Annotated in this window: 59 protein-coding genes and 1 tRNA gene (1 of these 60 running past the window's edge); 41 read left to right on the top strand and 19 right to left on the bottom strand. The window is 71.2% G+C overall.

Going from position 1 to position 55,164, the window contains the following annotated elements:
• A protein-coding gene (locus tag ACFWQG_RS12070) for a lipase family protein (RefSeq protein WP_378507954.1) crosses the window boundary here: on the bottom strand, positions 1 to 312 show its 5' end (the start). It extends 810 nt beyond the left edge of the window; the window shows 312 of its 1,122 coding nt (coding positions 1-312); the start codon lies at positions 310 to 312; its stop codon lies beyond the left edge, outside the window.
• 72 nt (positions 313 to 384) lie between these two features.
• Between ACFWQG_RS12070 and ACFWQG_RS12065 the strand changes: the two genes are divergently transcribed.
• Entirely contained in the window at positions 385 to 957 is a 573-nt protein-coding gene (locus ACFWQG_RS12065) for a YdeI family protein (RefSeq protein ID WP_378507851.1), read from the top strand.
• A gap of 222 nt (positions 958 to 1,179) precedes the next feature.
• Here the strand turns inward: ACFWQG_RS12065 and ACFWQG_RS12060 are convergent, their stop codons facing one another.
• Positions 1,180 to 1,767 (bottom strand): TetR/AcrR family transcriptional regulator C-terminal domain-containing protein, encoded by a 588-nt coding sequence (locus ACFWQG_RS12060; RefSeq protein ID WP_378507953.1) that lies wholly within the window; start codon positions 1,765 to 1,767, stop codon positions 1,180 to 1,182.
• Between the two features lie 147 nt (positions 1,768 to 1,914).
• Between ACFWQG_RS12060 and bioB the strand changes: the two genes are divergently transcribed.
• Genes bioB through ACFWQG_RS12045 form a run of 3 tightly spaced genes read left to right on the top strand, consistent with a single transcriptional unit; the run spans position 1,915 to position 3,774 of the window.
• Positions 1,915 to 2,928 carry a biotin synthase BioB gene (gene bioB, locus ACFWQG_RS12055; RefSeq protein ID WP_378507850.1) on the top strand — a complete coding sequence of 338 codons (1,014 nt, stop codon included), beginning with the start codon at positions 1,915 to 1,917 and terminating at the stop codon, positions 2,926 to 2,928.
• Between the two features lie 10 nt (positions 2,929 to 2,938).
• The gene (locus ACFWQG_RS12050; RefSeq protein ID WP_378507849.1) at positions 2,939 to 3,154 is read left to right on the top strand and encodes a hypothetical protein; all 216 of its coding nucleotides are present in this window, start codon (positions 2,939 to 2,941) and stop codon (positions 3,152 to 3,154) included.
• Positions 3,155 to 3,192: 38 nt separating this feature from the next.
• On the top strand, positions 3,193 to 3,774 hold the full coding sequence (locus ACFWQG_RS12045; protein WP_378507848.1) for a DUF2567 domain-containing protein: 582 nt from the start codon (positions 3,193 to 3,195) through the stop codon (positions 3,772 to 3,774).
• A 6-nt stretch (positions 3,775 to 3,780) separates the two neighbouring features.
• Here the strand turns inward: ACFWQG_RS12045 and ACFWQG_RS12040 are convergent, their stop codons facing one another.
• Positions 3,781 to 4,473 carry an NUDIX domain-containing protein gene (locus ACFWQG_RS12040; RefSeq protein WP_378507847.1) on the bottom strand — a complete coding sequence of 231 codons (693 nt, stop codon included), beginning with the start codon at positions 4,471 to 4,473 and terminating at the stop codon, positions 3,781 to 3,783.
• A 105-nt stretch (positions 4,474 to 4,578) separates the two neighbouring features.
• On the opposite strand from ACFWQG_RS12040, the gene nadA reads away from it, so the two are divergent.
• The 5 genes from nadA (at position 4,579) to ACFWQG_RS12015 (ending at position 8,848) form a co-directional block, all read left to right on the top strand.
• A complete protein-coding gene (nadA, locus tag ACFWQG_RS12035) occupies positions 4,579 to 5,619 on the top strand; it encodes a quinolinate synthase NadA (RefSeq protein WP_378507846.1) in 1,041 nt (346 codons plus the stop codon).
• Entirely contained in the window at positions 5,619 to 7,196 is a 1,578-nt protein-coding gene (locus tag ACFWQG_RS12030; protein ID WP_378507845.1) for an L-aspartate oxidase, read from the top strand. The genes nadA and ACFWQG_RS12030 overlap by 1 nt, the downstream gene beginning before the upstream one ends.
• On the top strand, positions 7,193 to 8,059 hold the full coding sequence (gene nadC / locus ACFWQG_RS12025; RefSeq protein WP_378507844.1) for a carboxylating nicotinate-nucleotide diphosphorylase: 867 nt from the start codon (positions 7,193 to 7,195) through the stop codon (positions 8,057 to 8,059). Before ACFWQG_RS12030 ends, nadC begins: the two co-directional genes overlap by 4 nt.
• A gap of 138 nt (positions 8,060 to 8,197) precedes the next feature.
• Positions 8,198 to 8,326, top strand: a complete 129-nt coding sequence (locus tag ACFWQG_RS12020) for a hypothetical protein (RefSeq protein ID WP_378507843.1) — start codon at positions 8,198 to 8,200, stop codon at positions 8,324 to 8,326.
• A 108-nt stretch (positions 8,327 to 8,434) separates the two neighbouring features.
• The gene (locus tag ACFWQG_RS12015; protein WP_378507842.1) at positions 8,435 to 8,848 is read left to right on the top strand and encodes a VOC family protein; all 414 of its coding nucleotides are present in this window, start codon (positions 8,435 to 8,437) and stop codon (positions 8,846 to 8,848) included.
• Between the two features lie 6 nt (positions 8,849 to 8,854).
• On the opposite strand, the gene ACFWQG_RS12010 is transcribed toward ACFWQG_RS12015, so the two are convergent.
• Entirely contained in the window at positions 8,855 to 9,487 is a 633-nt protein-coding gene (locus tag ACFWQG_RS12010; protein WP_378507841.1) for a LysE family transporter, read from the bottom strand.
• A gap of 63 nt (positions 9,488 to 9,550) precedes the next feature.
• Between ACFWQG_RS12010 and ACFWQG_RS12005 the strand changes: the two genes are divergently transcribed.
• Positions 9,551 to 10,369, top strand: a complete 819-nt coding sequence (locus tag ACFWQG_RS12005; protein WP_378507952.1) for an SAM-dependent methyltransferase — start codon at positions 9,551 to 9,553, stop codon at positions 10,367 to 10,369.
• Between the two features lie 4 nt (positions 10,370 to 10,373).
• On the opposite strand, the gene ACFWQG_RS12000 is transcribed toward ACFWQG_RS12005, so the two are convergent.
• Positions 10,374 to 11,681, bottom strand: a complete 1,308-nt coding sequence (locus tag ACFWQG_RS12000) for a glycoside hydrolase family 1 protein (protein ID WP_378507840.1) — start codon at positions 11,679 to 11,681, stop codon at positions 10,374 to 10,376.
• A gap of 125 nt (positions 11,682 to 11,806) precedes the next feature.
• On the opposite strand from ACFWQG_RS12000, the gene ACFWQG_RS11995 reads away from it, so the two are divergent.
• Positions 11,807 to 12,631 (top strand): thioesterase family protein, encoded by an 825-nt coding sequence (locus ACFWQG_RS11995; RefSeq protein WP_378507839.1) that lies wholly within the window; start codon positions 11,807 to 11,809, stop codon positions 12,629 to 12,631.
• Here the strand turns inward: ACFWQG_RS11995 and ACFWQG_RS11990 are convergent.
• Together ACFWQG_RS11990 and ACFWQG_RS11985 are read right to left on the bottom strand one after the other, a co-directional pair.
• The gene (locus ACFWQG_RS11990) at positions 12,598 to 13,404 is read right to left on the bottom strand and encodes a slipin family protein (protein WP_378507838.1); all 807 of its coding nucleotides are present in this window, start codon (positions 13,402 to 13,404) and stop codon (positions 12,598 to 12,600) included. The genes ACFWQG_RS11995 and ACFWQG_RS11990 overlap by 34 nt on opposite strands.
• The gene (locus ACFWQG_RS11985; RefSeq protein ID WP_378507837.1) at positions 13,401 to 13,871 is read right to left on the bottom strand and encodes an NfeD family protein; all 471 of its coding nucleotides are present in this window, start codon (positions 13,869 to 13,871) and stop codon (positions 13,401 to 13,403) included. The genes ACFWQG_RS11990 and ACFWQG_RS11985 overlap by 4 nt, the downstream gene beginning before the upstream one ends.
• Before the next feature lie 300 nt (positions 13,872 to 14,171).
• Between ACFWQG_RS11985 and ACFWQG_RS11980 the strand changes: the two genes are divergently transcribed.
• From ACFWQG_RS11980 to ACFWQG_RS11920, 13 genes are all read left to right on the top strand, one after another.
• Positions 14,172 to 15,254, top strand: a complete 1,083-nt coding sequence (locus ACFWQG_RS11980) for an alpha/beta hydrolase (RefSeq protein WP_378507836.1) — start codon at positions 14,172 to 14,174, stop codon at positions 15,252 to 15,254.
• A 175-nt stretch (positions 15,255 to 15,429) separates the two neighbouring features.
• Positions 15,430 to 16,773 carry a histidinol dehydrogenase gene (gene hisD, locus ACFWQG_RS11975; RefSeq protein ID WP_378507835.1) on the top strand — a complete coding sequence of 448 codons (1,344 nt, stop codon included), beginning with the start codon at positions 15,430 to 15,432 and terminating at the stop codon, positions 16,771 to 16,773.
• On the top strand, positions 16,770 to 17,906 hold the full coding sequence (locus tag ACFWQG_RS11970; protein ID WP_378507834.1) for a histidinol-phosphate transaminase: 1,137 nt from the start codon (positions 16,770 to 16,772) through the stop codon (positions 17,904 to 17,906). The genes hisD and ACFWQG_RS11970 overlap by 4 nt, the downstream gene beginning before the upstream one ends.
• Complete coding sequence (gene hisB, locus ACFWQG_RS11965) at positions 17,903 to 18,517, top strand: imidazoleglycerol-phosphate dehydratase HisB (protein WP_378507833.1); 615 nt, start codon at positions 17,903 to 17,905, stop codon at positions 18,515 to 18,517. The genes ACFWQG_RS11970 and hisB overlap by 4 nt, the downstream gene beginning before the upstream one ends.
• Positions 18,518 to 18,673, top strand: coding sequence for a hypothetical protein (locus tag ACFWQG_RS11960; protein WP_378507832.1), 156 nt, complete (start codon positions 18,518 to 18,520; stop codon positions 18,671 to 18,673).
• 44 nt (positions 18,674 to 18,717) lie between these two features.
• Complete coding sequence (locus ACFWQG_RS11955) at positions 18,718 to 19,878, top strand: MFS transporter (RefSeq protein ID WP_378507951.1); 1,161 nt, start codon at positions 18,718 to 18,720, stop codon at positions 19,876 to 19,878.
• Entirely contained in the window at positions 19,875 to 20,504 is a 630-nt protein-coding gene (gene hisH, locus ACFWQG_RS11950; RefSeq protein WP_378507831.1) for an imidazole glycerol phosphate synthase subunit HisH, read from the top strand. The genes ACFWQG_RS11955 and hisH overlap by 4 nt, the downstream gene beginning before the upstream one ends.
• Positions 20,505 to 20,551: 47 nt before the next feature.
• On the top strand, positions 20,552 to 20,749 hold the full coding sequence (locus ACFWQG_RS11945) for a hypothetical protein (protein WP_378507950.1): 198 nt from the start codon (positions 20,552 to 20,554) through the stop codon (positions 20,747 to 20,749).
• 19 nt (positions 20,750 to 20,768) lie between these two features.
• Entirely contained in the window at positions 20,769 to 21,503 is a 735-nt protein-coding gene (gene priA / locus ACFWQG_RS11940; RefSeq protein WP_378507830.1) for a bifunctional 1-(5-phosphoribosyl)-5-((5-phosphoribosylamino)methylideneamino)imidazole-4-carboxamide isomerase/phosphoribosylanthranilate isomerase PriA, read from the top strand.
• Between the two features lie 10 nt (positions 21,504 to 21,513).
• Positions 21,514 to 22,332 (top strand): inositol monophosphatase family protein, encoded by an 819-nt coding sequence (locus ACFWQG_RS11935; RefSeq protein ID WP_378507829.1) that lies wholly within the window; start codon positions 21,514 to 21,516, stop codon positions 22,330 to 22,332.
• Positions 22,329 to 23,102 carry an imidazole glycerol phosphate synthase subunit HisF gene (gene hisF / locus ACFWQG_RS11930; protein WP_378507828.1) on the top strand — a complete coding sequence of 258 codons (774 nt, stop codon included), beginning with the start codon at positions 22,329 to 22,331 and terminating at the stop codon, positions 23,100 to 23,102. Before ACFWQG_RS11935 ends, hisF begins: the two co-directional genes overlap by 4 nt.
• Positions 23,099 to 23,446: a phosphoribosyl-AMP cyclohydrolase gene (hisI, locus tag ACFWQG_RS11925; RefSeq protein ID WP_378507827.1), complete on the top strand. Its 348-nt coding sequence runs from the start codon at positions 23,099 to 23,101 to the stop codon at positions 23,444 to 23,446. The genes hisF and hisI overlap by 4 nt, the downstream gene beginning before the upstream one ends.
• A gap of 47 nt (positions 23,447 to 23,493) precedes the next feature.
• Positions 23,494 to 23,673: a 4-oxalocrotonate tautomerase family protein gene (locus ACFWQG_RS11920; protein WP_378507826.1), complete on the top strand. Its 180-nt coding sequence runs from the start codon at positions 23,494 to 23,496 to the stop codon at positions 23,671 to 23,673.
• Between the two features lie 73 nt (positions 23,674 to 23,746).
• Here ACFWQG_RS11920 and ACFWQG_RS11915 read toward each other — a convergent pair whose 3' ends face one another.
• Together ACFWQG_RS11915 and ACFWQG_RS11910 are read right to left on the bottom strand one after the other, a co-directional pair.
• Positions 23,747 to 24,619 (bottom strand): endonuclease domain-containing protein, encoded by an 873-nt coding sequence (locus tag ACFWQG_RS11915; RefSeq protein ID WP_378507825.1) that lies wholly within the window; start codon positions 24,617 to 24,619, stop codon positions 23,747 to 23,749.
• Positions 24,620 to 24,805: 186 nt separating this feature from the next.
• Positions 24,806 to 25,303, bottom strand: a complete 498-nt coding sequence (locus tag ACFWQG_RS11910; protein ID WP_378507824.1) for a MarR family winged helix-turn-helix transcriptional regulator — start codon at positions 25,301 to 25,303, stop codon at positions 24,806 to 24,808.
• 77 nt (positions 25,304 to 25,380) lie between these two features.
• On the opposite strand from ACFWQG_RS11910, the gene ACFWQG_RS11905 reads away from it, so the two are divergent.
• Positions 25,381 to 26,163 carry a dioxygenase gene (locus tag ACFWQG_RS11905; RefSeq protein ID WP_378507823.1) on the top strand — a complete coding sequence of 261 codons (783 nt, stop codon included), beginning with the start codon at positions 25,381 to 25,383 and terminating at the stop codon, positions 26,161 to 26,163.
• A gap of 62 nt (positions 26,164 to 26,225) precedes the next feature.
• Here ACFWQG_RS11905 and ACFWQG_RS11900 read toward each other — a convergent pair whose 3' ends face one another.
• A complete protein-coding gene (locus tag ACFWQG_RS11900; RefSeq protein ID WP_378507822.1) occupies positions 26,226 to 26,678 on the bottom strand; it encodes a peroxiredoxin in 453 nt (150 codons plus the stop codon).
• A 56-nt stretch (positions 26,679 to 26,734) separates the two neighbouring features.
• On the opposite strand from ACFWQG_RS11900, the gene ACFWQG_RS11895 reads away from it, so the two are divergent.
• The 12 genes from ACFWQG_RS11895 (at position 26,735) to ACFWQG_RS11840 (ending at position 44,346) form a co-directional block, all read left to right on the top strand.
• On the top strand, positions 26,735 to 28,303 hold the full coding sequence (locus ACFWQG_RS11895) for an anthranilate synthase component I (RefSeq protein ID WP_378507821.1): 1,569 nt from the start codon (positions 26,735 to 26,737) through the stop codon (positions 28,301 to 28,303).
• A complete protein-coding gene (locus ACFWQG_RS11890; RefSeq protein WP_378507820.1) occupies positions 28,296 to 28,988 on the top strand; it encodes a TIGR02234 family membrane protein in 693 nt (230 codons plus the stop codon). Before ACFWQG_RS11895 ends, ACFWQG_RS11890 begins: the two co-directional genes overlap by 8 nt.
• 84 nt (positions 28,989 to 29,072) lie before the next feature.
• Positions 29,073 to 29,882, top strand: coding sequence for an indole-3-glycerol phosphate synthase TrpC (trpC, locus tag ACFWQG_RS11885; protein WP_378507819.1), 810 nt, complete (start codon positions 29,073 to 29,075; stop codon positions 29,880 to 29,882).
• Between the two features lie 117 nt (positions 29,883 to 29,999).
• Positions 30,000 to 31,250: a tryptophan synthase subunit beta gene (trpB, locus tag ACFWQG_RS11880; protein ID WP_378507818.1), complete on the top strand. Its 1,251-nt coding sequence runs from the start codon at positions 30,000 to 30,002 to the stop codon at positions 31,248 to 31,250.
• Positions 31,247 to 32,050, top strand: coding sequence for a tryptophan synthase subunit alpha (trpA, locus tag ACFWQG_RS11875; RefSeq protein ID WP_378507817.1), 804 nt, complete (start codon positions 31,247 to 31,249; stop codon positions 32,048 to 32,050). Before trpB ends, trpA begins: the two co-directional genes overlap by 4 nt.
• The gene (gene lgt, locus ACFWQG_RS11870; RefSeq protein WP_378507816.1) at positions 32,047 to 33,033 is read left to right on the top strand and encodes a prolipoprotein diacylglyceryl transferase; all 987 of its coding nucleotides are present in this window, start codon (positions 32,047 to 32,049) and stop codon (positions 33,031 to 33,033) included. The genes trpA and lgt overlap by 4 nt, the downstream gene beginning before the upstream one ends.
• Positions 33,030 to 33,563: a TM2 domain-containing protein gene (locus ACFWQG_RS11865; protein ID WP_378507815.1), complete on the top strand. Its 534-nt coding sequence runs from the start codon at positions 33,030 to 33,032 to the stop codon at positions 33,561 to 33,563. Before lgt ends, ACFWQG_RS11865 begins: the two co-directional genes overlap by 4 nt.
• Before the next feature lie 278 nt (positions 33,564 to 33,841).
• Positions 33,842 to 38,419, top strand: coding sequence for a glutamate synthase large subunit (gene gltB, locus ACFWQG_RS11860; RefSeq protein WP_378507949.1), 4,578 nt, complete (start codon positions 33,842 to 33,844; stop codon positions 38,417 to 38,419).
• Entirely contained in the window at positions 38,412 to 39,917 is a 1,506-nt protein-coding gene (locus tag ACFWQG_RS11855) for a glutamate synthase subunit beta (RefSeq protein ID WP_378507814.1), read from the top strand. The genes gltB and ACFWQG_RS11855 overlap by 8 nt, the downstream gene beginning before the upstream one ends.
• Positions 39,918 to 40,033: 116 nt before the next feature.
• A complete protein-coding gene (gene pyk, locus ACFWQG_RS11850) occupies positions 40,034 to 41,452 on the top strand; it encodes a pyruvate kinase (protein ID WP_378507813.1) in 1,419 nt (472 codons plus the stop codon).
• Positions 41,453 to 41,497: 45 nt separating this feature from the next.
• The gene (locus ACFWQG_RS11845; protein WP_378507948.1) at positions 41,498 to 42,394 is read left to right on the top strand and encodes an acyl-CoA thioesterase; all 897 of its coding nucleotides are present in this window, start codon (positions 41,498 to 41,500) and stop codon (positions 42,392 to 42,394) included.
• A gap of 98 nt (positions 42,395 to 42,492) precedes the next feature.
• A complete protein-coding gene (locus tag ACFWQG_RS11840) occupies positions 42,493 to 44,346 on the top strand; it encodes an ABC transporter ATP-binding protein/permease (protein ID WP_378507812.1) in 1,854 nt (617 codons plus the stop codon).
• 25 nt (positions 44,347 to 44,371) lie between these two features.
• On the opposite strand, the gene ACFWQG_RS11835 is transcribed toward ACFWQG_RS11840, so the two are convergent.
• Complete coding sequence (locus ACFWQG_RS11835) at positions 44,372 to 44,524, bottom strand: hypothetical protein (RefSeq protein WP_378507811.1); 153 nt, start codon at positions 44,522 to 44,524, stop codon at positions 44,372 to 44,374.
• 318 nt (positions 44,525 to 44,842) lie between these two features.
• Between ACFWQG_RS11835 and ACFWQG_RS11830 the strand changes: the two genes are divergently transcribed.
• Positions 44,843 to 45,817, top strand: a complete 975-nt coding sequence (locus tag ACFWQG_RS11830; RefSeq protein WP_378507810.1) for an alpha/beta hydrolase — start codon at positions 44,843 to 44,845, stop codon at positions 45,815 to 45,817.
• A 7-nt stretch (positions 45,818 to 45,824) separates the two neighbouring features.
• Here ACFWQG_RS11830 and ACFWQG_RS11825 read toward each other — a convergent pair whose 3' ends face one another.
• From ACFWQG_RS11825 to ACFWQG_RS11795, 7 genes are all read right to left on the bottom strand, one after another.
• The gene (locus tag ACFWQG_RS11825) at positions 45,825 to 46,283 is read right to left on the bottom strand and encodes an SRPBCC family protein (RefSeq protein WP_378507809.1); all 459 of its coding nucleotides are present in this window, start codon (positions 46,281 to 46,283) and stop codon (positions 45,825 to 45,827) included.
• A 90-nt stretch (positions 46,284 to 46,373) separates the two neighbouring features.
• Positions 46,374 to 46,538, bottom strand: a complete 165-nt coding sequence (locus ACFWQG_RS11820; protein ID WP_378507808.1) for a hypothetical protein — start codon at positions 46,536 to 46,538, stop codon at positions 46,374 to 46,376.
• 310 nt (positions 46,539 to 46,848) lie between these two features.
• Complete coding sequence (locus tag ACFWQG_RS11815; RefSeq protein ID WP_378507807.1) at positions 46,849 to 47,715, bottom strand: SGNH/GDSL hydrolase family protein; 867 nt, start codon at positions 47,713 to 47,715, stop codon at positions 46,849 to 46,851.
• 110 nt (positions 47,716 to 47,825) lie between these two features.
• The gene (locus tag ACFWQG_RS11810) at positions 47,826 to 48,062 is read right to left on the bottom strand and encodes a hypothetical protein (RefSeq protein WP_378507806.1); all 237 of its coding nucleotides are present in this window, start codon (positions 48,060 to 48,062) and stop codon (positions 47,826 to 47,828) included.
• Positions 48,063 to 48,315: 253 nt separating this feature from the next.
• The gene (locus ACFWQG_RS11805) at positions 48,316 to 48,624 is read right to left on the bottom strand and encodes a type II toxin-antitoxin system PemK/MazF family toxin (protein WP_378507805.1); all 309 of its coding nucleotides are present in this window, start codon (positions 48,622 to 48,624) and stop codon (positions 48,316 to 48,318) included.
• Positions 48,624 to 48,875, bottom strand: a complete 252-nt coding sequence (locus ACFWQG_RS11800) for a YlcI/YnfO family protein (protein WP_378507804.1) — start codon at positions 48,873 to 48,875, stop codon at positions 48,624 to 48,626. Before ACFWQG_RS11800 ends, ACFWQG_RS11805 begins: the two co-directional genes overlap by 1 nt.
• A 337-nt stretch (positions 48,876 to 49,212) precedes the next feature.
• A tRNA-Leu gene (locus ACFWQG_RS11795) sits at positions 49,213 to 49,289 on the bottom strand.
• Positions 49,290 to 49,411: 122 nt separating this feature from the next.
• Here ACFWQG_RS11795 and ACFWQG_RS11790 point away from each other — a divergent pair.
• Positions 49,412 to 50,020, top strand: a complete 609-nt coding sequence (locus ACFWQG_RS11790; RefSeq protein WP_378507803.1) for an ANTAR domain-containing response regulator — start codon at positions 49,412 to 49,414, stop codon at positions 50,018 to 50,020.
• On the opposite strand, the gene ACFWQG_RS11785 is transcribed toward ACFWQG_RS11790, so the two are convergent.
• Positions 49,932 to 51,347 (bottom strand): FAD-dependent oxidoreductase, encoded by a 1,416-nt coding sequence (locus ACFWQG_RS11785; RefSeq protein WP_378507802.1) that lies wholly within the window; start codon positions 51,345 to 51,347, stop codon positions 49,932 to 49,934. The genes ACFWQG_RS11790 and ACFWQG_RS11785 overlap by 89 nt on opposite strands.
• Positions 51,348 to 51,542: 195 nt before the next feature.
• Here ACFWQG_RS11785 and polA point away from each other — a divergent pair, with 195 nt between their 5' ends.
• Positions 51,543 to 54,272, top strand: coding sequence for a DNA polymerase I (gene polA / locus ACFWQG_RS11780; RefSeq protein ID WP_378507801.1), 2,730 nt, complete (start codon positions 51,543 to 51,545; stop codon positions 54,270 to 54,272).
• A 1-nt stretch (position 54,273) separates the two neighbouring features.
• On the top strand, positions 54,274 to 55,047 hold the full coding sequence (locus ACFWQG_RS11775) for a PIG-L family deacetylase (RefSeq protein WP_378507800.1): 774 nt from the start codon (positions 54,274 to 54,276) through the stop codon (positions 55,045 to 55,047).
• Positions 55,048 to 55,164: the final 117 nt, after the last annotated feature.

Genomic DNA, 55,164 nt, shown 5'->3' with positions numbered 1-55,164 from the left:
GCACGCGTCCGCGACGCCGACCGCGCCGTGCGCCCAGGAGATCACCGGCCAGCCGCCGGGCGGCGGCTGCCCGGGCGGAAGGAACACCGCGCCGGTGCTCGACGCGGGCCGATCCTGCGGCCCGAGGGTCCGGTACGTCAACACGCGCCCGGAGGCCGCCCCCGGAATCCAGGCCTCCGGTGGCAGGGCGTGGACCGCGGTGACCGTGCCCGGCCGGTCCGCCGGTGCCGCGGCGGACGCCCCCGACCCCGCGACCACGCCTGCGACCGCGAGGACGGTGGCGGCGGCGAGCATCCGTGCGGACATGTCCATCAGTGTGCGCGCGGGCGCGGCGCCGCGCCCGACGAACAGGAGGAGGTCGGTGGCCCGGTCTAGCATCGGCGCATGGACGCAATCGACGGGGTGGAGGTCGTCGCCTTTCCGGACGCGGCGGCGTTCGAGAACTGGTTGGCCGAGCACCGGACGCGGCGCGAGGGGGTCTGGATCCTGGTGGCGCGGAAGAACTCCGGCATCGCCTCGATCACCGAGGACGAGCTGGTCGACGTCGGCCTGTGCTACGGCTGGATCTCCGGGCAGCGCCGCGCCAGCGACGCACGCTACTACCTGCAGAAGTACGTGCCGCGGCGGCCGCGCAGCGTGTGGTCACAGGTCAACGTGGACAAGGTCGCCGCGTTGTCCGCGGCGGGCCGGATGCGCGAACCGGGTCTCGTCGAGGTCCGCCGCGCCAAGGCCGACGGGCGCTGGGACGCCGCCTACGCATCGCAGAAGACGGCCACCGTCCCCGCCGATCTCGCGGAGGCGATGGCGTCGAACCCGGCCGCGGCCCGCGCGTTCGACGCCCTCGACCGGACCGCCCGCTATCAGCTGATCCTTCCGGTGCTGCAGGCCCGGACTCCGAAGACGCGGCTCGCCAGGGTGCAGAAGGCACTCGACGCGCTGGGCGGCGACTCGGCCTGACCGCGGTCAGACCCGCGCCGCATGCGTGCGTGAATGCCCGTGTGCACAGCCCTGTTGCGGTGTGTGCGGGGGTTGTGGGCGTGCAGTTCCCGTGTGGGTGCGCGAACGGCCGTGTGCACACGGGTTTTGGTGGGTGTGCGGGGGTTCTGGGCGTGCAGTGGCGGTGTGCGTGCGTGAACGGCCGTGTGCACACCCCCGCGGGAGCCCCCGCGCCGGCACGCGTCAGCGGCGCGCGTGCTCGCCGAGCCGGCTGCGGACACCGTCGACGAACAGTCGCAGGCCGTAGTCGAAACGCGCTGTGCCGCTGGTGCTGTCGTACAGCGGCGACGCGTCCTCGGTCAGTGCGCCGTGGCTGTCCATCTGCATCCGGGACTGCTCGTCCATCGTCTGCCCGAGGATGAAGAACAGCAGGGTATCGGCGGCGAATTCGGACTCGGCCGCGGGAAGCCCGGCATCCGCGCACGCGCGGGCGAGGGTGTCGCGGGCGTCGTTGGTGGCAAGGCGGGCCGCGTACGACGCGGACGCGAGTTCGGCGCCGTCCCGGTGCGCGAGCAGCGCGTCCCTGGTGCGGTGCGCCAGCACGTCGAGACGGTCGTCCCAGGACGTCGCCTCGATCGGGGCGGACACCGCGCCGAGCATCTCGTCGGTGATCGCGGCGAGCAGCGTCTGCTTGTTCGGGAAGTGCCAGTAGAGGGCGCCCGGCTGGACGCCGAGGGAGGTGGCCAGCCGCCGCATGGTCAGGTCGCCGAGTCCGTACTCGTCGAGGATCGCGATCGCCCCGGCAAGGACGTCGGCTCGTCGCAGCTGCACTGTGTCGTTCACTTCCCGTCGGTGTGTGGTTGACACCATTTCACCACGACCCTAACCTGAACGCCGTTCAACTTGTACGGTGTTCAAGTTCGCTGAGGCAACGATCTCGCGATCCGCGCACCTGCGCCGAATCCGAAGGAGCTGCTCGTGACCCAGGCACCCGCCCGCACCGACATTCTCGCGACCGCGAGGGATCAGGTCCTCGACCGTGGCGAGGGACTGACCCAGGAGCAGACCCTGCAGGTGCTGCAGCTGCCCGACGACCGGCTCGAGGAGCTGCTGGCCCTCGCGCACGACGTGCGGATGCGCTGGTGCGGCCCCGAGGTCGAGGTCGAGGGCATCATCTCCCTCAAGACCGGCGGCTGCCCCGAGGACTGCCACTTCTGCTCGCAGTCCGGGCTGTTCCAATCCCCGGTGCGCGCCGCCTGGCTCGACATCCCGAGCCTGGTCGAGGCAGCCAAGCAGACCGCGAAGACGGGTGCGACCGAGTTCTGCATCGTCGCCGCCGTCCGAGGCCCCGACGAGCGGCTGATGGCCCAGGTCGCCGCGGGCGTCGAGGCGATCCGCAACGAGGTCGACATCCAGGTCGCCTGCTCGCTCGGCATGCTCACCCAGGAGCAGGTCGACCAGCTCGCCGCGATCGGTGTGCATCGCTACAACCACAACCTCGAGACCTCTCGCTCGCACTTCCCGAACGTCGTCACCACGCACTCCTGGGAGGAGCGCTGGGACACCCTGCGGATGGTCCGTGAGGCGGGCATGGAGGTCTGCTGCGGCGGCATCCTCGGCATGGGTGAGACCCTCGAACAGCGCGCCGAATTCGCCGCCAACCTCGCCGAACTCGAACCCGACGAGGTGCCGCTGAACTTCCTCAACCCGCGCCCCGGCACCCCCTTCGGCGACCTCGAGGTGCTGCCCGCCGCCGACGCGTTGCGCGCCGTCGCCGCGTTCCGGCTCGCGCTGCCACGCACCATCCTGCGCTTCGCGGGCGGCCGCGAGATCACCCTCGGTGACCTCGGCGCCAAGCAGGGCATCCTCGGCGGCATCAACGCCGTGATCGTCGGCAACTACCTGACCACGCTCGGCAGGCCCGCCGAGTCCGACCTGGACCTGCTCGGCGAGCTGCAGATGCCGATCAAGGCCCTCAACCAGACCATCTAGGAGCGTCGCGATGGAGGTTGTCGAGCGGTACAACCCGTACACGGGCCTGCGGCTCGTCGACGGCGTCCCGGATGCGGTGCCCGCCGCGGCGGCCCTCGGGCTGGAGCCGCCCCGGTTCTGCGAGCACTGCGGTCGCCGGATGATCGTGCAGATCAGCCCGGACGGCTGGTGGTCGAAGTGCTCACGGCACGGGGTCAGCGACTCGACCGCCGGTGAGCGGCGCTGACGCGTGCCGCCCGCGCGGTCCCTCTAGAGTGGATCGACGTGACAACACAGACCCAGATGCCGGGCCAGCGGGCGTCGACCGGCGGCAGGCGTGCCGCGTCCGCGGAGGTGCGTTCGGCCGCCCGCGTCGTCGCCGGTGTCGTCGTGACCAGCGCGCTCGCGGGCATCGGGTGGGGACTGCTCGCGCCTGCCCAGCATTTCCTGGTCGTCTCTAGCGGTGGTGCGACCTCGCTGACGGGGGAGAGCACTCACCAGTTCGACGCCGTCGCGCTGTTCCTGTGCCTCGGCGCGATCCTCGGGGTGCTGTCCGCGGTCGCGGTGTGGTCGATCCGCGCGTACCGCGGCGTCGCCCAGGTGATCGGGCTCGTCCTCGGATCGGTGGTCGGGGCCTCCGCGGCCGCGCTGGTCGGGCTCGGGGTCGCGCAGCTGCGCTTCCCCGGTGTCGACGACCTCGAGGTCGGGCAGATCGTCCCGGCGACCCCGGGCCTCGGCACCGTGATGGCGCTGATCGCGCAGCCGTTCGCTGCGGCCCTGGTGTACCTGCTGCTCGTCTCGCTCAGCCCGCGGCCGGACCTCGGGGTCGAGGCCGTCGCACCCGCCGCCGAGGCGCCGCGCCGGTAGCGGCGGTCAGGTGGGTGGACGCAGGGCGGCGAACTCGTCGGTGACCCGCAGCCGCGACTCCGCGAACCGGTACAGCGCGGGCGGACGGCCGCCCGCTGGTCCCGGTGGCGCGGTGGCTCCGGTCGCGACCAGCACACCCCTTCGGCCGAGCACCCGCTGCAGGTTCGTCGCATCCACCTGGTATCCCAGTGCGGCGCAGTAGATCTCGCGAAGCGTGGACATGGTGAACTCGGCGGGGGCGAGCGCGAACGCGATGTTGGTGTAGGACAGCTTCGCCGCCAGCCGGGTGCGCGCGTGGGTGACGACGATGCCGTGGTCGAAGGCGGTCCTGGGAAGGGTCGTAACCGGGTACCACGCGGTGTCCGACGGGATGTCCGGGTCGGAGTCGAGGGGGACGAGTCCGAGGAACGTCGAGGCGATCAGCCGCACGCCGGGCACCCGCTGCGGGGCGGAGAACACCGAGAGCTGTTCGAGGTGCGCGACCTCGCGGACGTCGACCTTCTCGGCGAGCTGCCGCCGGGCCGAGGTGGTCATGTCCTCGTTGTCGCCGAGCAGTCCGCCGGGCAGCGACCAGGCCCCAGCCTCCGGGTCGAGCGCGCGTCGCCACAGCAGGACGCAGAGCTCGGGGCGGCCGTCGATCTCGCGGACCTGGAACACCGCGGTGAGGACTTCGTGGAGGGTGGTGTTACCATTGGGCACGTTTTCGATCCTAAGTCGAAAACCCCGAGAACGACAATTCGGGCCTGTTCGCCCGGCTGTCCGCCCGGCTGTTCGGTGAAGTGGATGCGGTAAAGGAGTACGGCAATGACGGGAACGATTGCTGGGGCGACGTTCGATGCGGCCACGATCGTCGACGGACCCGGTGGCTACACCGGTGTCGAGGCGACCCCGGAGTGGGCCGAGGAGGTCCGCCGCCTGGCTCGCGCGCAGAACGCGACGATCCTCGCGCACAACTACCAGCTGCCCGCCATCCAGGATGTCGCCGACCACGTCGGTGACTCCCTCGCGCTCTCCCGGATCGCCGCGGAGGCCGAGGAGGAGACGATCATCTTCTGCGGTGTGCACTTCATGGCCGAGACCGCGAAGATCCTCAGCCCGACCAAGACCGTGCTCATCCCCGACGAGCGGGCCGGCTGCTCGCTCGCCGACTCCATCACCGCCGACCAGCTCCGCGAATGGAAGGCCGAGTACCCCGACGCGCTGGTGGTCTCGTACGTCAACACCACCGCCGAGGTGAAGGGCCTGACCGACATCTGCTGCACCTCGTCGAACGCCGTCGACGTCGTCGCATCGATCGACCCCGAGCGTGAGGTGCTGTTCCTGCCCGACCAGTTCCTCGGCGCCCACGTCAAGCGGGTCACCGGACGGCAGAACATGCACATCTGGGCGGGCGAGTGCCACGTCCACGCGGGCATCAACGGGGACGAGCTGACCGCGCAGGCGAAGGCGCACCCGGATGCGGAACTGTTTGTGCACCCCGAATGCGGCTGCGCCACCTCCGCGCTGTACCTGGCCGGGGAGGGCATCGTCGACGAGGACAAGGTGAAGATCCTCTCCACGGGCGGGATGCTCGACGCCGCCCGCGCGACCGGGGCAACGCAGGTCCTCGTCGCCACCGAAATCGGCATGCTGCACCAGCTGCGCAAGGCCGCGCCCGAGGTCGACTTCCAGGCCGTCAACGACCGCGCCTCGTGCCCGTACATGAAGATGATCACCCCCGCCGCCCTGCTGCGGTGCCTGCAGGAACGCAGCGACGAGGTGCACGTCGACGCCGCGGTCGGCGAGCGGGCCCGCACCTCCGTGCAGCGGATGATCGAGATCGGCAACCCGGGCGGCGGCGAGTAGTGACCACGCAGCCGACGGTCGGCTGGGAGGCGCACGCCGACCTGGTCGTCGTGGGCGGCGGGGTCGCGGGGCTGACCGCGGCCCGCACCGCGACCCGCGCCGGCCTGCGGGTGGTGACCGTCAGCAAGGGCGGCCCGACCGACACGGCCACCGTGTACGCACAGGGCGGCATCGCGGTCAGCTCCGGCTACGACGTCGACGCGCACGTCGCGGACACGCTCGCCGCGGGCGGCGGCCTCTGCGACGAGGACGCCGTGCGCTCGATCGTCGCCGCAGGCGCGGACGCGGTCACCGCGCTGGCCGACCTCGGCGCGGTATTCGACCGCGGCCGCGACGGCGAGGTCTCCCGCACCCGCGAGGGCGGGCACAGCGCGCGCCGGATCATCCACGCGGGCGGTGACGCCACCGGCGCCGAGGTGCAGCGGGCGCTGAACGCGGCGGGGATGCCGGTGCTGTTCGGTGCCGCCGCGACGCGGGTGGTCACCGGGCCGTCGGGCGTCCAAGGATTGATCGTGCTGTCGGACAACGGTATTCGAGGATCGGATGCGGGTGCCGGTGTGATCCATGCGCCTGCCGTGCTGCTGGCCACCGGTGGTCTCGGGCAGCTGTACTCGTGCAGCACCAACCCGCCGGGGGCCACCGCCGACGGCGTCGCCCTCGCGCTGGACGCCGGGGCCGTCGTCGCGGACCTCGAGTTCGTCCAGTTCCATCCCACCGTGCTCTACGCGGCGGGCGGGGTCGGCAGGCGGCCGCTGATCTCCGAGGCGGTGCGCGGGGAGGGCGCGATTCTGGTGGATTCGCACGGTGATTCGGTCACCGCGGGAGTGCATCCGATGGGCGATCTCGCGCCCCGTGACGTGGTGTCCAAGGCCATCGCCGCCCGGTTGCGGCGCCTCGGCGAGGACCACGTGTACCTCGACGCCCGCCGCATCGACGGGTTCGCGTTGCGGTTCCCGACCATCACCGCCTCCTGCCGGGCGGTCGGACTCGACCCGACCACCGACCTGATCCCGGTCGCGCCCGCGGCGCACTACGCCTGCGGCGGGGTCGTCACCGACAGCCACGGCCGCACCGCGGTTCCCGGACTGCTCGCCGCGGGCGAGGTGGCCCGCACCGGGCTGCACGGCGCGAACCGTCTCGCCTCCAACAGCCTCCTCGAAGGCCTCGTGGTGGGGGAGCGGGCCGGGCTGGCCGCGGCCGAACGGTCGGCGGTCGCGGTGCAGGTCACCTCCGCCGAGGTTCCTGCGCTGCCCGCGGTGCCGCGCGGCGCCCTGCAGGCGGCGATGACCGCGCACGCGTCCGTCGTCCGTGACGGTGACGGGCTGGCCGCGGCGGCGGACGCCCTCGCCCGCGCCAGCAGTCGGCGGCCGTCGACCGTCGCCGACCTGGAGGACGCGGCCCTCACCGCGACCGCGACCGCGCTGGTCCTCGCCGCGTCCGCGCGCACCGAGAGCCGCGGCTGCCACACCCGGCTCGACCACCCCGACACCGACGACACCCGGCGCCGCCCCCTCCGCGTGCGGCGCACCCCCGAGGGCGCACTCGCCCTCACCGACCTGATCCCGACAGGAGCATGATGAGCACCCTGGCCGATGGCCTCGACCACGACGAGATCCGCACCCTGGTCCGCGTTGCCCTCGACGAGGACCTGCGCTACGGGCTCGACGTCACCTCCACCGCCACCGTCCCCGCCGACGCGGTCGCGTCGGCGTCGGTGGTGTCCCGGGCTGCGGGCGTCGTCGCGGGCATCGACGTCGGGCTGCTCGTTCTCGACGAGGTGATCGGTGCCGGCGCGTACCGGGTGCTCGGCCGCGTCGACGACGGCACCCGCATCGAGCCGGGGCAGGCCGTCCTGGAGGTGCAGGCACCGACCCGCGACCTGCTCACCGCCGAACGAACCATGCTGAACCTGATGTGCCACCTGTCCGGCATCGCGACCGCCACCGCGGCGTGGGTCGACGCCGTCGCAGGCACCGACTGCCGGATCCGGGACAGCCGCAAGACGCTGCCCGGGCTGCGCGGCCTGCAGAAGTACGCGGTCCGGATGGGGGGCGGCGTCAACCACCGGATGGGGCTCGGGGACGCCGCCCTGATCAAGGACAACCACGTCGCCGCAGCGGGCTCCGTGGTCGCGGCGCTGCGCGCGGTCCGCGCTGCCGACCCGGACATCGAATGCGAGGTGGAGGTGGACAGCCTCGCGCAGCTCGACGAGATCCTCGCCGAGGGCGTCGACCTGGTCCTGCTCGACAATTTCGCGCTGTGGGAGACGCAGGCCGCGGTGCAGCGGCGCAACACCCGGTCGCCGCGGACGAGGCTCGAATCGTCCGGCGGGCTGACCCTCGGCGACGCCGCCGACTACGCGGGTACCGGCGTCGACTACCTCGCCGTCGGCGCCCTCACCCATTCGGTCACCGTCCTGGATCTCGGTCTCGACATGTGACCGCCGAGGGTGGGTGATGTCGCACCCTTGGGTCGCTGTCCGCGACGGCCGGGCGGGTCGAGGATTGTCGATGTCAGGTTCGGTGCGGCCGAGGACACGGCTCGGGGCGCCGGCATCACACCACCGGGTGGAGGAATCATGTTGGGAATTGCAATCGGATTGGGCGCGGCCGCGCTGTCGCTCGGACTCAGCGTGCTGGGGCTCGGCGTCGGGCTGCTGCTCAGCGATGCGTCGGTCAAACACCACGTCCGGCCGCTCGCGCGCTGAGCGGGCGCACCGGAACCCGACCCGGCGTCCTGCTTGCCGGGTTGGGTGTGTCGGTGGTGCGGCATAGTGTGGGCAACGGCACTGTTCGGTCGACCCGAGGAGCATCGCATGAGCTCGCGTCTGAACCCGTACATCAGCTTCACCGACAACGCCCGCGCGGCGATGGAGTTCTACCAGGGCGTGTTCGGTGGCACCCTGGCCCTAAACACCTTCGGCGAATTCGGCGACACGGACGCGCCAGGCGCGGACCTGATCATGCACGGCATGCTCGAAACCCCGCAGGGGTTCACGCTGATGGGCGCCGACACCCCGCCCGGCATGGAGCACAACCCCGGCACCACCATCGCGGTCAGCCTCAGCGGCGACGACGCCGACGAACTGCGCGGCTGGTGGGCGGCGCTCTCCGCGGGCGGCGTGGTCGGGGTTCCACTCGAAAAGCAGATGTGGGGCGACGAATTCGGAATGTGCACCGACCGGTTCGGCATCGGCTGGATGGTGAACATCGCCGGTGCGTCGGCCTGACGGCGCTCACACCGGGGCGGCGCGGCGGACCAGCGACAGCACCCCGGCCGCGGTGAAGAACAGGCCGGAGAAGACGCGGCCGGTGACCCGCTGCTGCCGGGGCGAGCGCAGCAACGTCAGGGCCCGCGCCGCGAGCCCGGTGTAGCCGGTCATCACGACCACGTCCACACCGATCATCGTCGCCGCGATCACCGCGTACTGCGCGGCGAGCGGTCGCGCAGGATCGAGGAACTGCGGCAGCACCGCGAGCATGAACACCACGGCCTTCGGGTTGCTGGCATTCACCAGGAACCCGCGCGCCACCAGGGCGGCACCGGAACGGCCAGGCGTGGCGGGGTCCGGTTCCACCGCGCCGGGGGCGGCACGCCACTGCTGGATCCCGAGGACCACCAGGTAGGCGACGCCGAACCACTTGATCACGGTGAACGCGATCGCCGACGACGCCAGCAGCGCGCCGACCCCGGCCGCGACGACCAGCAGCTGCACCAGCAGGGCCAGTTGCAGGCCGAGGATGTTCCAGGAGCCGCGGCGCAGGCCGTGACTCAGGCCGGACGACATCGACGCGATCGCCCCGGCGCCCGGCGACAGGCTGATCGCCAGCGCCGCCCCGAGGAACCCGACCCACACCTGCCACGACACCCGGACAGGGTAGTCGGCGCGAATCGGACAATCGGGTCGACCTAGGCTGGCGCGGTGACCAGCATGCCCCCACGCCCGGCGCCGTTCGAGACCGTGACGACACCGGAATTCTGGAACGACCCGCACATCTCCGGTCGGATGCTGGTCAACCACCTCGACCCCGACACCGCGGCGGCGTCCCGCCCGCACGCGTTCGTGGACCGCTCGGTGGACTGGCTGATCGGAGCGCTGGGCTTGGTGCCCGGCACGCGGGTCCTCGATGTGGGCTGCGGTCCCGGCCTCTACGCGCACCGCCTCGCCCGCCGCGGCATCGAGGTGCTCGGCGTCGATGTCTCGGCGACCTCGGTGGCGTATGCGCGCGGGGTCGCCGAGGCGGAGGGGTTGGCTGCCCGTTTCGTCCGCGGCGACTACTTCACCGCCGACCTCGGCTCCGGGCACGATGCGGCGCTGCTGATCTACGAGGACTACTGCGCGTTGAGCCCGGACCGCCGGGTCGAGCTACTGCGCCGGATCCGGGCGGCGCTCGCCGACGGCGGCAGGCTGCTGTTCGACGTGACCGCAGCGCCCCGGTTCCCGACCTTCCGCGAGGGCCTGGCGCGGCAGCAGAACCTGATGGACGGATTCTGGGCGGAGCCGCCCTACCTCGGCACCCTCGAGACCCACGTCTACCCGGACCTCCTGCTCGCGTTGGAGCGGTACACCATCGAGTCCGCCGCGGGCACCCGGCAGTTCTGGAACTGGACCCACTGCCTTACCCCGGAACAGGTGACGACCGAGGTCGCCGCAGCGGGACTGCGGGTGACCGGGATCCACGGCGACGTCGCCGGATCCGACTACGACGCGGAAGCCGACGCGTTCGCGGTCGTCGCCGACCGCGGCTGACCGGTCAGCCGCCGGGTGTTCCCGCGTCAACGCAGCTGTGCGGCGGGTCGACCAGCGAACACGCCGAGTCCGGCATGACGGGCCGGTAGTCGCCGGGCACGCCCCGCGCGGCGATCACGTCCCGGTAGGTGGCCACGGCGTCGGTGGGTCGGCGGGTCAGGGTCGGGTCGGTGAGCACGTCGACGGTGTAGAGGCCGAACCGATTCCGGTAGCCGCCCCACTCGTAGTTGTCGGTGATCGACCAGTAGTTGTAGCCGATCACGTTCGCCCCGTCCGCCGTCGCGCGCTGCAGCCAGTACACGTGGTCGCGCAGGTGATCCGAGCGGGTGTAGCCGTCCGTGCGGGGCTTCCCGTCGTCCATCGGCATCCCGTTCTCCACCACGTAGATCGGGAGCTCCGGGTACTTCCTCGCGAAATGCAGTGCGGCATGGTAGATCCCGTCCGGTTGCGGACGGATGTCGTGGAATGCGTCGGTCAACGCCGACGCGGCGGTGAGGTTGTCCAGGGAGACGCCGTAGTAGTAGTCGAGCCCGAGGAAGTCGAGGGTGTCGCGGACCCGGTCGGTGAACATCGCGTCGACCACCCCCATGGCGGCGGGGACGTATGCGGTGTTGCTCGACACCGCGGCACCCGGGTCCAGTCGGTGGATCAGCTCGTACGCCCGCCGATGCGCGCGGACGAGACGATCGAGAACGGCTGGCGCGTCGGCCGGGGCGATGCCGCCGAACGTCATCTCCTTCTGCACGAACACCGTCGGCTCGTTGAACGTGATCCAGGTGGCGCCCATGCCCGCGTACCGGGTGACCACCCGCTCGGCGTTGGCCAGCCACAGCTCGATCGCCGCATCGGTGGTCCACCCGCCGCGGTCGACCACCCAGCCGGGGAACACGAAATGGTCGAGGGTGATCATCGGTCGCATGCCGTGCGCGCGGATCGTCCGGATCACGTCGTCGTAGTAGGCGAACTCGGTCTCGTTCCAGACGCCGGGCGCGGGCTGCAGGCGTGCCCACTCCACCGAGAATCGGAACGCGTCCACCCCCAGCGCCGCCGCGTTCGCGACGTCCTCGGCGTACCGATGTCGGAAGTCGGGGCCGCTGCCATACGGGTCGTGTGTTCGGCCCGCCGCGATGTAGCGGGACCAGTTGCTGTCCGGCGGCGGCCCCTCCGACTGGAAACCGGAGGTCGCGACACCCCACTCGAAGTCGGGTCCGAGCTGCGGCACCGTGGGCGTCGCCGACCCGGGTGCCGCGCCGAGGGTCAGGACGGTCAGCGCGGCGCCGAGCAGGGCGAGGACGCGCGGGAATCGGGCCACGCTGGGCAGGATAGTCGGTGGACCCTGCCGCTATGGCGGAACTCACACGACCCGACCGCGAATGAGTTAACTATTTACTCCTCGGCCGGTGATCATGGATCGCACACCGACGACAAGGGGCCACCGTGACCGATCCGCTCGCGTTCTTCACGACCACACCCGAGGGGTACCTCGCCAAGGGCTTTGCGATCAGCCGGTGGTCGCCGGACATGGTCAGCGGCGTCGCGCTGTGCGGGCTGCTGGCCCGCGCCCTCGACCACGAACACGGCGGCGGCGGCTTCGTCCCGGCCCGGCTGACCGTCGACCTGTTCGCCCCCGCCCGCACCCGGCCGCTGACCACCCGCACCGCCGTCGTTCGGGACGGCGCCCGCATCCGCGTCGCCGACGCCGAGCTGGTGCAGGACGGCGAGACGGTGGCGCGGGCGTCCGCGGTCTTCCTGCGGCCGTCGGAGCAGCCGCCGGGCCAGCTGTGGACCCGCGACGTGCGTCCGGTGCCGCCGGTGATCGCGACCGGCGAACCCGCACCGCCGTTCTTCGGCAGCGACGACCATCCCGACGGCTGGTCGCACGCGATGCTCGAACATCAGGGCGCGAGCCGCAAACGCATGTGGGCCCAGCATCCGGCCATCGTCGACGGCGAGGCGCCCTCCCCGTTCGTGCGGGCCGCGATGGCTGGCGAACCGACCAGCCTGATGACGAACTGGGGCACCGCGGGCGTCGGGTTCATCAACGTGGACCTGACGCTGGTCCTGGCCCGGCTGCCGGAGGGGCACGAGGTCGGCATCGAGGCCGACGATCACATCAGCGCGAACGGGATCGCGGTCGGCACCACCACGATGTACGACCGGCGCGGCCCGATCGGCACCTGCATTGTCAGCGCCCTCTCCAACGCACGCAGGCAGGTCGACTTCGGCGATCAGGGCGAGTTCGAGTTGCCCGGCAGCGCCTGATCGTTGGTGCCGAGCTGCGGTTCCCCGGCGCCGCCGAGGAACCGCAGCAGGTCCACCGGAAGCGGCACGACCACCGTCGCCTTGCTGTCCCCGCCGACCTCGCGCAGCGTCTGCAGGTACCGCAGTTGCAGCGTCGTCGGGTTCTGGGAGATCACCGCCGCCGCCTCCGCGAGCTTCGCCGACGCCTGGAACTCGGCCTCCGCGTTGATGATCTTCGCGCGCCGCTCCCGTTCCGCCTCCGCCTGCCGGGCGATGGCCCGCTGCATCCGCTCCGGGATCTCTACGTCCTTGATCTCGACGGTGGTCACCTTCACCCCCCACGGCTCGGTCTGCTGGTCGATGACCTTCTGCAGGTCCTCGTTCACCCGGTCCCGGTCGGCGAGCAGGGTGTCCAGTTCGGCCTTGCCAAGCACCGACCGCAGCGTGGTCTGCGCGATCTGCGTGGTCGCGGCGAGGAAGTTCTCCACCTCGACCACCGCCCGATCCGCATCGAGAACACGGAAGTACGCGACCGCGGTGACCTTCGCGGGCACGTTGTCGCGGGTGATGACCTCCTGCACCGGAATGTTCAGCGTCACCGTCCGCAGGCCGACCCGAACCATCCGGTCCACCACCGGAATCAGCAGGACCAGGCCCGGACCCTTCACCGCCTGGACGCGGCCGAGCCGGAACACCACCGCCCGCTCGTACTCGCGCAGCACCCGGATCGCGGTCCCGGGGACGAGCAGGGCGAGCAGCAGGACCACGACGAGGACGATCAGCAGCACGGTCATGGCGCCTCCCACGGCTCCCTGCGGCGCACGTTCAGGGTCAGGCCCCGCACCGACTCGACGACCATCGGGTCGCCGGCGGTGGGCGGGGGAGTGTCCGGGTAGCCGAACGCGATCCGGGCCATCCAGAGCCCGCCGTCCGTCCGGACCTGCCCGACCGCACCGTCCCAGGTGCTCACCGTCGCCTCGTGGCCGACCAGTCCCTGCGGCCCGCTGCGGATCGGGGTGCGCCGGGTCCGGGCCATGGCCCTGCCGAGTGCGGCGGCGCCGACCAATCCGACCCCGCCCAACCCGATCGCGACGGGGACCGCGACGGTCTGCGCGGCGCCCCCGGCGAGGAACAGTGCGGCGATGCCACCGCCGATCAGCAGCGCGGCCAGTCCGCTGAGCACCCCCGCCGTCGGCGCGTGCGCCTCCACCAGGATCAACATCAATCCCAGCACCACGGCCACCACGCCGATCGTGGCCATCGACTGCTCCCGCGACTCGTCCGCCGGCGCCTAGTCGCGCCGGGAGGGTGGGGCGCCCGGGTAGCCGCCACGGCACCCCGGCCCTCGCTGTCCACGGTAATCCCGGCATCCCGGGCCTGCCACCGGCCGCACGCTGGGCCGACGGCGTGTTACGTGCTCGTAAATGTGTCGCAGGTCACGTACCATGAATCAGCTGCCCGTGAACCCCTGGGCGGCGCGGTCGGGATGCGGCGCGGTCGGGACAGTCGGAGCGGTGGCGCCGCGGCACCTCAGTTCGTTCGTGCTTGCCGGGAGCTCACGATGACAACGCAGCCGTCATCAGTTCATTCGCCGACCCCCCGCGCGCCGAGGCGCAGGCGAGGGGCGGGTCGCCAGCCAACCGTCGTCACCGTCGAACCGCAGTTCGTTCCCGGCGCGGGCCTGCGATCCCGGTTGCTTGCCGGGACCGTCCGGCTCGGCGTCAAGCCGGTCCTCGACGTGTGGGGTCGTTACCCGAGCCCGCTGTGGCCCGCGGGGCTGCTCGACCGGTCCGCCTCGATGCTGCGGCCCACCCGGGCCGCGGGCAGGCATCGGGTCCGGCTCGACGACTGCGCCGCCGAATGGTGGCCCCGCCGCGGCGGTCGGCCCGGTCGCGACCAGCCGGACGCGGGTACCGCGATCCTCTACCTGCACGGCGGCGGCTTCCTGGCCTGCGGGCTGAACACGCACCGCGCGCTGGCGCTGCGGATCGCATCCGCCGCCGACGCGGCGGTCCTCAGCGTCGACTACCGGATGCTGCCGCGGCACCCGATCGCCGCCGCGACCGCCGACGGCGTCGCCGGGTACCGGTGGCTGCTCGAGCACGGGTACCCGGCGGACCGGATCGTCATCGCGGGTGACTCGGCGGGCGGCTTCCTGACCTTCACGACCGCGCTCGCGCTGACCGGCCGCGGCCTGCCGCAGCCGGCGGCGCTGGTGGCGCTGTCGCCGCTGACCGACCTGGATCCGTCGGCCAAACTGGCCAGCGCCGATGCGGACGGCTGCCCGCTGATACCTCGATCGGTGCTCGTGACCCTTGCCCGGATCGCGGAACGCGCCGACGGCGACACGCCAACGGTGTCCCCGGTCGACGGCCACCTCGCCGGACTGCCCCCGGTCCTGATCCAGGTCGGCTCCACCGAGATGCTGTACCCGGACGCCGAGCTGATGGCGCACCGCCTCGGCGCAGCCGGGGTGCCGGTGACCCTCGAGGTGTGGGATCGGCAGGTGCATGTCTTCCAGGCGGCCGCGGGCCTGCTGCCCGAGGCGGCGCGGGCGGTCGGCCGGATCGGGGCGTTCGTCCGGGCGGCCACCGCCGAAACGGTGCCTGCCGCGGCCCGCACCGGTGTCGGCCCGGGCCGCTGACCGCCGCGCCGACTGCGCCCGTGAGCCGCCGCGCGCGGACCGTGCCCGTCGCGGCTCGGCGCTGAGCGAAACCCGGTAGCGCCTATCCTGGATAATCAGTGCACAGATCATCAGTGCACAGCTAGTCGGTGCACCGATGATCGGTGCACACACTTCCTCTCGTGAAGGGACCCCCATGCCTGCCCGCACCGAGCTCGCCCGCGTCGACCTGCGCGGACGAACCCCGTCCGTCGCCGAACTCCGGTCGGCCCTGCCCCGCGGCGGAACGGACGTGGACTCGGTGCTGCATCAGGTGCGGCCGATGGTCGAGGCGGTCCGTGACCGCGGCGCCGAGGCCGCCCTCGAGTTCGGTGAAAAGTTCGACGGGGTCCGTCCCGCGTCCGTCCGGGTGCCGCGCGCGGAACTGACCCGCGCCCTCACCGAACTCGACCCGGACGTGCGTGCCGCCCTTGAGGTTGCGATCGACCGGACCAGGAAGGTGCACGCCGACCAGCGCCGCACCGACACCATCACCGAGGTCGTGCCCGGCGGCACCGTCACCGAACGCTGGGTGCCGGTCGAGCGGGTCGGCCTCTACGTGCCCGGCGGCAACGCCGTTTACCCGTCGTCCGTGGTGATGAACGTGGTGCCCGCGCAGGCCGCTGGCGTCGAATCGCTCGTCGTTGCCTCGCCGCCGCAGGCCGCGTTCGGCGGGCTGCCGCACCCGACGATCCTCGCCGCCGCCGAACTGCTCGGCGTCACCGAGGTGTGGGCGGTCGGCGGCGGTCAGGGCATCGCGCTGCTCACCTACGGCGGCACCGACACCGATGAGGCGGGCGCCGAGCTCGCCCCGGTCGACCTGATCACCGGCCCCGGCAACATCTACGTCACCGCCGCCAAGCGGCTGTGCCGCGGCCTGGTCGGCATCGACGCCGAGGCCGGCCCCACCGAGATCGCAATCCTTGCCGACCGCACCGCCGACCCCGTGCACGTCGCGGCCGACCTGATCAGTCAGGCCGAGCACGACGTGATGGCCGCATCCGTCCTCGTCACCGACTCCACCGAGCTGGCCGACGCGGTCGACGACGCGCTGACCGCGCAGCTGGAGCTGACCAAGCACCGGGACCGGGTCGCGGCCGCGCTCGCGGGCAGCCAGTCCGGGATCGTGCTCGTCGACTCGATCGACGACGGCCTGCGGGTTGTCAACGCCTACGCCGCCGAACACCTCGAGATCCAGACCGAGGATGCCACCGCGGTCGCCGCCCGGGTGCGGTCCGCAGGCGCCATCTTCGTCGGCCCCTGGGCGCCGGTCAGCCTCGGCGACTACTGCGCAGGCTCCAACCACGTCCTCCCGACCGCGGGCTGCGCGCGGCACTCGTCCGGCCTGAGCGTGCAGACGTTCCTGCGCGGCATCCACGTCGTCGACTACTCGGAGTCGGCGCTGAAGGACGTGGCGCGGCACGTGATCAACCTCGCGAACGCCGAGGACCTGCCCGCACACGGGGAGGCCGTTCGGCTGCGTTTCGAGAGCCTCCGGTGAGCGCCGCCGTTCCCGGCGCTGCGGCGACCGTCGACGACCTGCCGCTGCGCGAGAACCTGCGCGGCAAGTCCGCCTACGGTGCTCCGCAGCTCACGGTCCCGGTGCAGCTGAACACCAACGAGAACCCGCACCCGCCGACCCGCGCCCTCGTCGACGATGTCGCCGAGTCGGTCCGGGAGGCGGCCCGCGAACTGCACCGCTACCCGGACCGGGACGCCGTCGCACTGCGCACCGACCTGGCCGCCTACCTGTCCCGGCAGACCGGGGTGGCGGTCACCGTCGACAACGTATGGGCCGCCAACGGGTCCAACGAGATCCTGCAGCAGCTGCTGCAGGCGTTCGCCGGGCCGGGCCGCAGCGCAATGGGGTTCGTGCCCTCCTACTCGATGCACCCGATCATCGCCGACGGAACCGACACCACCTGGCTGCCGGTGCTGCGGGGCGCCGACTTCGCGCTCGACGTGGACGCCGCGGTCGACGCCATTTCCGCGAAACGGCCCGACGTCGTGTTCGTCACCAGCCCCAACAATCCGACCGGGCACAGCATCCCGATCGGTGCGCTGCGGCTGCTGCTCGACGCCGCACCGGGGATCGTCATCGTCGACGAGGCGTACGCCGAGTTCTCCGAGGCGCCGAGTGCGCTCACCCTGATCGACGAGTACCCGACCAAGCTGGTGGTGTCGCGGACGATGAGCAAGGCGTTCGCGTTCGCGGGCGGCAGGCTCGGCTACCTTGCCGCCGCACCGGCATTCATCGACGCGCTGCTGCTGGTGCGGCTGCCGTACCACCTGTCGGTGGTCACCCAGGCCGCGGCAAGGGCCGCACTGCGGCACGCCGACGAGACCCTCGCCAGCGTGCACGCCCTCGCCGCCGAGCGGGTCCGGGTGTCGAAGGCGCTGTCCGACACCGGATTCCACGTCATTCCGTCGGACGCCAACTTCATCCTGTTCGGCGAGTTCGCCGACAGTGCCCGGGCCTGGCAGGCCTACCTCGACCGCGGGGTCCTGATCCGCGACGTCGGGATCCCCGGCTACCTGCGCACCACCGTCGGTCTCGCCTCCGAGAACGACGCCTTCATCGCGGCCAGCGACGCGATCGCCGCCACCGAGCTCACAACAGGAGAGACCCGATGACCGACCGCATCGCGAAGATCGAACGGACCACCAAGGAGTCGTCGATCGCCGTCGAACTCAACCTCGACGGCACCGGCATCGTCGACATCTCCACCGGCGTCCCGTTCTTCGACCACATGCTCACCGCGCTCGGTGCACACGCCAGCTTCGACCTCACCGTCAAGGCGGAGGGCGACATCGAGATCGAGGCACACCACACCGTCGAGGACACCTCGATCGTGCTCGGCCAGGCGCTCGGCCAGGCCCTCGGGGACAAGAAGGGCATCCGCCGCTTCGGGGACGCCTACATCCCGATGGACGAGTCCCTCGTGCACGCCGCCGTGGACGTCTCCGGACGGCCCTACTGCGTGCACACCGGCGAACCGGAACACATGCTGCACACCGTGATCGGCGGCTACCCCGGCGTCCCCTACGCCACCGTGATCAACCGGCACGTCTTCGAGTCCATCGCGTCGAACGCGCGGATCGCGCTGCACGTGCGAGTGCTCTACGGCCGCGACCAGCACCACATCACCGAGGGCGAGTTCAAGGCCGTCGCCCGCGCGCTGCGCGAGGCCGTCGAGCCGGACCCGCGGGTGACCGGGGTGCCGTCCACGAAGGGCGCGCTGTAGATGGGCACCATCCTGATCTACGCCCTGTTTCTGATCGCCGGCTTCGCGATCGGCGGCGCCTACTCGATGTGGCGCAATGGCAACAAGCTCGGCATGGGTGTCCTGATCGTCATCGCGGCGCTCGCGGCCGCGGGCGGCGTCCTGCGTCTGGTCTGACCGGCGTGCCGTCGCTCCTGCGGACCCGCGGCATGCCGGTCGCGATGGCGATGGGGTTCACCGCGTTCGGCGGCTGGTCGCTGCTGCTTCCGGTGATCCCGCTCGCCGTGTCCGAGGCAGGCGGGTCGGACGCCCTCGCGGGCGCCGTCACCGCGGTGTTCATGGCCGCCACCGTCGCCACCCAACTGGGCACCCCGAGGCTGCTGCACACGGTGGGCTACCGGCCGGTGCTTGCGGTCGGCTGCCTGCTGCTCGGCGCCCCCGCGCTGGCCTTCCTGCTCTCCACCGACGCCGTCCCCGCCCTGGTGATCTCCGCGATCCGCGGTGTCGGCTTCGGCCTGCTCACCGTCGCGGGCAGTGCACTCGTCGCGGAACTGGCGCCGCCGCGCCTGCTCGGCCGCGCGACCGGCGCGCAGGGCATCGCGATCGCCACCGGGCAGATGATCGGGCTGCCCGTCGGACTCGCGCTGTTCGACGGCGGCAACGCCCACCTGACCTACCTGCTCGGTGCCGCGGTGCCGCTGCTCTCGGTCGTGGCGATCGCGGCGCTGCCCCCGGTGCGGCACGCCGGCCAGGCAGGCCCGACGGTGCGGTTGCCGGTCGCGGTGCTGCTGGTGCCGTGTCTGGCGATGCTGGTCGTCGCGTCCGTATACGGCGGAGTGACCAGCCTGCTGCCGATCGCGACGAGCGACCGGGCGGCGCTGGCCGGGTTGGCGCTCGCCGTGGTCAGCGGCGCGATCCTGGTCGGACGCTACGGCGGGGGTCTGCTGCTGGACCGGGTGGGGGTTGGCCGGATCATGGTGCCCGCCCTGACCACCGCGGCGGCGGGCGCGGGGCTGTTCGCCGTCGCGGTGACCGTCGACGGTGGTGCCGTCGCGGTCGTCGCGCTGATCGCCGGTGCTGCGCTGTTCGGCGTCGGCTTCGGCGCGGTGCAGAACGAGGCGCTGGTCGGGCTGTTCCGCTCCGCCGGGCCCACCCGGCTCGGCGCGGCAAGCGCGGCCTGGAACATCGCCTACGACGCGGGCACCGGCGCTGGCGCCCTCGCGCTCGGCGTCGTCGCCGGGATCGCCGGGTATCCGGGCGTGTTCACCGTCGGAGCGGCGATCATCGCGGCGGTGATCCCGGTCGCCCTGCTGCGCCGTGTCCCGCCGCAACCGGTGGGCGCGACCGGTCCGGGGCCCGCGGCCGATAGAGTCGACCCATGACCTCCGTCGCCCTCCTCGATTACGGTTCCGGGAACCTGCACTCCGCGCAGCGCGCCCTCGCGCGGGTCGGCGCCGACGTCACCGTCACCTCCGACCCCGAGATCGCGCTCGCCGCGGACGGGCTCGTCGTCCCCGGCGTCGGCGCATTCGCCGCCTGTATGGAGGGGCTGAAGCGAGTTCGGGGGGAACGGATCATCGGCAAGCGCCTCGCGGGCAGCCGACCGGTCCTCGGGATCTGCGTCGGCATGCAGATCATGTTCGACCGCGGCGTCGAGCACGGCGTGTTGGCGGACGGCTGCGGCGAGTGGCCCGGCACCGTCGAACGGCTCCCCGCCGACGTCCTCCCGCACATGGGCTGGAACACCCTGGACGCGCCAGCCGACAGCGTCCTGTTCGCCGGCCTCGACGCCGACACCCGCTTCTACTTCGTGCACTCCTACGGCGTGCAGAAGTGGGAGCTTGCTGCCGACGACCTGATCAAGCCCGCGAAACTCACCTGGGCCGAGCACGGTGCGCCGTTCCTCGCCGCCGTCGAGAACGGGCCGCTGTCGGCCACCCAGTTCCACCCCGAGAAGTCCGGCGACGCCGGGGCGGCGCTGCTCGAAAACTGGGTCCGCAGCCTGTGAGCGGGCAGCGCGGGAACCTGTCGTTCGGCAAGCTCGCGCTGTTCTCGATGGGCGCGGCGGGTGCGGTGCTCGTCCTGGTCACCGTGCTGATCGCGGTGCTGCAGCCCGGACCCGGCGTCGGGCTGGTGATCGGACTCGGCGGGGTGGCCGCCGCGATCGCCGCGATGGGGGTCGTGTCCACCCGGATGACGCGCCGCGCGTTCGACGACCGGGACGGTGACCCCGGGTCGGGGCCCGGCCGATGACGGACTAGGGTTGACGCACGTGAGCCTGGTCCTTTTGCCTGCGGTAGATGTCGTCGACGGTCAAGCTGTTCGCCTCGTTCAGGGGGAGGCAGGCAGCGAAACCAACTACGGATCGCCGCGTGACGCCGCCCTCGCCTGGCAGAACGCCGGCGCCGAATGGGTGCACCTGGTCGACCTCGATGCGGCGTTCGGTCGCGGCTCCAACCGGGACATGCTCGCCGGCGTCATCGGGGAACTCGACGTGAAGGTCGAACTGTCCGGCGGCATCCGCGACGACGAGTCCCTCGAGGCCGCGCTCGCGACCGGGTGCGCCCGCGTCAACCTCGGCACCGCCGCCATCGAGAACCCCGAATGGTGCGCCAGCGCCATCGCCCGCTTCGGCGACAAGATCGCGGTCGGCCTCGACGTGCGCGGCGTCGACGGACGCTGGCAGCTGCGCGGACGCGGCTGGGTCACCGAGGGCGGGGACCTGTTCGAGACCCTCGCCCGCCTCGACCGGGACGGCTGCGCCCGCTACGTCGTCACCGACGTCTCCAAGGACGGCACCCTCACCGGCCCGAACCTCGACCTGCTGCGCGAGGTCTGCGCGGCCACCGACGCGCCGGTCGTCGCGTCGGGCGGCATCTCCGTGCTCGACGACGTCGTCGCGATCGCGGGACTCACCGAGCTCGGCGTCGAGGGAGCGATCATCGGGAAGGCGCTGTACGCGGGTCGCTTCACGCTGCCCGAGGCCCTCGCCGCGGTGTCCGGCTAGTCTCGCCCCCATGACCGACCCACGCGAGTTGCTCACGGTTGCCGGGGGAGTGCTCGACGGGGTCGTGGACCGGTTCCTCGCCGGTGTCGGCGCACCGAGCGCGGTGGCGAAGGGGCCGCGGGACTTCGCGACCGCCGTCGACCTGGAGCTGGAGAAGCGGCTGACCGCCGAACTCGCCGACCGCACCGGGATCCCGGTGCACGGGGAGGAGTTCGGCGGCCCCGACCTGGACACCGGAACGGTGTGGGTGCTCGACCCCGTCGACGGCACCCTGAACTACTCGGCGGGCCTGCCGACCGCGGGAATCCTGCTCGCCCTGCTGCAGGACGGCGAGCCGGTCCTCGGACTGACCTGGTTGCCGATGATGAACCGGCGCTACGCCGCCGCGCTCGACGGTCCGCTGCTGTGCAACGGGGAGGAACTGCCGCGGCTGCGGGACCGGGACCTGACGGACGCCATGGTCGGGTTCGGTGCGTTCAACCTGGACGGCAGGGGACCCATCCCCGGCGAGTACCGGGTGCGGGCCCTCGCCGCGGTGAGCCGGGTATGCAGGCGGCTGCGGATGCACGGGTGCACCGGCGGGGACCTGGCGTTCACCGCGGCCGGTGTGCTGGGCGCGTCCGTCGTGTTCGGGTACCACCCGTGGGACAACGCGCCCGGTGTCGCGCTGGTGCGGGCGGCGGGTGGTGTCGTCACCGATCTCGCTGGCGAGCCCTGGCATTTGGGGTCGCGGTCGCTGCTCGCGGCGGCGCCGGGGGTGCACGAACAGATCTTGGACATTCTGGTCCCGCTGGGTGATCCGGGGGACTACCGGGAAGGAACGACATGAGTGTTGCGGTGCGGGTCATCCCGTGTCTGGACGTCGACGCGGGCCGCGTGGTCAAGGGCGTCAACTTCGAGAACCTCCGGGATGCTGGCGATCCCGTCGAACTGGCCGCGGCCTATGACGCGCAGGGAGCCGACGAGCTGACCTTCCTCGACGTCACCGCGTCCACCTCCGACCGCGGCACGATGCTCGACGTCGTGACCCGCACCGCCGAGCAGGTGTTCATCCCGCTCACCGTCGGCGGCGGCGTCCGGACCGAGGAGGACGTGGACCGGCTGCTGCGGGCCGGTGCCGACAAGGTCAGCGTCAACACCGCCGCGATCGCTCGGCCGGAACTGCTGCGCGAGCTGAGCCACCGGTTCGGTGCCCAGTGCATCGTGCTGTCGGTCGACGCCCGCACCGTCCCCGACGGTCAGCAGCCGACGCCGTCCGGCTGGGAGGTCACCACCCACGGTGGCAAGCGCGGCACCGGGATCGACGCGATCGAGTGGGCGCAGCGCGGCGCCGAGCTCGGGGTCGGGGAGATCCTGCTCAACTCGATGGACGCCGACGGCACCAAGGCGGGTTTCGACCTGCCGATGATCCGCGCGGTCCGCGCGGCCGTGCACGTCCCGGTGATCGCCAGCGGCGGCGCAGGCGCGGTCGAGCACTTCGCGCCCGCCGTCCAGGCCGGCGCCGACGCGGTGCTCGCCGCCAGCGTGTTCCACTTCGGGGACATGACGATCGGGGACGTGAAGGCGTCCATGCGCGGGGAAGGAATCACCGTCCGATGAGCACCCTCGACCCGGCGATTGCGGCCCGGCTCAAGCGCAACGAGGCCGGACTGTTCAGTGCGGTGGCGCAGGAACGGTCCACCGGCGACGTCCTGATGGTCGCGTGGATGGACGACGAGGCCCTCGCGCGCACGCTGGAAACCCGTAAGGGAACGTACTTTTCGCGGTCGCGGAACGAGTACTGGGTGAAGGGGGAGACCTCCGGACACACCCAGTACGTGCACGAGGTGCGCCTCGACTGCGACGGCGACAGCGTGCTGCTGATCGTCGACCAGGAGGGCGCCGCCTGCCACACCGGCACGCACACCTGCTTCGACGCCGACGTCCTGCTGCCCCGCCCCTAACCGCCCCGATGCATTGAATGGGGGGCCGGCCGCGCACAATGACCGGCATGCCGCTGATTCAGATCTCCCAGACCGCCGGACTGTCCGCCGAGCGCAAGCGCGCCGTGATCGCGGCCGTCACCGCCGCCTACGCCGAGGCCAGCGGCAAGGACCCCGCCAAGGTGTGGGTCACGATCACCGACGTCCCCGGCGAGGACTGGGGCGTCGGCGGCGTCCCGCTCGCCTGACGGACCCTCCCCGAACCATTGAACGGGGGTTCATGGGTCATCCGCGTGCCGGAAGTGAGGCATGAACCCCCATTCAACGTGCGGTGACGGGGGCGCCCGCCTCGGCGAGGACGGCGCGGATCTGCCGCAGAAGCGTTGCGCGGCCGCGCATCAGCTGCCGGGCCTTGACCCGGATGACGCGCCAACCCGCGGCCTCGAGGGCGTTCCACCGCTCGACGTCGCGGTTGCGTTGCTCGGGGTCGAAGTGGTGGTCGCCGTCGTATTCGACGATGACCCGCCACTTTTCCCAGCACAGGTCGACGCGCCCGATCCAGCGGCCGTCCGCGTCGCGGACCTGCACCTGCGACTCGGGGCGGGGCAGGCCGTCGCGGACGATCGCGAGACGCGTCCGGGTCTCCCAGAGCGACTCGGCGCCCTCGTCCGAGAGCGTGATCACCTGCCGGAGCTGGACGATGCCCCGGGCGCGCGAGTGCGCGGCGGTGAACGCCGTGAGCGCCGCGCGGGTCAGCCCGGTGGCCTGGTAGAGCGCGTCCACCATCTCGACGGCCTCGTCCAGCGGGAGGCGTCGCCCAAGGTCGAAGGCGGTACGGGCGGCCGTGGTGAGTCGAGGACCGTCACGCTCGAGCATCTCGTCGTCGGGGATGCGCTCGCGATAGAGCTCGATCCCCGGCGGCGGAGACCGGTGCGGTGTCCAGGCGAGCGCACCGGGAGCGGACGGATCGATCCATTTCGTGCCCAGCAGCGCCGCCGCCGACCGTCCCGCCAGCACCCCGCGGCCGCGACACCAGATCCAGACGGCGCGGGCGCGGACGGACGCGTCGACGTCGACGTCCCGGCTGACGTAGGTGTCCGGGTAGAGGCGCCGGTGGTGGCGCAGGCGGTAGCGGCAGAGCCGGCCGTCGGCGACGGCGCGCGCTCCGGAGAATGGTTCCCCCGAGGTGTCCATGAGCCGACGCTCGCACGACCACCACTGGTGGCCCGCCTGCTCGGCTGGGCCTTCGCGGGTGCCTGTGGACGGGCGGCGAGCGTCGTCCCCATCCCGCGACCGGCCCTTGCATTGAACGGGGGTTCATGCGTCATCCGCGTGCCGGACGTCGCGCATGAACCCCCGTTCAATCCTTGGGGGGCGGCGTCAGGCCTTGCCGGTGCCCTCGGCGATCGCGCTGTCGAGCTGGGTGACCATCGTCGTGCCCAGCGCGATCAGCTCGCGGACCTGGTCGTCGTCGAGGCCGTCGAAGACGAGTGCCTGCACCGTCTCGACATGGCCGGGGGCCGCCTCCGCGACCTTGGCGTGCCCGGCAGCGGTGAGCACGGCGAAGGAGCCTCGGGCCCCGACGATCGCCTTGCGGCGCACCCAGCCCGCCTTCTCCATCTTCGTGATCACATGCGACAGCCGGGACAGCGAGGCGTTGGCCGCAGTGGCGAGCACGCTGAGCTGCAGGCGCCGCTTGGGTGCCTCCGACAGGACGGCGAGGACGAAGTACTCGAAATGGGTGAGCTTCGCGTCGCGCTGCAGCTGGGTGTCGAGGGCGGCGGGGAGTCGCGTGGTCAGCGCGACCAGCTCCCGCCAGGCCCGCTGCTGTTCGTCGGTGAGCCAGCGCGGTTCGTGCGTCTCCTGTGCCTCGGTCATCTGCCGCCCCTCGGAATAGTTGTGGCCGGTACGCGTTGACCCTACGGTAGTTGAAGCTTCAATGTAAGGGAGTGGACATGTCGGATCTCGTCATGCCGTCGCTGTACCTCAGCCATGGTGCACCGCCGCTCGTCGACGACGCACTGTGGGTCTCGCAACTGCAGGCGTGGTCGGCGAATCTGCCGCGACCGACGGCGATCCTGATGGTGTCGGCGCACTGGGAGTCCGCGCCGCTGACCATCGGGTCGGTCACCACGGGAACTCCACTGGTCTATGACTTCGGCGGATTCGACCCCAAATACCGCCGGGTCCGGTATCCCGCGCCGGGGGCGCCCGACCTGGCGCGACAGGTCGCCGCGCTGATGCCCGACGACGAACCGGTGTACCACCGGCCGGACCGCGGGCTTGATCACGGCGCCTACGTCCCGTTGACCGTGATGTACCCGGACGCCGACATTCCGGTGCTCCAGATGTCGATGCCCACCCTCGACCCGCAGCGGCTGCTGCACCTGGGGGAACGGCTGCGCCCCCTGCGCGACGCGGGCGTGCTGATCGTGGGGTCCGGATTCACCACCCACGGGCTGCCGTTCCTGCGGGACTGGACGCCCACCGCCGCCGCGCCTGGCTGGTCTCGGGAATTCGACGCATGGGCCAGCGAGCGCTTCGCCGCAGGCGACGTCGACGCGCTGGTCGACTTCCGGGCACAGGCACCGGGCATGCCGTACGCGCATCCGACGATCGAACACTTCGCGCCGCTGTTCGTCGCGCTCGGGGCGTCCAGCGATCCCGAGCAGACTCCCGAGCAGGTCGTCGACGGATTCTGGATGGGACTGTCCAAGCGGTCCCTGCAGCTGGCGTAGGCAGCTCCGCCGCCCGTGCGTGATTCTTACCCCGATCGGGGTAAAAATCACGCACGGGCGCGTCAGCGCTTCAGGAAGCTGAGCGCCTGGTCGGCGTGCGTGCTGGCGCGCAGCTCGCTGGCGATCACCTTCAGCACCGTGCGGTCGGTGCCGATGACGAAGGTGGTGCGCTTCACCGGCGACAGCCGCGCGAGCATCCCGCGCCGGACCCCGAACTGCTCGGCGACCGCACCGCCGACATCGGAGAGCAGCGGATAGTCGAACGACTTCGCCGCCGCGAACGACGCCTGCGTCGCCACCGGATCCACCGAGATCCCCGCCCGCGCCGCTCCGACCGCCGCGAACTCGGCAGCGAGGTCCCGGAAATGGCAGGCCTCCGCGGTGCACACCGGGGTGTTCGCCGCCGGGTAGAAGAACAACACCAGCGGCCCGTCGGCGACCAGTTCGGACAGCGTGCGCACCGCGCCGGTCTGGTCGGGGAGCGCGAAATCGGGGGCCTGATCACCGGTCTGCATGCGCGCGAGGCTACCGCGCGCGACCGCCACCGAATCGGGGCTGGGATGATGGGCGCATGCCCGGCGAGTCGATCACCGTGACCCCCGCAGCCGCCGCGACGGCCGCAGCCACCACCACCCGTGCACAGTTCCGTGCGCTGGCGGCCGAGCATCGGGTCGTCCCGGTGACCCGAAAGGTCTTGGCGGACGCGGAAACCCCGCTCTCCGCGTACCGCAAGCTCGCGGCGGACCGGCCCGGAACGTTCCTGCTCGAGTCCGCCGAGAACGGCCGCTCCTGGTCCCGCTGGTCGTTTATCGGTGCGGGCAGCCCCGCGGCCCTGACCGTCGTGGACGGCGAGGCCGCCTGGTACGGCAACGTTCCGGCCGGCGCCCCCTGCGGCGGCGACCCGATCGCCGCGCTCGGCCAGACCCTCGAACTGCTGCGCAGCGAACGCCTGCCCGACCTGCCCCCGTTGACCGGCGGCATGGTCGGGTTCATGGGCTACGACGTCGTGCGCCGCCTCGAACGGCTGCCGAGTCACGCCGTCGACGACCTGCAGATCCCCGAGATGGTGATGCTGCTCGCCACCGACCTGGCCGCCGTCGACCACCACGAGGGGGCGATCACGCTGATCGCCAACGCGGTGAACTGGGACGGCAGCGACGACCGCGTCGACGAGGCGTACGACGACGCCGTCGCCCGGCTCGACGCGATGACCAGCGCCCTCACCGCGCAGGCGCCGTCGACGGTGTCGGCGTTCACCACCCCCGCACCCGAGTTCCGGCGGCAGCGCAGCACCGAGGAGTTCGGCACCGACGTGCGCAGGCTGATCGCCGAGATCGAGGCCGGTGAGGCGTTCCAGGTGGTGCTCTCGCAACGCTTCGAGATGGACACCGACGCCGCCCCGGTGGACATCTACCGGATGCTGCGCGCGTCCAACCCGAGCCCGTACATGTACCTCGTCAACGTCCCGGACGGGGACGGTGGCACCGCGTTCGCGATCGTCGGGTCGAGCCCCGAGTCCCTCGTCACCGTCAAGGACGGCACCGCGACCACGCACCCGATCGCGGGCACCCGGTGGCGCGGCACCACCGAGGAGGAGGACCTGCTGCTCGAGAAGGACCTGATCGCCGACGAGAAGGAGAACTCCGAGCACCTGATGCTCGTCGACCTCGGCCGCAACGACCTCGGCCGGGTGTGCGAGCCGGGGACGGTCCGCGTGCACGACTACCGGCACGTCGAGCGCTACAGCCACGTCATGCACCTGGTCTCCACGGTCACCGGCCGCCTCGCCGACGGCAAGCATGCCCTCGACGCGGTCACCGCCTGCTTCCCGGCGGGGACCCTGTCCGGGGCGCCGAAGGTGCGGGCGATGGAGCTGATCGACGAGCTCGAACCGACCCGCCGCGGCATCTACGGCGGCATCGTCGGCTACCTCGACTTCGCGGGTGACGCCGACACCGCGATCGCGATCCGGTCCGCGCTGGTCAAGGACGGCACCGCGTACGTGCAGGCCGGGGCCGGTGTGGTCGCCGACTCCGACCCGGTCTACGAGGACACCGAGGCCCGGAACAAGGCGATGTCGGCGCTCAGCGCGATCGCCGCGGCGGGCACCCTGCGCACCCTCGGAGTCACCGATGAGTGACGCCGACACCGCATCTCCCCGCCGCTCCGCCGCTGCCGCCGCGTTGCCTGCGCTGCTGCTCGCGGTCGCGGCGCTGTGCCTGTGGGCGGCATCGCGGATGACGTGGGTGCGGATCGATTCGTCCGACGGGCTCGGTGAGGCCCGCACCGTCGACCTCATCGGCGGCACCTGGGCGGCGGCAACCACGCCGCTGGCGCTGGCGTTGCTGGCCGCGATCGCCGCGTCGTTCGCGGTCCGCGGGTGGGCGTTGCGGGTGGTCGCGGTTGCGGTCGCGGCGGTCGCGGTCGCCGCGATCGTGCCCGCCGCGCAACTGCTGGTGTCGGAGGTGGACCCGGCACGGGCCGGTCGCCTCGCGGAACTGCCCGACCGCGCCGAGGTCACCGCCAGCGAGGTGTCCGTTGCGCCCGCCATGCTGGTGATCGTCGGGGGTGTGCTCGCGCTGGCCGCTGCGGTCGCGCTGCTGCGCAAGGCGTCGGTCGCCGCGGGTCTGTCGTCGAAGTACGCGGCACCCGCCGCCCGCAGGGACGAGGCGGCCCAGCGTCGCGATTCGGCGGAACCGCCGAGCCAGCGGGTGCTGTGGGATGCCCTCGACGCGGGCGACGATCCCACCGACGATTCCGCGGAGGAGGGTCCCGGCGAGGCCGACGGGCCCGGCCCGTCCGCTGGCACGGACACCCGCCGTTAGTCAAGAGAACGGCGGGCTCTAGGCTGGCTTCACCGGATGACGTTCCTCACAATCGGCGACAGCCCAGAAAGGACTCGGGACGAAATGACTGTTCTCGATTCGATTCTCGACGGGGTGCGCGCCGACGTCGCCGCCCGCGAGGCCGTCCTCGACTTCGCCGCGGTGAAGGCGGCTGCGGCTGCCGCCAAGCCCGCGCTCGACGCGGCCGCTGCGCTCCGCGCCGACGGCATCGGGGTCATCGCGGAGGTCAAGCGGGCCAGCCCGTCCAAGGGTGCGCTGTCGACGATCACCGACCCCGCCGCCCTGGCCCGCGCCTACGAGGAGGGCGGCGCCCGGGTGATCAGCGTGCTCACCGAAGAGCGCCGGTTCAAGGGGTCCCTCGCGGACCTCGATGCGGTGCGCCGGGCGGTGAGCATCCCGATCCTGCGCAAGGACTTCATCGTCGGCCCGTACCAGATCCACGAGGCCCGCGCGCACGGCGCGGACGTGATCCTGCTGATCGTCGCCGCCCTCGACCAGAACACCCTCGCCTCGCTGCTCGACCGGACCGAGTCCCTCGGCATGACGGCCCTCGTCGAGGTGCACACCGAGGAGGAGGCGGACCGCGCCCTCGAGGCGGGCGCCAGCGTCATCGGGATCAACGCACGCAACCTCAAGACCCTTGACGTGGACCGGGACACCTTCGGCCGGATCGCGCCCGGTCTCCCGAGCCGCGTCGTGAAGATCGCCGAGTCCGGGGTCCGGGGTCCCGCGGACCTGCTCGCCTACGCCGGTGCAGGCGCGGACGCGGTGCTCGTCGGCGAGGGGCTGGTCACCAGCGGCGATCCGCGGACCGCGGTGAAGGATCTCGTCGCGGCAGGCACCCATCCGTCGTGCCCGAAACCGGCACGCTGACCGGCTGACCCGGGCGGGAGACCGCCCCCGCCCCTAGGGCAGACTGGACGGGTGACTGCAGACGATCCCGTACTTTCCGCGAAGGGCTTCCCCAGCACGAACCAGGGCCTGCCACTGATGAGCGATGCAGTGGCGACCCCCACCGCGCACGAACCTGACGCGGGTGGACATTTCGGGGTCTTCGGCGGCCGCTACCTTCCCGAGGCCCTGATGGCCGTCATCGAAGAGGTGACCGCCGCCTACGAGAAGGAACGCGGCGACCCCGGCTTCCTTGCCGAACTCGACCGCCTCCAGCGCGACTACACCGGGCGGCCCTCGCCGGTGTACGAGGCCACCCGGCTCAGCGAGCACGCGGGCGGTGCGCGACTGCTGCTCAAGCGCGAGGACCTCAACCACACCGGGTCCCACAAGATCAACAACGTGCTCGGGCAGGTGCTGCTCGCCAAGCGGATGGGTAAGACCCGCGTCATCGCCGAGACCGGGGCTGGCCAGCACGGCGTCGCGACCGCGACCGCGTGCGCCCTCTTCGGGCTCGACTGCCTCGTCTACATGGGCGAGGTCGACACCCAGCGGCAGGCACTCAACGTCGCCCGCATGCGACTGCTCGGCGCCGAGGTGATCGCCGCGAAGACCGGGTCGCGCACCCTCAAGGACGCCATCAACGAGGCGATGCGGGACTGGGTCACCAACGCCGACAACACCTACTACTGCTTCGGGACCGCCGCCGGTCCGCACCCGTTCCCGGCGATGGTCCGCGATTTCCAGCGCATCATCGGTCTTGAGGCGCGTGCCCAGGTGCAGGCCTCGACCGGTCGGCTGCCCGACGCGGTCGTCGCGTGTGTCGGCGGCGGATCCAACGCGATCGGCATCTTCCATCCGTTCATCGACGACGCCGCGGTGCGGCTGGTCGGCATCGAGGCGGGCGGCGACGGCGTGGACACCGGGCGGCACGCCGCGACGATCGGCGGCGGCAGCCACGGCGCGCTGCACGGCGCGTACTCGTACCTGCTGCAGGATGAGGACGGGCAGACCATCGAGTCGCACTCGATCTCCGCCGGACTGGACTATCCCGGTGTCGGGCCGGAGCATTCGTGGCTCGCCGATACCGGTCGCGCCGAATATCGGTCGGCCACCGACACCGCCGCGATGGACGCGTTCGCGTTGCTGTGCCGCACCGAGGGCATCATCCCGGCGATCGAGTCCGCCCACGCCGTCGCGGGAGCACTCGAGGTCGGCAGGGAACTCGGCGAGGGCGCGATTGTGCTGGTGAACATCTCGGGCCGCGGCGACAAGGACGTCGACACCGCAGGCAAGTGGTTCGGATATCTCCCCGCAGACAGCACCGACGCCGAAGGAGCAGCGCAGTGAGCGCCCCGCACGAACGCCTCACCGAGATCTTCACGAGCTGCCGCGCCGAGAAGCGCGCCGCGCTGGTCGGGTACCTGCCGGTCGGCTATCCGACCGTCGCGGAGTCCGTCGCGGCCGTCACCACCCTCGTCGAGGCGGGCTGCGACCTCGTCGAGGTCGGCATCCCCTACAGCGACCCGGTGATGGACGGCACCACGATCCAGGACGCCGCCACCGCGGCGCTGGCCGCCGGGGTGCGCGTACGTGACGTGTTCCCTGCCGTGCAGGCCGTCACCGACGCGGGCGGGGCCGCGGTCGTCATGACCTACTGGAACCTGGTGCTCCGGTACGGGGTCGACAACTTCGCCCGTGACCTGGCCGCCGCGGGTGGGCTCGGGATAATCACCCCGGACCTGATCCCCGACGAGGCCGCCGAGTGGATCGCCGCCTCCGACAAGTACGGCCTCGGCCGCATCTTCCTGGTGTCGCCGTCGTCGACCAACGAGCGGCTCGCGATGACGCTGGACCAGTGCCGCGGCTTCGTGTACGCGACGTCGACGATGGGGGTCACCGGTGCCCGCGACAACGTCGACAACCGTGCGCCGGAACTGGTTGCCCGGGTTCGGGAGCACTCCGACATCCCCGTCGGCGTCGGTCTCGGCGTCCGATCCGGGGCGCAGGCCGCCGAGATCGCCGCGTACGCGGATGCGGTCATCGTCGGCTCCGCGCTCGTCACCGCGACGGCGGCGGGCCCGGATGCGTTGCGGGCCCTGACGACCGAACTCGCCGCCGGTGTCCGTTCGGCTACCGTGGCGTCGTGACGTCGACAGTCGAACTGCTCGCCTACCTCCCGAGTCCGCCGCAGGGGGTGTGGACCATCGGTCCGGTGCCGCTGCGGGCCTACGCCCTGTGCATCATCGCGGGCATCGTGGTCGCGGTGGTGTGGGGTGATCGCCGCTGGGTCGCCCGCGGGGGCGAGAAGGGCACCGTCCTCGACGTCGCGATCTGGGCGGTGCCGTTCGGCCTGGTCGGTGGCAGGCTGTACCACGTCCTCACCGACTGGAGCACCTACTTCGGGGAGGGTGGCAGCCCCGCCGACGCGCTGAAGATCTGGCAGGGTGGCCTCGGGATCTGGGGCGCGGTCGCGCTCGGCGCGGTCGGCGCGTGGATCGGCTGCCGCCGGATGGGGGTGTCCGTCGCCGCGCTCGGTGACGCGATCGCCCCGGCAGTCCTGCTGGCGCAGGCCATCGGCCGGCTCGGAAACTGGTTCAACCAGGAACTGTACGGCCGGGAGACGACGGTGCCGTGGGGGCTGGAGATCTATCAGCGGGTGAACGAGGCGGGCCGCCTCGACGCGCTGACCGGCACCTCCAACGGTGTCGTCGAGAGGGTTGTGCACCCGACCTTCCTGTATGAACTGGTCTGGAACGTCCTGGTCGTGATCCTGCTGGTCTGGGTGGACCGCCGCTTCCGGATCGGGCACGGCCGCCTGTTCGCGCTGTATGTGGCCGGCTACTGCCTCGGCCGGTTCTTCGTGGAGCTGATGCGTGACGACCACGCCACCCTGATCGCCGGGATCCGGATCAACTCGTTCACCGCGGCGATCGTATTCGCCTGTGCGGTGGCGTACGTTGTCCTCGCGACGAAGGGTCGCGAGACGCCCGCTGAACTGCGGATCGGGAAGGCCCGCACCGAGTACGTCGCCGAGCACCCCGACGCGGCGCCCGCCGCCGACGGTGACGCCGCCGACGGCGACCCGGCCGCGCGGGCGAAGGGCACAACGACACCGGGGGAGGACTCGTGACCACACCCGACGACGACTGGCAGAAGCGCATCGAGAACGGTGGCAGCTGGGCCGACCCGGGGCCCGGGTATCCGCCGCCGCCGAGCGGCGGGACCGCCGACTCGCGGCCGCCCGGACCCGTGTACGGGGCGCCCAGTACCGGCCATCCGCCGCCCGGGTTCCCGCCGCTGGACGCGACGCAGCAGTTCGCCGCGGTGCCGGGATATGGCTACGCCCCCGCGGACGCGGGCGCGCCGTACGGCCGCGACCCGGTCACCGGGGAGCCGTTGTCGGACAAGTCGAAGGTCGCGGCCGGGCTGCTGCAGATCCTGCTCGGCATGGTCGGGGTGTGCGGGGTGGGCAGGCTCTATACCGGCAGCACCAACATCGGGCTCGCGCAGCTGCTGCTGTTCTGGGTCGGCTTCCCGGCAATGTTCCTGCTCGTCGGGTTTCTGATCGTGCCCGCGGTGTGGATCTGGGCGTTCGTCGACGGGATCCTGATGCTGACCGGGGCGGTCCGGGACGGGCAGGGGCGCAAGCTCCGCGACTGACCGCTCGACACCCGATGCCCGTGTGCACACCCGTTCTGCCGGCTGCACACGGGCGTTGGGCGTGCAGTGGGGGTGTGCGTGCCGGAGCGGGCGTGTGCACAGGGGGTGCCGCCGACCGACGGTGCCTGAAACCGGCACTCCTGCCAGCGGCGTTTCCGGCCTACACTGAGCGCACCCGAGTGTGACGCTCGGCCGACTGCGACCTGTGCGCCACACCGGACGTCGTCCACCCCCATGCGCCGCGTGCCATGACGGTGGCCGCCGAGTGGAGGTGTCAGGTGCTGTTCTCCCGGATACCCGAGCCGCGGGGCCTCTACGACCCGGCGCGTGAGTCCGACTCCTGCGGAGTCGCGATGGTCGCGGACCTGCACGGCCGCCGCAGCCACGGCATCGTCACCGACGGGCTGCTCGCCCTCGCGAACCTCGAACACCGCGGCGCGGCTGGCTCGGAGCCGAACAGCGGGGACGGCGCCGGGATCCTGCTGCAGCTGCCGGTCGAGCTGCTCGCCGCCGTCACCGGGTTCGACCTTCCCGACCCCGACCCGAACGGCGGCAACCGGTTCGCCGCAGGCATCTGCTTCCTGCCCCGCGACCCGGACGCCCGCCGCGCCGCGGTGACGCGCATCGAGCGGATCGCGGTGCAGGAGCACCTGGACGTGCTCGGGTGGCGGGAGGTGCCCGTCGACCCGGACGGCGCCGACATCGGCGCGGGCGCCCGCGACTGCATGCCGCACCTGAGTCAGCTGTTCGTCGCCGCCCGGGCGGGCCCGGAGGGCGTCCGCGCCTCCGGGCTCGACCTCGATCGGCTCGTCTACCCGCTGCGCAAGCGCGCCGAGCAGGCCCCCGACGACGAGCGCCTCGGCGTCTACTTCCCGTCCCTGTCCGCCAGGACGCTGGTGTACAAGGGAATGCTCACCACCACCCAACTGCCCGCCTTCTTCCCCGACCTACGCGACCCGCGGTGCGTCAGCGCGATCGCGATCGTGCATAGTCGCTTCTCCACCAACACGTTCCCGTCCTGGCCGCTTGCGCACCCGTTCCGGTACGTCGCGCACAACGGCGAGATCAACACCGTCCGCGGCAACCGGAATCGGATGCGGGCACGGGAGGCGCTGCTCGCGTCCGACCTGATCCCCGGCGATCTGCGGCGGCTGTATCCGATCTGCACGCCCGACGCCTCGGACTCCGCGTCGTTCGATGAGGTTCTCGAGCTGCTGCACCTCGGCGGCCGCAGCGTCGAGCACGCGGTGATGATGATGATCCCCGAGGCGTGGGAGAACCACCGGGCGATGCCGCAGTCCCGCCGCGACTTCTACCGCTACCACGCCTGCCTGATGGAACCGTGGGACGGGCCCGCCTGCGTGACGTTCACCGACGGCACCCGGGTCGGGGCGGTGCTGGACCGCAACGGGCTGCGGCCGGGCCGGTGGTGGCGGACGGTGGACGACCGCATCGTCCTCGCGAGCGAGGCCGGGGTGCTCGACGTCGAACCGTCGCGGGTGCTGGCGAAGGGCCGACTCGAGCCGGGTCGGATGTTCCTCGTCGACACGGCGGCGGGCCGGATTGTGCCCGACCCGGAGATCAAGGCGGACCTCGCCGCCGCCCGCCCGTACGGCGAGTGGCTGTACGCGGGCCTGCTCGGATTGGACGAGTTGCCCGCCCGGCCGCCGATCGTGCACCCGCACGAGTCGGTGCTGCGCAGGCAGGTCGCGTTCGGGTACACCGAGGAGGATCTGCGGATCCTGCTCACCCCGATGGCGTCGGGCGGCGGTGAGCCGCTCGGGTCGATGGGCACCGACACCCCCGTCGCGGTGATGTCGCAGCGTCCGCGGCTGCTGTACGACTACTTCGTCGAACTGTTCGCGCAGGTCACCAACCCGCCGCTGGACGCGATCCGGGAGGAGGTCGTCACCTCCCTGACCCGGGTGATGGGACCCGAGCAGAACCTGCTGCACCCCACCGCCGCGTCCTGCAGGCAGATCGTGCTGTCGTGGCCGGTGCTCGACAACGAGGCGCTCGGCAGGATCATCCACATCGACGACGAGGGCGACCACGCCGGGCTCGCGGCGACGGTGCTGCCCGCCCTGTACGACGTGGCGGACGGCGGGGACGGCATGGTGCGGGCGATCGAGGATCTGCGGGCCCGGGCGAGCGCAGCGATCGCCGACGGGTATCGCACCCTGGTGATCTCCGACCGCGACTCCGACCACGCCCGCGCCCCGATCCCGTCGTTGCTCGCGGTGTCGGCGGTGCACCACCACCTGATCCGGACCAGGGAACGCACCAAGGTCGCGCTCGTCGTCGAGTCCGGCGACGCCCGCGAGGTGCACCACGTGGCGTTGCTGATTGGGTTCGGGGCGGCCGCCGTCAACCCGTACCTGGCGATGGAGACGATCGAGGACCTCGTCGCGGAGGGCGAGCTGACGGGTCTGGAACCGGCGGTCGCGGTCCGCAACTATCTGACCGCGCTCGGCAGGGGGGTGCTCAAGGTGATGTCGAAGATGGGCATCTCCACGGTCGGGTCCTACACGGCGGCACAGGTTTTCGAGGCGATTGGGCTGGACCGCGCGGTGGTGCACGAGTACTTCCGCGGCACCACCTCGACGCTGGGCGGTGTCGGGGTCGACGTCCTCGCCTCGGAGGTCGCCGCCCGGCACCGGATGGCGTATCCGGACAACCCGGCCGACCTCGCGCACCGCCGCCTCGACGTCGGTGGCGAGTATCAGTATCGCAGGGAGGGTGAACTGCACCTGTTCACGCCGGAGACGGTGTTCCTGCTGCAGCACGCGACCCGCACCGGCCGCCGCGACGTGTTCGCCCGCTACAGCGCGGAGGTGAACACCCTCGCCGAGCGCGGCGGGGCGTTGCGCGGCCTGTTCCGGTTCCGGGAGGGGGTGCTGCCGCCGGTTCCGCTCGCCGAGGTGGAGCCGGTGGAGAGCATCGTCACCCGCTTCAACACCGGCGCGATGAGCTACGGGTCCATCTCCGCGGAGGCACACGAGACGATGGCCGTCGCGATGAACCGTCTTGGGGGGCGGTCGAATTCGGGTGAGGGTGGGGAGAACGCGGACCGGCTGCGGGATCCGCTGCGGCGCAGCGCCGTCAAGCAGGTCGCCAGCGGTCGATTCGGGGTGACCGGCGACTATCTCGTCAACGCCACCGACATCCAGATCAAGGTGGCGCAGGGCGCCAAGCCGGGCGAGGGCGGCCAGCTGCCCCCGTTCAAGGTGTATCCGTGGATCGCGGAGACCCGGCACTCGACCCCCGGTGTCGGGCTGATCTCCCCGCCGCCACACCACGACGTCTACTCCATCGAGGACCTCGCCCAGCTGATCCACGACCTGAAGAACGTCAACGAGAACGCCAGGGTGCACGTCAAACTGGTCAGCTCCGTCGGGGTCGGCACGGTCGCCGCTGGGGTGTCGAAGGCGCACGCCGATGTGGTGCTGATCTCCGGCAGCGACGGCGGCACCGGGGCCTCGCCGCTGACCTCGCTCAAGCACGCGGGGACGCCGTGGGAGATCGGTCTCGCCGACACCCAGCAGACCCTTGCCCTGAACGGGCTGCGGGACCGGATCACCGTCCAGTGCGACGGCGGCCTGCGGACCGGTCGGGACGTGATGGTCGCGGCGCTGCTCGGCGCCGAGGAGTACGGCTTCTCCACCGCGCCGCTCGTCGTCGCGGGCTGCATCATGATGCGGGTGTGTCACCTCGACACCTGCCCGGTCGGGGTCGCCACCCAGAACCCGGTGCTGCGGGCCCGGTACACCGGCCGACCGGAGTTCGTCGAGGAGTTCTTCCGGTTCGTGGCGGAGGAGGTTCGCGAACACCTCGCCAGGCTCGGGCTGCGGAGCATCGACGAGGCGACCGGCCGCGCCGACCTGCTGGACACCGCGGCGGGGGTGGCGCACTGGAAGAGCCGCGGCCTGGACCTGACGCCGATCTTCCTGGCGCCCGCCAGGCCCGACGGCGCACCGTCGCCGCAGCGGCACCGGGTCCGCGGCCAGGACCACGGGCTCGACCGCGCGTTGGACCGCAGCCTGATCCAGCTGGCGGAGGGCGCCCTCGAGGACGCGCACCCGGTGCGGCTGCGGCTGCCGGTGCGCAACGTCAACCGCACCGTCGGGACCCTGCTCGGCGCCGAGGTGACCCGCCGCTACGGCGCGACTGGGCTGCCGGACGAGACCATCGTCGTGACCCTGACCGGGTCGGCGGGGCAGTCCCTCGGCGCCTTCGTCCCGCCGGGGATCACCCTCGAGATGATCGGCGACGCCAACGATTACGTCGGCAAGGGGCTCTCCGGCGGACGGATCGTGGTGCGGCCCGCCGCGGACGCGCCGTTCGACGCGGAGCAGCAGGTGATCGCGGGCAACACCATCCTCTACGGCGCCACCTCCGGGGAGGTGTTCCTGCGGGGCCGGGTGGGGGAGCGATTCGCGGTCCGCAACTCGGGGGCGACGGCGGTCGTCGAGGGCGTCGGCGACCATGCCTGCGAGTACATGACCGGTGGCCGGGTGGTGATCCTCGGACCGACGGGACGCAATGTGGCTGCCGGGATGTCCGGGGGCATCGCCTACGTGCTGAACCTGGATCCGACGCTGGTCAACACCGCGATGGTCGACCTCGAACTGCTCGACCCCGACGACCTCGACTGGGTGCGCGACGCCGTTGCCGCGCACCGCGACCGCACCGGATCGCCGGTCGCGGCGTCGGTGCTCGCCGACTGGCCGCGGCGCAGCGGACTGTTCACCAAGATCCTCCCGGTCGACTACAAACGGGTGCTGGAGGCGACCCGGCTTGCGCGCGCCGAGGGTCGCGACGTCGACACCGCGATCATGGAGGCGGCCCGTGGCTGACCCGCACGGCTTTCTCCGGATTCGCAAGAGTGAGGCCCCGAAACGTCCTGTCGCCGAGCGGGTTCGGGACTGGGCGGAGGTCGGTGCCGGTCAGGCGGGCGAGGAGCGGGCCAGGGAGGTCGCGGAGCAGGGCGCCCGCTGCATGGACTGCGGCATCCCCTTCTGCCACTCCGGGACCGCGGGCTGCCCGCTCGGCAACCTGATTCCGGAATGGAACGACCTGGTGCGGCGCGGACGCTGGTCCGCCGCCGCGGACCGGTTGCACGCGACCAACAACTTCCCCGAGTTCACCGGCCGGATCTGTCCGGCGCCGTGCGAGGCGGCCTGCGTGCTGTCCATCGCCGAGCACGACACCGGCGGCAGCGTGACGATCAAACGGATCGAGCAGGCGATCGCCGACGCGGCATGGGAGGCGCACGCGGTGCCGCCGGTCCCGCCGCGGGTCCGCAGCGGGCGGGCGGTCGCGGTGGTCGGGTCGGGGCCGGCCGGGCTCGCTGCGGCGCAGCAGCTGACCCGCGCCGGGCACGACGTCACCGTGTTCGAACGGGATGACCGGCTCGGCGGGTTGCTCCGCTACGGGATCCCCGCGTTCAAGCTCGACAAGACGGTCATCGACCGCAGGGTCGAACAGATGCGCGCCGAGGGGACCCGGTTCGTCACCGACTGCGAGGTGGGCGTCGATCTCACCGCTGCGCAGCTGCGGGAGCGCTTCGACGCGGTGGTGCTTGCCGTCGGTGCGCTGCTGGCGCGGGACAACACCACCGTCCACGGACGCGAGCTAGACGGCATCCACCTGGCGATGGAGCATCTGGTGCTCGCGAATCGGGAATGCGAGGGTGACGGCGTCAGCCCGATCACCGGGCACGGTAAGCATGTGGTGATCATTGGCGGGGGCGACACCGGCGCCGACTGCCTCGGGACCGTGCACCGGCAGGGTGCGCTGTCGGTGACGCAGCTCGACTATCACCCGGAGGCGCCCGTCGTCCGCGACGACGAGCGGTCGCCGTGGCCGTCGTGGCCGATGGTGCTGCGCACCTCACCCGCGCACGCCGAGGGGGGTGTTCGGCGGTACGAGGTTGCGGTGCAACGCTTTGTGGGGGACGAGGCCGGGCACGTGCGGTCGATGGTGCTGGCCGAGGTGCGGGTCACCCGCGACGCGCGGGGGCGCAGGCACATCAGCCCGATCGGGGAGGAAGTCGAATTACCCTGCGACATGGCGCTTCTCGCGATCGGGTTCGAGGGGGTCGAGCACGAGCCGCTGCTGGAGGGTCTCGGTCTCAAGCTCACCGGCCGCGGCGTGCTGGGGTGCGGGTCGGACTGGCAGACCGGCGCGCCGGGGGTGTTCGTGTGCGGCGACGCCCACCGCGGGGCCTCGCTGGTGGTGTGGGCGATCGCCGAGGGCCGGTCCGCGGCGCGCGCCGCCGACGAATTCCTCACCGGGCGCTCGGATCTCCCCGCCCCGGTGCACCCGACGTCGCTGCCCCTCGAGGTGCTCTAGAACGGTCGGTGACCTGCGGGTGAACGGACGCCGACGGCGCCGTGTTCACAGACATGTGAAGGGATTCGCGGGGGAGTGAATGGAACCGGATCGGCTCACGGACTAGGGTTGAGCCCGTGACCCGACGGACAAAGATTGTGTGCACCCTCGGCCCCGCGGTGGCCTCCGAGCAGAAGATCCGCGACCTCGTCGCCAGCGGCATGGACGTCGCCCGCCTCAACTTCAGTCACGGCGAGCATGCCGACCACGAACACAACTATCACCTCGTCCGGGGCGCCTCCGACGCCACCGGCAAGGCCGTCGGCATCCTGGCCGACCTCCAGGGTCCGAAGATCCGGCTCGGCCGGTTCGCCACCGGTTCGACGGTGTGGGAGAACGGCGAGGAGGTGCGGATCACGGTCGAGGAGTGCGAGGGCACCCACGATCGGGTCTCGACCACCTACAAGGAACTCGCGCAGGACGCCAAGGCGGGTGACCGCCTCCTCGTCGACGACGGCAAGGTCGGACTCGAGGTCGTGCGCGTCGACGGCAACGACGTCGTCTGCCGGGTCACCGAGGGCGGACCGGTCAGCAACAACAAGGGTGTCTCGCTGCCGGGCATGAACGTCTCGGTGCCCGCGCTGTCCGAGAAGGACATCGAGGACCTCGAGTTCGCGCTCCGCCTCGGGGTCGACTTCATCGCGCTCTCGTTCGTGCGGTCACCCGCCGACGTGGAACTCGTGCATGCGGTGATGGATCGGGTCGGGCGCCGCATCCCGGTCATCGCCAAGCTGGAGAAGCCGGAGGCGATCGAGGCGCTCGAGGCGGTGGTCCTCGCCTTCGACGCGGTGATGGTCGCCCGCGGGGATCTGGGTGTCGAACTGCCGCTGGAGCAGGTGCCGCTGGTGCAGAAGCGGGCCATCCAGATCGCACGGGAGAACGCGAAGCCGGTCATCGTCGCGACGCAGATGCTCGACTCGATGATCGAGAACTCGCGGCCAACCCGGGCCGAGGCATCCGACGTCGCCAACGCCGTGCTCGACGGCGCCGACGCGGTGATGCTCTCCGGTGAGACGTCGATCGGCAAGTACCCGATCGAGACGGTCGAGACGATGGCCCGGATCGTGGAGGCCGTCGAGTCCGAGTCGACCCGGGTGCCGCCGCTGACCCACGTGCCGCGGACCAAGCGCGGCGTCATCTCCTATGCCGCCCGCGACATCGGTGAGCGCCTCGACGCGAAGGCGCTCGTCGCGTTCACCCAGTCCGGTGACACGGTGCGGCGCCTGGCCCGGCTGCACACCCCGCTGCCGCTGCTCGCGTTCACGCCGCTGCCGGAGGTGCGCAGCCAGCTCGCGCTGACCTGGGGCACCGAGACCTTCCTCGTGCCGCCGGTCTCGACCACCGACATCATGATCGGCCAGGTCGACACCGCGCTGCTGTCCCTCGGCCGGTACGCCAAGGGCGATCAGGTGGTGATCGTCGCCGGATCGCCGCCCGGCACCGTAGGCTCCACCAATCTGATTCACGTCCATCGGATCGGGGAAGAGGACCACTAGGTGAGTGACGCGGGTGCTGGCAGCGGGATCGTGACGACGGAGCAGATCTCGGCGGGCAATGTCCCGCCGGAGCGATCGCAGGATCTGTCGACCCTGCTGGAGCTGCTCGATCTTGAGCAGGCCGGCGAGGACACCTTCCTTGGCCGGCACCCGAGCGGCAGGGGGATCGGCAGCCGGACCTTCGGGGGCCAGCTGGTCGCCCAGTCGGTGATCGCGGCCGGGCGCACCGTCGACGGGGAACGGGCACCGCACCACGTGTCGGTGCACTTCGTCCGCGGCGGCGACCCGAAGCATCCGATCGAGTACCGGGTGGACCGGCTGCGGGACGGGCGGGCGCTGGCGAACCGGCAGGTGACCGCGCTGCAGGACGGTCAGGAACTGTGTGTGGCCCTGATCGGCTTCCAGGATTCGGGTCGCGGGCTCGAGCACGCGACGCGCGGCCCCGCCGTCGCGGATCCGGAGACGCTGCCCACCCTCGGTGAGCGGCTCGTCGGCTTCGAGGACGTGCTGCCCGGGTTCGTCGCCGCGCTACGGCCGATCGACATGCGCTACGTGAACGACCCGTCGTGGGTGCTCAAGGGTACCGGGGAGGCGCTCGGACACAATCGGGTCTGGATGCGCACCGACGGTCCGCTCGCCGACGACCCGCTGCTGCACGCCGCGGCGCTCGCCTACGGCTCGGACACCACCGTGCTGGACTCGATCGTCACCACCCACGGGCTGTCCTGGGGGTTGGACCGGCTCGTCGCGGCCACCGTCAACCATTCGATCTGGCTACACCGGCCGCTGCGGTTCGACGAGTGGGTGCTGTACTCCACCGAGTCTCCGGTCGCCGCCGGATCGCGCGGCCTGGCGACCGGCCACTTCTACTCCAGGGACGGGGACCTGCTCGCGACCGTCGTGCAGGAGGGGATGATTCGGCACTTCCCGAAGCGGGGCTGACCCCGGGAGTACACGGGTTCTCCGCTCGACCGGCCGGTGCACCCCAGCGGCGGTAGACTTCACGCGCTGTTCCCACCGCTACGGGAGGGGTCGCGAGCATGCCCGAATCGTCGTCGCTGGACTGGAATCACGAGTTTGGGAACAGTCTGCGGTGGACCCTCGAGGCCTTCGGTATTTCCGCGGTCTGCTTCCTCCTGATCGGGGTGCTGCTGCTCCGCTTCACCCGCTGGGGTCGACAGTTCTGGCGGATCAGCGGCGCCTACTTCACCGGTCGCGCCAGCGTGCCGGTGTGGGCGTTGCTCGCGGCGGTGCTGTTCATGACCGTGTTCGCGGTCCGGATGACGGTGCTGTTGTCCTACCAGGGCAACGAGATGTACACCTCGCTGCAGTTCGCGGCGCAGGGTTTCGCTCAGGGTGACGCCGCCGCGCTCGACGCAGCCAAGTCGGCCTTCTGGAAGAGCTTGCTGGTCTTCGGAATACTCGCCACCATCCACGTGGCGCGGTCCCTGCTCGACTTCTACATCGGGCAGGGATTCGACATCCGTTGGCGGCGTTGGCTCACCGAGCACGTGACCACCGACTGGCTCGACGGGCGCGCCTTCTACCGGGACCGGTTCGTCGACGCGTCGATCGACAACCCGGATCAGCGGATCCAGGCCGACATCACCGACTTCGTGCAGATATCCCGGACCCTGTCGATGGGCGCGGTCGGCGCCGTGGTCTCGCTGGTCTCGTTCACGAAGATCCTGTGGGACCTGTCCGGCCCGATGACCGTGTTCGGGACCGAGATCCCGAGGGCGATGGTGTTCCTCGTCTTCGGGTACGTCCTGGTGTCGACGATCGTCGCGTTCTGGCTCGGCAGGCCGCTGATCCGGCTGAACTTCTGGAACGAGCGCCTGACAGCGAACTTCCGTTACGCCCTCGTCCGGGTGCGCGACGGCGCCGAGAACGTGGCCTTCTACCGCGGCGAGCACGTCGAACGCCGCGGCCTCCTTGCCCGTTTCGCTGCCGTGCTGCGCAACTACTGGCGGATCGTGTACCGGACGCTGAAGTTCAACGGCTGGAACCTCGGCGTGAACCAGATCGCGGTCGTGTTCCCATTCCTGATCCAGGCCCCGCGCTTCTTCACCGGCACCATCACCCTCGGCGACATGACGCAGTCGGCGACCGCCTTCGGGCAGGTGCACGACTCGCTGTCCTTCTTCCGCGAGTCGTACGACACCTTTGCCGGCTACCGTGCCGCACTGATCCGCCTCGACGGGCTGCGCCGCGCCAACCACGTCTCCCGGGAGCTCCCCACCCTCGCCGCGGCCGACCTCGATGGCGCCCTGGAACTGGAGGACGTGCATGTCCGCACACCGGACGGCACACCGCTCGTGACCGGCCTCGACCTGACGTTGCGGCCGGGGGACGCGCTCGTCGTCAAGGGCAGGTCCGGCAGCGGGAAGACGACCCTGCTGCGCAGCCTCGCGCAGATGTGGCCCTACGCCGAGGGCCGGATCCGGTGTCCCGCCGGGCGTTCGACGCTGTTCCTGTCTCAGATGCCGTATCTGCCGCTCGGGGATCTGCGGACCGTCGTCGCCTACCCGGGCGGGGCGGCCGACGCCGGGGACGACGCGATCCGGGCGGTGCTGCGGAAGGTGCAGCTCGGCAACCTCGGGGACCGGCTCGACGAGGAACAGGACTGGGTGAAGGTCCTCTCGCCCGGTGAGCAGCAGCGGATCGCGTTCGCACGGATCCTGCTGCTGCGTCCGGCCCTTGTCTTCCTCGACGAGGCGACCTCGGCGGTGGATGAGGGCCTCGAGTTCATGCTCTACGACCTGATCCGCACCGAGGTGCCCGACTGCATGCTGTTCAGCGTCAGTCACCGAAGCACCGTCGACCGGCACCACACCCGGCAGCTCGAGTTGAGCGGTGCTGGGGCGTGGGAACTGTCGACGGTGTCGGTGTAGGCGGGCGCGGAGCGGGTCCGCGGCATCAGGGGCGCCAGCCCTCCGGCATGTGCTCGTCGGCGAACGCCAACTTGATCCGGATCAACTCGGACCGATTGGGCTTGCCCGACTTCATCAACAGCCCCTCGATCGCGGCCTGTTGGTCGTACTGCTGAATCTGGTTAGCGTCCATCTTCACCCCGACCAGGGGGCGGACCGGCCCCGGCCTAGGCATAGCGCCGATGTGTGTGTGCGGTCGCGCCCATCTGACCCCTCCCCGACTGCTCCGGATTAGCCGTTCTCGCATGCAATGTAGCGAACCGCCCAGACCGAATAGTACGTTTGCCCGTTTTTCCTGGACGAGTGTCCGATCGGCGACCCGGACCCGGTCACGATCGTTGCCGCCCCATAACGATTGGCGGACATCGGCGGTCCGAGGTTCGGACCCGGAATACCGTGGTCGGGCGGGAGGAACCATCGCGGTGTGGCGCATGGTGCGAACGTGACGGAGGTCCGAATGACGACCGTGCTGAGCCGAGCCTGGCGTTGTCTGGTGCTACTGCTGGTCACGGCGGTCGCGGTCCCGCTGAGCATCGCCGTCGCGCTCCCGGCCACCGCATCGGCGGACCCGTACCGACGACTGCACGAGGACTGGGTGCCGGCGCCGGGCGGAGTCGGGCACATCAAGGTTCGTACCTGGCTGGCGGCCAACGGAAGCGATCGCACCGTCTATCTCCTCGACGGACTGCGCGCCACCGACGACGTCAGCGGCTGGGAGCACGAGACGAACGCTGCCTGGCTCTCCGACCACGGCGTCAACGTCGTCGAACCGGTCGGCGGCCAGTCCAGCTTCTACGCCGACTGGTACGCCCCGAACAACTTCACCAACCAGCCGTACACCTACAAGTGGGAGTCGTTCCTCACCCGGAACCTGCCCGACTTCCTCGCCGCCACCTACGGTTTGAGCCGGTCGAAGAACGCGGTCGTCGGGCTGTCGATGGGCGGCAATGCCGCACTGATCCTGGCGTCGCGGCACCGGGACCAGTTCGCGTTCGCCGGCGCCCTGTCCGGCTACCTGAACCTGTCGGCGCCGGGGATGCGGGAGGCGATCCGGATCGCGATGCTCGACGCGGGCGGCTACAACTCGGACTGCATGTGGGGTCCGCCGTGGGATCCGGCCTGGCTGCTGCACGATCCGTTCGTGCAGGCGGAGGGCCTGCGCGGGTTGCCGATGTGGGTGTCCGCGGGCAGCGGCCTGCCCGGCGAGCACACCCGGCCCGTCGCGCCGATCGACTTCTGGAACACCACGATGGGGATGGGTCTCGAGGCGCTGTCGCTCGCGCAGACCCGGGCGTTCGAGATCCGGCTGCTGACGATGGGCATCGACACCGCCCACTTCGAGTTCCCCGCCACCGGGATTCACGCCTGGCCGTACTGGCAGGACCAGCTGTGGGCGATGCTCCCGATGCTCAAGGGTGCGATCGGCGCGTGACCCGCGGTCAGATCCGTTCCGCTCGGGCGGCGATGTCCCGCAGATCCGTCGTCATCACCTTCCTGGTGACCGCGGCCCCGAGCCGGCCGACGGTGGCGGCGAGCAGACGGTGCAGCACGGAGGTGCCCGGGTCCGCGGCGAACGTCATGGCCAGGTCGGTGCCGGAGCCGGTCGGGGTGAGCGTGAAGACCGTCGCGTACTCGGTGCCGCCGGACCGGGCCCGGACGACGGTGCGGTGCGGGGCATCGACCTCGGCGACCCACATCTCCTCGGTGGCCTCCCTGCCGAACATCGTGCGGGTCTCCCGCCACCGGGTGCCGACCCGGTAGCCGTCGCCCCCGACCCGCTCGATGCGGGTGACGCCGGAGAGGGTGTGCTCGGCGCCATCCAGATCGGTCAGCACCTCCCACACCCGCTCCGGTGTCGCCGCGACGTGGGTGGTGAGTCGAATCTCGTTGCTGGGCATGCAGGCTTCTCCTTGCGGGTTGCATGGACGACCTCATCCGAGGGTACGGGTGGTGCCGCCGCTCCGCGGGGTCCGCGACCGGAGGGTGTGTCAGGAGCAGGTGTTCGCGACCTCGTCACCCGCCATGACGGCGGCGACGAACGAGGCGGTGTCGGCCTCCGACGCGGTGATCGCGCCGCGGTGGTCCTGGCCCGGGTACACCCGGTAGTCGACCGGCGCGGCCGTGCACTTGGAGTTCTTGGGAGGTGCGTGCACTTGTGCGGCAAGCCCGAGCATCGCGCACCGCCGGGGTGGGTCTGGCCTGCCGATTTCCTGGCGTCCCCACCGGCCCGCGGTGTGCGATAGTGTTGCGCGTCACCGCCATCAGGTGACATGTCCCTCACGATACGTAGGAGTAGTTCATGGGCAGCATCGAGGAGATCTTCGCTTCCGTCGCCGACATTCTCGGCGGTCTTGGCCTCGGGTCGAGCGAGGGTGACACCGAGGCGTAGTCGCCCCGGAAGTCCACGGGACCCCGTCGCTCACCGAGCGGCGGGGTCCCGTCGCGTTCGGGTGTCCCGCTGGTTCACGCGGTGCCGATCGCGGCGAGCGCCGCGTCGGCGAGGGCGCGTTCACCGGTCGCGTTCGGGTGCACCGGAACCGGTTGCGTCGCCCCGATCATCGGCTCCACCCAGCGCTGCCCGGCCGGTTGGCAGCCGTCCCGGCCGAGCGAGGCCTGCGCCATATCGACGTACACGCTTCCGGTCTCGGCCGCCGCCGCCGCGACCGCGGCATTGAGGGTGTCCTGCAGGTCGTTCAGGTACGGGATGTCACCTGCCGCAAGGGGCATCGCGGGCGCGCACCCACCGTCGGTGGGGAGCAGGCGCGGATAGCCGACGATCACGACCTGTGCGTGCGGGGCGCGGGCGCGGACGTCACGCAGGGCCTGGACCAGTGCAGGCTGGGTGTTCTCCCGGACCGGGGCGGCGAGACTGTCGCCGTACTGCTGCTGGCACGGGTTCGATGCCGCGGGCCGGAGGGCGGCGGCGCCGATGCACTTGGCCATCGCGAGGCCGAAGGTGTCGTTGTTGTTGCCGCCGATCATCATCGTCACCACGTCCGTCGTCGGGGTGAGCGCATCGAGTTGTGGGGCCAGGCCGGGAAACTGGGGCCGGTAGAAGTCGTCGGTCTTGGCGCCGCCGCAACTGACGTCGGTCAGCCGGTAGCCGCGGTCCTCGGCAACCAGGTGCGCGAAGTTCCGCTCGGACTGCCAGCACGTCGGCAGCGTGCCCGGGACCATCGGTGCCACGCCGGATCCGGCGCTGAAGCTGTCGCCGAGATTGACGTACTCGACCGCTGGGGCGGCGGATGCGGCGACGGATGCGCCGAGTGACACCGTCGCGGCGATCACCGCTCCGGCGGCCAGTGTCCGTCGGGAGGTCCTGTCCACCACTGCCGCACCCCTGTCGCCGTGTCGGATCGCTCGGCGTCGACACCGGATCGACCCCGCGATTGGACAGGAATCTAGACGACTGTCCAGGTGAGGGCAAGGGTGACAGGCGATCAGGCGAGGCAGATCGGGAAGATGACGTTCGGCCCGAACAGCGGGACGATTCCGGCGGGGGCGCAGGCCAGGAAGGCGGCGAGCGGGTCCGCGTGCTGCTGTCCGATCAGGACGACCGGGTGGACCGGGCCGGGTGGCGGCGCCAGCGGTGCGGCGGTCGCCGGGGCCGGCGCGGCGAGGAGTAGGGGAGTCGCCGCCGCGGCGACCAGCGCCGAGCGGAGGGGTGTCGATGTCATGGCGAGCTTCTTCGTGCGATGCGGTGCGGTGTACGTCAACACTGCGCCCTCGCCCCGGGTCGCACAACCCTCGGTGCGGCGCGCCGCGGGGCGACATGGTGGTGAGCGGGTGGTGGCGATGCGCGGGAACGAAGTTCGGCCCTGGTCTGGTGCCCTCGGTGAGGCGAGATAGTCACATCCTGACGACCTTCGGGAGCACCATGGGCCCGTGCTGCTCATCGCTGGCGCGGATGCGGAACGTCGCCGCCGGGCATCAGAGGTCCGTGTCGAGGTCGAACGCTACGGCGATGGCGGAGGCGAGGGAGGCCTCCTGGTCGTCGTGCAGGTACCCGATCAGGCGCCCAAGGTCGGCCATCGGGATGGTTCCGATGTTGTCGCAGGACACCACGGAGTCGTGATCGAGACCGTTTCGGGCGTCGACGGGGACCTCGGTGGACAGGCCCTTGATGGTGCTGGTGATCGGGGCGACCGTGACGTTCGTCAGGTGCGGGATCACCGCCTCACGGGTGAGGACCAGGACCGGGCGGGTCTTGTCGAGGCGGGCGAGGCGGATCTCGCGCATCAGTCGATGTCCAGTGGGGTACGGGAGGCGTGGGCGGCGACGTCGTCGAGGTTGTCTGGGTCCTCGCGGTCCTTCCACGCTGCCAGGATCTCGGCGTCGCGTTCGGCGTTGCGTCGGCGCACCTCACGGCGGAGCGCGCGGGTGACGAGGTCGGCACGAGACTTGGTGTGGTGGTCGGCGACTTCCTGGTCGAGGAAGGCAACGAGGTCGGTGGGGATGCGGACGGTGATCTGCGTGGATGGGGTGGACATACCCTTATCATACCGATGTGGGATTCAAAGTGGTATGGATGCGTTGGCGGTGAGGTCTCGGGTCAGCCCGTCATCCGCCTGCCGACGAATCGCCGGTGGCCGGTGGCAGATCCAGTTTTCCTGTCCACCAGGAGCTCTCGCGCTTCGCGGTACGCTCGAGCCGTCGCATCGGCGGTGGATTAGGGCTGAGGAATACTCCGGTGTCGCTGGGGCAGAGTGTCCTGGGCGTGCGTGGGTAGGCGGTTGCTGCGGCTCGTGCGGATCAGGTGCGGACTGCCGCTTCCGGGGCGGATCTGAGGGGGCCTGGGTGAAGCCGGCATCCAACCCTGGGTTTGCGTGGTGCCCTCGGTGAGACTCGAACTCACACTGCACGGGTTTTGAATCCGTTTCCTCTGCCAATTGGGATACGAGGGCTGGTGCGGATACCGACTGTAGATGATCCGTTCGTCACGTCAAGCACCGGTACCCTGCAGGGGGTTGTACGGCGGCTGAAACGATCGAGCGGCTGTGGCTCACGAGGAAGGGAGAGGTCGACGATGAACGACCCGGTCGGGCAGGAGAACCGTCCGGCGTCACGCCGTGTGGTGGTCGCCGAGGACGAGGTGCTGATCCGAATGGACCTCGTCGAGATGCTCCGCGAGGAGGGGTACGACGTCGTCGGTGAGGCCGGGGACGGGCAGCGTGCCGTCGAACTCGCCGAGGAACTGCGTCCCGACCTGGTGATCATGGACGTGAAGATGCCGCGCCGCGACGGGATCGACGCCGCATCCGAGATCGCCGCGAAACGTATTGCGCCCGTGGTGATCTTGACCGCATTCAGCCAGAGGGAGCTGGTCGAGCGGGCGAGGGACGCCGGCGCGATGGCGTATCTGGTGAAGCCATTCTCGAAGGCCGACCTGGTGCCCGCGGTGGAACTCGCCGCGAGCCGGTTCTCCGAGATCGCCGCCCTCGAGAAGGAGGTCGCGAACCTGACTGAACGGTTCGAGACCCGCAAGCTGATCGAACGCGCGAAGAGCGTGCTGATGTCCTCCCAGTCGCTCACCGAACCCGAGGCGTTCACCTGGATCCAGCGGGCCGCGATGGACCGGCGGACCTCGATGAAGGTGGTCGCCGAGGTGATCCTGGAGACCCTCGGCGGGAAGTGATCCGGCGAAGGCCGGCCGCGGCGACCCGCCGCACGAGCGCGGGACGCATCAGCGCGGTCGGGTCGTCCAGCATGCCCGCCACCCGCAGGAAGGCGGCCCCGACCTCGGGGTCCCGCGCCGCGGCCGCCTGAACCAGCGGGACATAGGTGTTTGCCATCCGCACCCGCAGCGGGCGGGGGCCCGGGACCGCGGGGAACGCGAGGTCGGCGCCCGCCGCGATGTCCCACGGGGGATCGACGATCTTTGCCATGCCGCGCAACACCTTTCGAGGATCCGGTTCGGATGCGAGGTGCTCTCGCAGGGTGCGCGCCTCGAGGGCAGCCACGCTCATGCCCTGACCGTAGACGGGGTTGAAGCTGCACAGCACGTCCCCGACGGCCAGGAGACCGGCGGGGAACCGCGGCAGCCGCTCGTACCGGTGACGGATGCTCGCCGGGAAGCGCATCGCGACCGGCGGGTCGAGGAGTTCGGCGTCGCGGACGGCATCGTGGATGTCGGGGATCGGAAGGGACCGCGTGTACTCGACGAACGCGTTCGCGTCGGTGGGCGGAACCTCCCCGAGCATGCCGACCAGCGTCAGGATGTGCCTGCCGCCCTCGATCGCGGCAAGGGCGCCACCGCGGGTACAGCCCCCGCCTGGCGGAACGATCACGGCCCGTTGCGCTCCCAGCGCACCGGCGCGGAGCCGGACCACCCCCGTTGCATAGGTGATGTCGGTCGTCACCCGATCCTCGGCGGGCCGAGGGTAGCCGAGTGCCTCCAGCCACCGCGGCAGGCGTGAGCCGCGCCCGGTCGCGTCGACGACGAGGTCCGCGTCGAGGGTCACGTCGCCGCTCCCGTCGACCCGGCGGCTCACCCGCGCACCGGTCACGCGGCCGCCGTCCCGGCTCGCGGCGAGACCGAGAACGTCGCGGTGATCGTCGAGGACGACGCCGGGAAGTGCCCGCACCCGTTCCCGGACGTACCCCTCGATGCACGGCCTGCTGACGCTGATCACGGCGATCCCGCTGGCGGCCTGCGCGAACCGGTGGCCGCCGAAGTAGAGGCGTGCCTCGGCGAGTTGGTCGAGCATCGGCGCACCGCCCGCGACGAGGTCCGCGGCGAACCCGGGGAAGAGTTCCTCGAACACCTGCTGGCCGCGCGCCATCAGGCTGTGAATGTGGTGTCCCTGCGGCACCCCCCGGCGCTGCCCGGCCGTGTCGGGCAGTTCGTCCCGTTCGACGACGACCACCTGCGCGTACGCGTCCGCCAGGACCCGGGCCGCCAGCAACCCGGCCATGCTCCCCCCGAGCACCACGGCGCGGTCCCCGATCATCGCGTCGTTCATCGCGCCCTCCTCGCCCGGCCGGCGTGCCTGCTTCCGGTCACCGGGCCGCCCGGCGGCATGCCTGGGTGACGTATAGCGGAGTCAAAGGTGAATTCTACCCGGCCGGTTCCGCGGCAGGAGGGCCCCGACGATCCCCGATTGCGCGGACGGCCTGCCGTTGGCACCGTGTCGGTGTCCGTCCCTAGACTCTCTGCGGTGAGCCCGACAACGTCTCCCGCATCCTCCCTCCCCGCCGCCGACTCCGGCGACAAGCCGACGCTGCTGCTCCTTGACGGGCATTCGCTGGCCTACCGCGCGTTCTTCGCGCTGCCCGCCGAGAACTTCAAGACCCACAGCGGGCAGACCACCAACGCGGTGTACGGGTTCACGTCGATGCTGATCAACCTGCTGCGCGACGAGCAGCCCAGCCATGTCGCCGCCGCGTTCGACGTGTCCCGGCAGACGTTCCGCGCGGACGCGTTCCCCGAGTACAAGGCGAACCGCGCCAAGACCCCCGACGAATTCAAGGGGCAGGTGGAGGTCACCAAGGAGGTGCTCGGCGCGCTGGGCATCCCGGTGATGGCGGAGGCCGGGTTCGAGGCCGACGACATCATCGCGACCCTGACCACCCAGGCGGCCGAGCAGGGCTACCGGGTACTGGTCTGCACCGGCGACCGCGATGCGCTGCAGCTCGTCACCGACGACGTGACGGTGCTGTATCCGCGCAAGGGTGTCTCCGACCTGACCCGGTTCACCCCGGCGGCCGTCGAGGAGAAGTACGGGCTCACTCCCCGGCAGTACCCGGATTACGCGGCGCTGCGCGGCGACCCGTCCGACAACCTGCCCGGGATCCCGGGCGTCGGGGAGAAGACCGCCGCCAAGTGGATCCGCGAGTACGGGTCGCTGACCGAGCTGGTGGACCGGGTCGATCAGGTGCGCGGCAAGGTCGGCGACGCGCTGCGGGCCAACCTGTCGTCGGTGCTGATGAACCGGCAGCTCACCGAGATGGTCCGGGACGTGCCGCTGCCGTACGTGCCCGACCAGCTGGCGCTCGCCCCCTGGGACCGCGACAAGATTCACGCCCTGTTCGACGACCTCGAGTTCCGGGTGCTGCGGGACCGGCTGTTCGACACGCTCGCCTCCGCCGAACCCGAGGCGGAGGAGGGGTTCGAGGTGCGCGGCGGTGCCCTCGCGCCGGGCGAGGTCGCGGCGTGGCTGCGCGAGCATGTCGGCGCCGGGACCCGCGCCGGGGTGTCCGTGGTCGGCAGCGGTGCCCCCCACGGCGGCGACGCCACCGCCCTCGCGATCGCTGCCGCCGACGGGGAGGGCGGGTACATCGTCGCGGCGACCGTCACCGAGGACGACGAGACTGCCCTCGCGACCTGGCTGGCGGACCCGGCCGCGCCGAAGGCGTTGCACGAGGCGAAGGCCGCCATCCACGCGCTCCGCGGCCGCGGCTGGACCCTGCGCGGGCTCACCTCCGACACCGCGCTCGCCGCCTACCTGGTGCGGCCCGGCCAGCGCAGCTTCAACCTCGACGACCTGTCGCTGCGGTACCTCAAGCGGGAACTGCGGGTCGAGGACACCGGCGAGGCCCAGCTGTCGCTGCTCGACGACGGGGACGACGCCGACGCGAAGGCCGCGGAGACCGAGATCCTGCGGGCCCGCGCCGTCACCGACCTGGCCGACGCATTCGACACCGAACTCGCCGCCATCGAGTCGGCCCGACTACTGACGGATCTCGAACTCCCGCTGCTCGAGGTGCTCGCCGACGTCGAGGCCACCGGCATCGCCATCGACACCGACCACCTGCACGACCTGCAGTCCACGTTCGCGGACCGGGTCGCCGCCGCGGCGAACGCCGCGTACGAGGTGATCGGGGAACAGATCAATCTCGGGTCCCCGAAGCAGTTGCAGGTCGTGCTGTTCGACAAGCTCGACATGCCGAAGACGAAGAAGACGAAGACCGGGTACACCACCGACGCGGCCGCGCTCGAGTCGCTGTTCGAGAAGACCCAGCACCCGTTCCTCGAGCATCTGCTCGCGCATCGGGACGCCACCCGGCTCAAGGTGACGGTCGACGGCCTGCTCAAGTCCGTCGCCGACGACGGCCGCATCCACACCACCTTCAACCAGACCGTCGCCGCGACCGGGCGCCTGTCCTCGACCGAACCGAACCTGCAGAACATCCCGGTCCGCACCGACGCGGGCAGGCAGATCCGGGACGGTTTCGTCGTCGGCGCCGGATGTGAGTCGCTGATGACGGCCGATTACAGCCAGATCGAAATGCGGATCATGGCGCACCTGTCGAAGGACGAGGGCCTGATCGAGGCCTTCAACACCGGGGAGGACCTGCACAGTTTCGTCGGCTCCCGGGCGTTCGGGGTCCCGATCGAGGAGGTCACCGCGGAGCTGCGGCGTCGGGTGAAGGCGATGTCGTACGGGTTGGCCTACGGGCTGAGCGCATACGGGCTCGCCGCCCAACTGAAGATTTCCACCGAGGAGGCGAAGGAGCAGATGGACGCCTACTTCGCCCGCTTCGGTGGGGTGCGCGACTACCTGCACCAGGTGGTCGAGCAGGCCCGCAAGGACGGCTACACCTCCACCCTGTTCGGTCGCCGCCGCTATCTGCCGGACCTGAACTCGGACAACCGGCAGCGCCGCGAGGTCGCCGAACGTGCCGCGCTCAACGCGCCGATCCAGGGCACCGCCGCCGACATCATCAAGGTCGCGATGATCGACGTGCAGGCCGGATTGGCGGACGCGGGCCTGCGCTCCCGGATGCTGCTGCAGGTGCACGACGAACTGGTGCTCGAGGTCGCGTCGGGGGAGCGGGACGCGGTGGAGGCATTGGTCCGCGAGAAGATGGCCGGCGCCATCGAACTGTCCGTGCCGCTCGACGTCTCGGTCGGGGTCGGCCGCAGCTGGGACGCGGCGGCGCACTGAGATGGGTGTCCTGGTCTGCTTCCACGCGCACCCCGACGACGAGGTGTTCGTCACCGGCGGGGTGATCCGGCAGGCATCCGATGCGGGGCACCGCGTCGTGCTGGTCACCGCGACCGACGGCGCGCTCGGGGAGGTCCCCGACGGGCTGCTCGGCACCGGGGAGAGCCTCGCACAGCGGCGGCGCGCCGAACTGGACGTGTCCGCCGCCGCGCTCGGGGTACACCGGGTGGTGCCGCTGCACTACCGGGACTCCGGCATGGCGGGCACCGCCGACAACACCCACCCCGACGCCTTCTGCAACGCCGACGTCGAGGCGGCGGCGTCGCGGCTCGCGGACGTGCTCACCGAGGAATCCGCGGACGTTGTCACCATCTACGACACGAACGGCGGCTACGGGCATCCCGACCACATCCAGGTGCACCGGGTCGGGATCCGCGCCACCGACCTCGCCGGGGTGGAGCGGGTGTATGAGGCCGCCGTCAACCGGGACCACATGAAGCGGATGATCGCCGCGAACCCGGCCTGGTCGGACGAGGCGCAGCCGCCGGACCTCGACAGTTTCGGTCTGCCCGAGGCGCAGATCACCACCACCGTCGACGTGTCCGCGCAGATCGAGGCGAAGCGGGCCGCGATGGTCGCGCACGCCACCCAGGTCGGCGACTTCGGCCCCTTCCTCGGCATGCCCGTCGAGCAGCTGCGGGCCGCGTTCGGCGTCGAATGGTTCCGCCGCCGCGGCATGCCCGCGGGATACCGGGAGTCGGCACTGGCACTCTGACGGACGCACGGGACCGGGGGCGGGGGGAGGGTTGTTGTGGGGGAGGGACCGGTGGTGTTTGGTGTTTCGGTCTCCTTCTGCTTCGTGATTTTCCTGTTCACCCCCTCCCTTTCTACG

The organism is Rhodococcus sp. NPDC058532 (genome assembly GCF_042719255.1).
Lineage (GTDB): Bacteria > Actinomycetota > Actinomycetes > Mycobacteriales > Mycobacteriaceae > Rhodococcus_G.
Note: the sequence above shows the minus strand (reverse complement) of the source record. Positions and strands in the feature narration are given on the sequence as shown.

Bases quoted from the DNA above. Each gene is read 5' to 3' on its own strand.
- ACFWQG_RS12065 (WP_378507851.1), top strand. From the start codon at position 385: ATGGACGCAATCGACGGGGTGGAGGTCGTCGCCTTTCCGGACGCGGCG.
- ACFWQG_RS12050 (WP_378507849.1), top strand. From the start codon at position 2,939: ATGGAGGTTGTCGAGCGGTACAACCCGTACACGGGCCTGCGGCTCGTC.
- nadA (WP_378507846.1), top strand. From the start codon at position 4,579: ATGACGGGAACGATTGCTGGGGCGACGTTCGATGCGGCCACGATCGTC.
- nadC (WP_378507844.1), top strand. From the start codon at position 7,193: ATGATGAGCACCCTGGCCGATGGCCTCGACCACGACGAGATCCGCACC.
- ACFWQG_RS12020 (WP_378507843.1), top strand. From the start codon at position 8,198: ATGTTGGGAATTGCAATCGGATTGGGCGCGGCCGCGCTGTCGCTCGGA.
- ACFWQG_RS12015 (WP_378507842.1), top strand. From the start codon at position 8,435: ATGAGCTCGCGTCTGAACCCGTACATCAGCTTCACCGACAACGCCCGC.
- ACFWQG_RS12005 (WP_378507952.1), top strand. From the start codon at position 9,551: ATGCCCCCACGCCCGGCGCCGTTCGAGACCGTGACGACACCGGAATTC.
- ACFWQG_RS11990 (WP_378507838.1), bottom strand. From the start codon at position 13,404: ATGACCGTGCTGCTGATCGTCCTCGTCGTGGTCCTGCTGCTCGCCCTG.
- ACFWQG_RS11985 (WP_378507837.1), bottom strand. From the start codon at position 13,871: ATGGCCACGATCGGCGTGGTGGCCGTGGTGCTGGGATTGATGTTGATC.
- ACFWQG_RS11980 (WP_378507836.1), top strand. From the start codon at position 14,172: ATGACAACGCAGCCGTCATCAGTTCATTCGCCGACCCCCCGCGCGCCG.
- hisD (WP_378507835.1), top strand. From the start codon at position 15,430: ATGCCTGCCCGCACCGAGCTCGCCCGCGTCGACCTGCGCGGACGAACC.
- hisB (WP_378507833.1), top strand. From the start codon at position 17,903: ATGACCGACCGCATCGCGAAGATCGAACGGACCACCAAGGAGTCGTCG.
- ACFWQG_RS11960 (WP_378507832.1), top strand. From the start codon at position 18,518: ATGGGCACCATCCTGATCTACGCCCTGTTTCTGATCGCCGGCTTCGCG.
- ACFWQG_RS11955 (WP_378507951.1), top strand. From the start codon at position 18,718: ATGGCGATGGGGTTCACCGCGTTCGGCGGCTGGTCGCTGCTGCTTCCG.
- hisH (WP_378507831.1), top strand. From the start codon at position 19,875: ATGACCTCCGTCGCCCTCCTCGATTACGGTTCCGGGAACCTGCACTCC.
- ACFWQG_RS11945 (WP_378507950.1), top strand. From the start codon at position 20,552: ATGGGCGCGGCGGGTGCGGTGCTCGTCCTGGTCACCGTGCTGATCGCG.
- ACFWQG_RS11935 (WP_378507829.1), top strand. From the start codon at position 21,514: ATGACCGACCCACGCGAGTTGCTCACGGTTGCCGGGGGAGTGCTCGAC.
- hisF (WP_378507828.1), top strand. From the start codon at position 22,329: ATGAGTGTTGCGGTGCGGGTCATCCCGTGTCTGGACGTCGACGCGGGC.
- hisI (WP_378507827.1), top strand. From the start codon at position 23,099: ATGAGCACCCTCGACCCGGCGATTGCGGCCCGGCTCAAGCGCAACGAG.
- ACFWQG_RS11920 (WP_378507826.1), top strand. From the start codon at position 23,494: ATGCCGCTGATTCAGATCTCCCAGACCGCCGGACTGTCCGCCGAGCGC.
- ACFWQG_RS11915 (WP_378507825.1), bottom strand. From the start codon at position 24,619: ATGGACACCTCGGGGGAACCATTCTCCGGAGCGCGCGCCGTCGCCGAC.
- ACFWQG_RS11910 (WP_378507824.1), bottom strand. From the start codon at position 25,303: ATGACCGAGGCACAGGAGACGCACGAACCGCGCTGGCTCACCGACGAA.
- ACFWQG_RS11905 (WP_378507823.1), top strand. From the start codon at position 25,381: ATGTCGGATCTCGTCATGCCGTCGCTGTACCTCAGCCATGGTGCACCG.
- ACFWQG_RS11900 (WP_378507822.1), bottom strand. From the start codon at position 26,678: ATGCAGACCGGTGATCAGGCCCCCGATTTCGCGCTCCCCGACCAGACC.
- ACFWQG_RS11895 (WP_378507821.1), top strand. From the start codon at position 26,735: ATGCCCGGCGAGTCGATCACCGTGACCCCCGCAGCCGCCGCGACGGCC.
- ACFWQG_RS11890 (WP_378507820.1), top strand. From the start codon at position 28,296: ATGAGTGACGCCGACACCGCATCTCCCCGCCGCTCCGCCGCTGCCGCC.
- trpC (WP_378507819.1), top strand. From the start codon at position 29,073: ATGACTGTTCTCGATTCGATTCTCGACGGGGTGCGCGCCGACGTCGCC.
- trpB (WP_378507818.1), top strand. From the start codon at position 30,000: ATGAGCGATGCAGTGGCGACCCCCACCGCGCACGAACCTGACGCGGGT.
- ACFWQG_RS11840 (WP_378507812.1), top strand. From the start codon at position 42,493: ATGCCCGAATCGTCGTCGCTGGACTGGAATCACGAGTTTGGGAACAGT.
- ACFWQG_RS11830 (WP_378507810.1), top strand. From the start codon at position 44,843: ATGACGACCGTGCTGAGCCGAGCCTGGCGTTGTCTGGTGCTACTGCTG.
- ACFWQG_RS11825 (WP_378507809.1), bottom strand. From the start codon at position 46,283: ATGCCCAGCAACGAGATTCGACTCACCACCCACGTCGCGGCGACACCG.
- ACFWQG_RS11810 (WP_378507806.1), bottom strand. From the start codon at position 48,062: ATGACATCGACACCCCTCCGCTCGGCGCTGGTCGCCGCGGCGGCGACT.
- ACFWQG_RS11805 (WP_378507805.1), bottom strand. From the start codon at position 48,624: ATGCGCGAGATCCGCCTCGCCCGCCTCGACAAGACCCGCCCGGTCCTG.
- ACFWQG_RS11800 (WP_378507804.1), bottom strand. From the start codon at position 48,875: ATGTCCACCCCATCCACGCAGATCACCGTCCGCATCCCCACCGACCTC.
- ACFWQG_RS11790 (WP_378507803.1), top strand. From the start codon at position 49,412: ATGAACGACCCGGTCGGGCAGGAGAACCGTCCGGCGTCACGCCGTGTG.
- ACFWQG_RS11785 (WP_378507802.1), bottom strand. From the start codon at position 51,347: ATGAACGACGCGATGATCGGGGACCGCGCCGTGGTGCTCGGGGGGAGC.
- ACFWQG_RS11775 (WP_378507800.1), top strand. From the start codon at position 54,274: ATGGGTGTCCTGGTCTGCTTCCACGCGCACCCCGACGACGAGGTGTTC.